The sequence below is a fragment of the Sphingobium sp. FW305-3-2-15-F-TSA7 genome, assembly GCF_058787155.1.
Genome location: NZ_JBYSZM010000015.1, coordinates 88560 through 144373, shown reverse-complemented (window position 1 = coordinate 144373; position 55814 = coordinate 88560). Strand labels below are relative to the sequence as shown.

Genomic DNA, 55814 nt, shown 5'->3' with positions numbered 1-55814 from the left:
ATGCATAATCAGCTTCGCGTCCGGCTGATGATTCCCGAAGACGCGCATATGACTGATGAAGCACGCGACACTGCCAAGCACATGCTACCGATCGTAAACAGATTGCGCATGATTTTCGGCGACCGCGTCGAAGTACGTCGATTCAACGACGCTGCCCGGCATAGCTTCGTGCTGGTCGATGGCGACTTGGTCGCGGGACCGGTATTTGATGGCGATCGCAGCCGCCATGCACCTGCCGTCCACGTCGCGGTCGAGACACCGTTCGGCCAGAAGTACAGCACCTATTTCGAAGAACTATGGCGTGTCTCGCCCGTTGCCTAGCGTGCATATCCAAGTTCGCCCGCGCATTCATGTCGGCCTCCTGTCGATGCATGCAGGTGCGCCACGCATGAACGGCGGGATCGGCTTTGCGATCGAGGCGCCAGTGGCGCGACTCGATCTACGCGCGGCGGCTCGCATCGAGATCTTTGACAGCCGTCCGATACCAATGGGGACGGACGAGCAAGCGCAGCTCGCCAAAGCGATCGCCCATGTCACGCACAAGCATGGTATTACGCAAGGTATAAGGATTGAGATTACCGGCGAGATGCGGACGCATGTCGGGATGGGGTCGGCAACCGCACTGCGTCTGGGCGCGATCGAAGGGCTCGCCGCACTGCATGGGTTGCCGCTAACTCGGGCTACATTGGTTGCAGCGTCGGGGCGTGGCGGCACCTCCGGCATAGGAGTCAACAGCTATTTTGAAGGTGGACTGATCTGCGACCTTGGTCGCATTGCCTATGGCGAGCGCCATGCACCTTCCTCAATTGCGTCCACCGCGCATCCGCCGCTAGCCCTGCCGGCGGTAGCGCTGCCACCATGGTCGATGCTGTTGTGCATCCCACGCGCGATTACGCCCAAGAGCCAAGCAGAGGAGATTGCCTTTTTCTCGCGTACCGCGCCGCTTTCGGCATCGGCAAGTTTTAAGGCCTGCTATATCGCGCTCTTTGGATTATATGCAGCGGCACGAGAGCACGATTATCCCGCATTCTGTGCTGCGATCGACGCGATGCAGGACACCGATTGGAAGTGCGCCGAGCGCGCAGAATATGGCGAAGCACTCGCCAGCATCGCCGCGGAACTGCGTGCGCACGGCGCTGATTGTGTAGGCATGTCGAGCTTGGGGCCGATGCTATTCTGCTTTGCCTCGGCTCAGCGGATTCCAACGCTGGCAGCAGCCGCAGACGCACTGGACTGCGACAGCTACCTGACTGCACCAACCCCCCGCGGCCGTGAGATCAGCCACGACAATGCGTGAGCTGACCTTCTTCACCAGCAGCCAGACCAAGCTCGCACACGCACGCTATCTGGCTGAAGGCCGAAAAATCCAGATCAAGAGCTTTCGGCAGCGTACTTATCATGCCGATTATAATGAGCCGCGCCTGACCTCGCGCGACGAAATCCTGGCCCAAAGCTATAAAAGCGCGATCGCGCAGATCGGCAAGGCGCGGCTGCCTGCCGCCAGCCATGCGTTCATCTTGGAAGACACCTCGGTGCGTATCGACGCGTTGAGCGACAGCGAACGCGAAGTGCCTGGCGTCGATATAAAGTACTGGATGGAGGACCGCACGTTCGAGAGCCTGGACAGCCTGCTCCGCGCTGCCGGCAGCGATCGCAGAGCGAGCGTGCGCTCAGACATTCTACTGCATATCCCAAGCAATCTCGCAATGAGCTGGGGGGTTGAGGCGGATTACGTAGTTTTCACCAGCGAACAGCGCGGTAACATTGTCGAGAGCGAATACCTGTTTGAACCCAACCCGGTCTACCCCTGGCTCGACAATCGCTCGTTCAACAAATGGTTCGTACCGGTGGGCTGTGACGCGCCGCTCGGTGCACTACCGATCGCGCGTGCTGATCAGGTCGATTTTCGGCGCGGAGCGTTCGAGCAGTTGTTCGATTTTCTTGAGACGCGCGGTTATTTTCCAACATCCGCAACCCAACTTGCCCTTCAGCTCGATCCCAAACCCAATATCCTGCTATGCGGCTACACCTGCTCGGGCAAGACCACCGCGAGTCAGTACCTCGCGCGACGCTTTGGTTATCTACATGTCGAGGCGAGCGACTTCATGCATCTGAGCTACTATTACCGGCACGGCTTTCGCGGTCCAACCCCGATTGGCGACTTCGCCGAACGCGCACTCGCGGAAAAGCCGACGATCGCGGCGGAAAAAGCGATCGAATATATGCTTGATCACCTAGCCGAACCGCTGGTGATTTCGGGGTTTCGCGCACCGGCAGAGGTTGCCCTTCTGGATGCTACGATGCGCGTCCATGGTAAGGCGTTTATCCAGTGTTTTGTCGAGGCGGACGAAGCGAGACGGTTCGCACGGCTACGTGCCAGAGCGCGACCTGGCGATGATATCAATGCGCAGGAGTTCCACGACCGCGATTTGCAGCAACAACGCATGGGGCTCGACGTGGTCCGCCAACTCGATACGATGCAGTCGCTCGATAACCAAGGCGACATCGCTGGTTATCTGGCACAGATTGACCTACTGGCAGGCGATGCCGGCGAGAAAGAGATGGACATCGCTGCGCGTCTTGCCAGCCTCACCGAAATCGGCGAGGTCGGGCTGCAGGATGCGATCCTGATCGCGCTACTACGCGTGTGGAAGGACGATGAAGCACGGCGATTCTACACCACAACCGAGATCGCCGCGCTGACTGCAGAAGCGTTTCCGGCGATCCATCCCAAGCACAAGGATAACGTGAGTCGATACTTCAACCAGGACTTTTATGCCTATTACGAGATTTCTGAGGGCGCCGGCGCAGCCGCGCGCAAATATCGCCTCTCGAACACCGGTTACGGTATGGCGATCCGGGTACTGCGGGACTTAAGTTGAACAGATGCACAATGGCTGAGAGCGAATGGCAGTAAGCGGATCGTTGAGAGACCGGGTGGAGTGGTACGTTGAGAACGGCGGCAACCGCGATCATCTCATGCAACTCCTGCGCGACTGCGTCGAGAACGCGGGTCTCGACGGGCTCGTTGGAGTACGCCGCCTGTTCGAGCACATGTACGGTGGTTTCACTTTCAACTATGACCTGAAGGCACCCGCCGCTTCGACGCTACTTGTCTGGAAGCAACTTGGCCTCAAGGAGCTAATGGAAGGAGTAGAATTTTGTCGAAAATCTAAGAATATCAGCATCGCTATACAGCTCTTAGCTTCGGTATCAGCCGGCGAAGATCTTCCTCCACTAGGTGCAGTGCATGATGCACAGATAGACAAGGCGATCAGAGACGCGGTAGCATCCGATCCCGCTATTTCGCAGTTTGCGCGATCTCATCTCGTTGACCTAATTCTATCATTTGACGATGATGAGGAAGTATCCAGCCACATTGGCTTCGCACTCCAGGCCATGTCATTCTCTAGAGCAGGCGCTGCCCGAGAGTTATTTGCAGCTTTGTCAAAACGCTGGCTCGCGGTTAGCACGCCAGTTCTCAACGATTTTGACGCACTCATTCGGAACGAGCCCCACAATGAGCCTGCATTCCAGGCCTTTCTCACAGCTCACCCGCAAATACTCGACCCCTTGGCGGTTCGGGTGTGGCCGCAGCCTGACCTCTTCGGATTAAAAGAGCCCGACTATGTCGTTCAGCGGGCCGACGGGACTTACATGGTAGTCGAGATCGAGTGTCCGGCTAAGAGGCTAGTGACAGGCGGTGGGCACCTTGCTGCCGAAGTCACCCACGCTGAGTCTCAAGCGGCGGACTACCGTCGTTACCTAATCAAACATTTCTCCGAGGCTGAAAAGTACTTTCCCGACTTCCAAGAACCCGATTGCCTGGTCATAGTAGGTCTCGAACGGGGGCTCGGCAACGTTCAGAAGCAGGCGCTTAGCGACGCCAACAATAATCGCACTCATATGCGAATCGCGGGCTTCGATTGGTTACTGGATCGGGCGCGTAGGATTGCGCAAAATATGACCCAGCCCGCCGTAGAGGTGCTTTCAGTGCGGGTAAACTGACCATACGGGAGGGTTTGCTTTTCGATTCGCACGATTGGAGCGGACAAATAGTAACTACCCAATCGCCGCCACCAGCTCATCACCTTGAGGAACGGCGGCTTTCGGGGCTGACCACGGTGGGGGTGAACGGCAGAGATTGAGCGCAGAGCAGCCAGTTCAGTGACCGGCTGCGATCACTTCGATACTCAGCGGACTCCCACCAGCGGCGATCGCAAGAAGGCGATCGATGTTCGGGTGCGCGCCCGCGCGATTTCGTGCATCCGCCGTGTGCTCGGCGAACATGAGCAAACCGTATTCGGCCGCTTTCGCATCCAGGGAGTCGAAGGACTGCTTCAAATATTGATAGACGGCTAGCGAACCTTGCTTGCCCGGCTGATTCTCGATGCTGGCAACCACAGCTCCATTCCCGTCGATGAGGTCGATGCGTTGCACGCCGTCGACGGGCGGCAATTGCTGAAGGTTATCCTTGAACGTCGTGCTTGGTTGAATCATCTCCAGCTTTTCCTCACTTCCTGATTTGATTGCGCGCTGGCGTGTAACGCCTTCCTCAGATGCTCGCTATGAAGCCCGCTGCGCTCGGCGCCCAACCACCGCCCTTTTTGCACTTGTCGACGTTTTCAAAGAAACAGCAGACCTTCACCAGATTTCTGCCTCCTCCGCGAGCATGAGTGCACCTTCGATCCCCATCGCCGCGATGGCTGGTTCGCATCACACAAAAGCGACAGCTCTACTTGTGAAGGATCATGCATAGCGCCACAATGGTTGTATGGATGATAGGAATTTATCGCTGTTCATCGACACGAACAGCTTTCTTCAAATGAAAGACTTCAACCAGATTGCATGGCGGGAGCTATTTCCGAAGGCCGAAAACATCGCGCTCTTTGTCTGTAAAGCGGTGATCGCAGAGCTGGACAAGCACAAAACATCGACCAACCAGCGACGACGCAATCGCGCCCGCAAATCGCTTAGCCTCATCGAAGAGGCCGCTGGCGCATCGGATATGACCTTGTCGATAAGAGCCGATAAACCCAAGGTCGACCTGGTCATTTGGCTCGGCAAGCCGGTCTGGTCAGACTTTCCAGACCTGGATTCAACCAACGCAGACGACCATCTTGTTGCTGCCGCTGCAACCGATGCAAACGGTATAGTTTTATCTCACGACACCGGCCCGCGCATTCAAGCCAGGATCGCCGGTGTTCGTGCCGCATGTCCGCCCGATGACTGGTTGTTACCCGCCGAGCAAACCGACGATCAGCGCAAAATCGGCCAGCTGACCCGCGAACTGGAAGCCGCTCACAACGCCCGGCCTCGCCTGCAAATTGCCATGCCACCAGACAATCCGATCACGATAGGGATTGCCTCTGTGCCATATCTAGGCACTTCAATAGCGGGTAAATTGGCAGCGCTGACGCTTGAGCATTTCCCCGCTGAAGAGGTTCGCGCCAGCACTTACTCCAATCGTTACGCAGTGCTTAGCGCCCCCTTCACGATCGGACAGTCGATGGTGGATGCCTATTATCATGAATATGATCAGTTCGCATCGGCATTGCGGACATACTTTACCACGCTTCATGAGCGCGTTGCGCGTCACGCCCTGGCGCAGGTGGCGCCCGGCGCTGTAGTAAATGTCGGAAATGTATCAGCAAAGAACCTTTCACTCATCATATGTACGGGCGGGGGCATTGAGCTTCTTGCGGATCGAAAGGACGCAGAATTGGTGTTGGGGCCCATCGCTTTGCCGGAGCCGCCAGAACCGCCACGCCGCAAGACGCTCTACGACGTTGCGCGTCTGGCGTTGCCAGATAAACCTCGCGATCCAACGCGCTTTTATTGGAGAAAGCGACCCACAATCTCCGGATCCGAGACCACGAGTTTTGAATGTGCCGACTTTCGCCCTGGGCGGGAAGAGGACGTAGGCGTTCTCGTGTACGCCGCAGACAATATGTCCTCGAGTGGCAGATTAATTGTTAGTGTCAGCGCGGAGCATCACGAGACGGTCACGTCGGAACGCGAACTCACCTTCGAGTCAGTGTTAACTCATTGGCTAGACCCGCTTGTGCAAGCGCTATTGCCCGAACCGGTGCAAGGCGCATTCGCCAGGGTAAATGCCGCTGAGCTACCCGGATGGTAGTTCAATAGGGAACGCCAGCTGTTCGCGATGCTTCACCTAATCGACGACCAGGCGCCAGCTTTCGGGACAGGCGCACACCTAGGGCGGTGATGGGGCGGGATATCCGAGCAGCAAGGAATCTCAAACAAGGAAGGTTGGGAATGGAGGGGTTTGTGGGGGAGGCGCTTGGGAACGCGTGAAGGCGTTCAATCGAGCCCTGAAAACGGAATGATGCCCCGTTGCTCGAGCTCCAACCGCATCTCATCCGCATAGCGATGCGCAAAGGCTTCGCGCTCTTGCTTGGGCCGTTCGAAATAACGATCGCAGAGCTGCCCGAAATCGCCGCCCTGTCCGCTGGGGCGTTCGACCTTTTCGAGCCAGTCCACCCAATGACCGATCTCGTGAAGCAAAGTCCGATAGAGCTGGGTTGCCCTGGCGGACTCGGCCGTCACCGAGATGTTATGGCGATTGCCGACCCTTTCGATCCGGTGCCCGTCGGATCGAAGACGATCCAGTTCCTCCGCATCGTCGGGTTGAAGCGATGTCGACCAGGCCAGTCCAGCCCCGCAGTCGATGGCTTCCAGAAATACCGCCGGCCCGGTGCGGACCGCGTTGCGCTCCGCGATGCCGAGATCGGCGAAATAGAATAACCGTCCCCAGGCCGGGGCCATGATTCGTTGTTTCCTCGTGGATTGGCGCAGGACGAAGGTGTCGAGCCCCGTCCAGTCGGACCATGGGATATGGGTGAGGATCCTGACGATATCGTCCACGGTGCATGGGTGGATGCATCCGCCGCTATTCTCCTCCACGATGAACGCCACTCCCCGCCCGCGCACGTCCCTGTGCACGATTTGATGTGGATTCAGGCGCTCCTTCCATGAGCGTGAGGCGGTGGCCAAGTCGGGAATGACGAACCGGTTGTTCTGCCCGTGCCCCTGCTTCGCGGTGCCGATATTCCGGTTGCGTCTCCTGGGGTTGAAGCCTGGTTTCATGAGCGACGAATGCCACCGAAGCCGGTGAAATGCCAATGTCGGCTAATTGCGATCGTCGACGGATGAGAGGCGCGGTGATCAGCGGTTCTCAGCGATCCCGCGTCAGGCGCATCACCCAAATAACGATCGCCGCGAATAGCCAGACCATCGCGATATAGAACGCCGGCGCTGCCAGCGAAAAGGGATGCCATGGGTCCTGCGACGCATACCCAACAGCTATGCCATAGGTCTTCCAGAGAAAATTGTGGCTCCACGCAAAGGATAAGCAGAGCGGAATGATCCGTCCTGCGGAGGCCAGTGCCATGGCTAAGCGCTGGAATGGAGAGCGTTTCACGAACGAAGCTTAGTTCGACCCTGAACCAGCGCAATAGCGGCAATCAATCACGCCCGGTTGTTCCGCTTCTCTTGCGCGCGAGACCTAATCCTCAAAGCGACCCATGGCGTCACGATCGCGGCCATATCGTCTTGTGAGCGGAAACGGTGGCAGCCAGGATTCCCGGCGGACGATCCAGCTTTCATAGGTCGGCATCAGCTGGTCAGGCGCATCCAGGGAACCCAAATTCACTTCGATTTCGTCGGCACTGCGCGCGAAAACCGATGAGCCGCAGCGGGGACAGAAAAAACGCCCGGCATAGTCGCGGGTCTCGCCAGCGATCGTCACCGCATCCTGGGGGAATATCGCGGACGCGTAAAACAGGGCGCCATGATGCTTGCGGCAATCGAGACAGTGGCAAAGGCCGACCCGATATGGGCGCCCCGACGCGACGATCCGGACGTTGCCGCACAGACAACCGCCAGTGAATTGCTCCATGCCGCGTCTCCTTCCAAAATCCGGTGGCCGGCTTTCGAAACGCCGACGGTGCAAGCAAACATGCTCAATCCCTGCCAACTCTGACCTTTCTGAGCATCAGCGGGTTAAGCGTTTTCAATTCCTCGGATGCGGCTGCCGTTTCTCACTATGGCGCGAATGGTTCGATCGAGACTGAAATGTCGACCGCCACTATCTCTCCGCCCACGCCGTAAATATCGGACAAGTGGAGAATATAACCATCGACGGTTCGATCCACCCAAAGCTCGGAAATGACATTCTGATGGTTCCACCCCTCAAGCTTCAAAGAGGTGATGCCCTTGATCGCAAAAGTGATGAGAGCATGGCGATCCTGCCGGAAGTGCCCTTCCTCGGTCGTGTCGCCATTCGTACGCCAGGCGTGAATACGGACGCTTGATGCTTCGGATTCGCGCCTAAGGTCGATCGACACGACTTCCGCATCGTGAAAATTTGGCGAATGGCCAAACCAATCGACCAAAGCCGGCCAGCCCGGAACATCGCTTACCTCTGCCATGCCACGGGCGTAAAGGCGGCGAACGCGGTTCGCAAGAATGGCTCGTTTGTGTGCGTCGGTAGACAGTTCACGCTCTGGATAAGCTCAGGTCAGCACGTCGCGCGATTGCCCGCCCGCCATCGCTATCGAGACATGGGCCGAAGACCTCCTCCCCTACCCCAATTCCCCCATCGCGGTCGTGATCGACAGCATCTGCAGCGCCACCGCGCGTTCGGTCGGGACCGGGCGCAGCGGGGCCTTGGCTGCCTGTGCGGCGATGCGGTGGGCGAGCAGCGCCTGGGCCGCCGATGCTGTGGCGGTGTCGCCCCGCAACCGGGCGAGGCGCGCGAGCATCGCGGGCGCGCGCATCAGCGTGGCGCCGGGTTCGAGCTGGACGAGATCGGCCAGGCTGACCGGCGCCGCGGCCCCCGCGCCCGTGCGAAGCTGCGCGGTCAGCGTGTCGCGTTGCCGCGCGGTCAGCGTCGCCGCCTCGGCCAGCGCCTCGGCCAGCGCGGCGCCTTCGGCGTCGGCCTGGGGCCGTGCGATCAGCGGCGCCGCTGCGTCGAGCAGCCGGCCATTTTCCTCCAGCGCCGCGACATGCATGCGCCGAACATCGGCCATCGTGTATCCCGACGGCCGGGCGCTGCGCTGGCGGGGATCCTCCCATAACGGCACTTCGCAGGTCATGCTGTAGGTGCCGTGGCGTTCCGCCGCGAATTCCGCGCTCGACCGGCCGGCATTCCATAGCGGCGCGACCGCCCCGCCCTTCGCCACGATCCGCGCGACATAGGGCGCGACATCGAAATAGGAAAAGACGCCGGGCGCGAAGCGGGTGAGTTCGGCATCGGGTTCCCCCAGATCGTTTAGCATGATGCCCTGCGTCGCGGGCTGGCGCGACAGCCGGGCCGCCAGCGCCGGGCGATCCTTGCTGAGCAGATAGAATGCGCCGCCGCTGTCATTGCCGTGCAGCGAGGATTGCAGATCGGGCCAGGCGATCTCCATCGCGCGTTGCCAGCACGCCGCCTCCGGCGTGACCGCGTCGAAACGATAGCCGGGCATGGCGAGCGGAAACGCATATTCGGGCTGGCGGGCAAAGGCCGGGCGATAGAAATGCCGCAGATAGGCGTCGAGCGTGCGTTCCCCCGCAAACCAGCCGCGGTTGAGCGCCAGCCCGTCGACGTCGATCGCCGGGATGAAATGCCAGCGCCAACTGGATCGCTCGCGGAAATGGCGGTCGCGCGCCAGCCGGTCGATCAGCGCGACGACGCTGAGGCAGCCGATCGGTTCGTTGGGATGCGGCGCGCCGACGACCAGCACCGATCGATCGCCCGATCCGATACTGACCAGATCGATCGGCCGCCCCGCCGCGCTTTGCCCCAGCCGCTCGACCCGCGCGGCATTGCCCAGCGCGGCGATGGCGGGCCGGATCATCGCGGCGAGCGCATCATTGTCGAAGAAATGCGGCCCCGCCGGTATCCTTGGCTGTTCCGCTGGCCGCCCCCCTGCCCGCGCCCATATCGGCGCGGGCGCCAGCCATGCCGCCCCCGTCGACGCGGCGGCGGCGAGCATCGAACGACGGGTGATCTCCATCGTCATGGTGGTCTTCAAGATCAGAAACTGGACCGCAGCCGGACGCCGAGCGTGCGCGGCGTGCCGATCGACCATGTGCGCCCGTCCGATCCGAAATAGCGCGTCTGGTTGGTGCCGTAGATCGGCAGGACATTGGCCAGATTGTCCGCGAAGACCGCAATTTCCCAGCCCTTGTTCGCGACGCCGATCTGCGCGTTGATCAGCGTATAGTCGCGCAGCGCGGTGACCGTATCGGGCCGCGATCCGGGCAGGCCGAACTGGGTCTGGCGCCGGTCGGTGAAGGAGAGGTCGCTGCGGACGACCAGATCCCAGTCGCCCGACAAAGGCGCGCGATAATCCTGCTGCACGGCAAAGGTCCAGGCGGGCACGAATTGAAGCTGTTCGCCGACATCGCCGCCGCTGAACGGATCGCCTTCGTCCAGCCGCGCATCGGTGTAGCCCACGCTCATCGAGATGCTGAGCGCGCGGCTGGGCGACATGCGCGCTTCCAGCTCGAAACCCTTGCTGGTCGCGCGGCCGGCATTGACGTCGAAGATACTGGCGCAGGTGGGCAGGACCAGACTCTGCTGGATATCGCGATATTTGATGATGAAGCCGGTGACGCTGGCGGAAAAGCGGCCGTCGCGGCTGGACTGGCGCAGGCCGGCTTCATAGCTGTCGAGCTTTTCGGGCCGGGTGAAGGGCGGGATCGTCGCCGGATCGATACCGAGCGCGGCGAAATCGGGGCCGCACACCGGCCCCGGCAGCACGCGGCCGACACCCGGGCGGAAGCCGCCGGCATAGCGGGCATAGGTGAAGGTGGTCGGCGTGATCTTGTACGATGCGCTGGCGGAGAAAAGCGCGCCGCTGTCCTTCGCGGTCGCGTCCACGCCGACGGGGAACAAGGATCCCGGCGTGTCGACGATGTGGCGGGGATTCTTGCGGTCGTAATAACGCACGCCCGCCTTCACCTCCGCGCGCTCGTTCGCGAATTGCCAGCGGAGATTGGCGAAACCGGCCAGTTCCTCCACTCTCTCATGGCCGGTGAAGCCGGCATCGACCAGCGCATCGGGATCGCCGCCCATCGCCTCACTATATTCCGGGATCGGCGCGTCGAAACCGAGCCGCTGGAAACTGTTGGTGGTGCTGCGCAGATAGAATGCGCCGGCGAGCAGCTGGACGGGAAAATCCCAGTCGGAATTGAAGCGGAGTTCCTGGGTGAACTGGCGGAAGGTGTTGCCGGTCAGATGCGGCGACAGCAGAGCGGTGTTGGGATTGTCGAGAAAGGACCCGTTCACTTCGGGGTCGAAACCGGGATAGGCGAAGCCGGTGACCGCGGGATCGAGATTGTAGATGTCGCGCACGTCGAGCCGGCGGCGGATCTTCTGATGGACATAGCCGGTGGCCGAGGTGAGCGTGCCGATGCCGATATCGAGATTGGCGGTGAGGTTGGCGATCCAGGCCTTGTCCGATCCGGATTCGGGGAAGAAGCGGCTGGTGAGCCGCGCGCGCGGCGTACCCTGGGTCAGCCGGTCGTTGAGATCGGATTCGGCGAGCGCGCCGTTGGTCCGTTGATTGTACATTGCGGAGGCGCGGATCTCGAGCACGTCGGACGGCGTCCAGCGCGCGGCGATGCGGCCGGTGAAACGTTCGGTATCGTTGATGTTGCGGCGGATCGTGCCGTCATAGGGATCGACATTGTCGATGAAACCGCCGCGCCGGTCGTAAGCGGCGCTGGCGCGGATCGCGGCGTCGGCGCCGAGCGGCAGGTTGACCAGCGCGGTGCCGCCATAATTGCGCGCGCCGCCCGCGATGGTGGATCCGCTCAGTTCGGCGCGCCCGCTGAAGCCCGAGGGATCGGGGCGTGCCTCAACATAGCGGATCAGCCCGCCCGCCGCCGACGCACCGTAAAGATCGCCCTGTGGCCCCTTCAGCACCTCCACCCGTTCCAGGTCGTAAAGCTGGGGATCGACCGAATTGGGGATCAGGATATCGTCGAGATAAGTGACGACGGTGGGCTGGGTGCCGCCCGAGGGCGCGACGCCGCGCAGCACGATGTTGCGATCGCCGATCCCGGTTTCGGGCGCGATCGACAGCGAGGGGACGAGGCGGACGATATCCTGGAGCGAACGCAGCGAGCGGGATTCGAGCGTGTCCCCGCCGATCGCCTGGACGCTGGCCGCAATCGTGCGCAGCGGTTCGGCGCGCTTCTGCGCGGTGACGACGATCTCACCGGGGATTTCGTCGGTCGTATTGTCCTGCGCCGTGTCCTGCCCCGCCCATGCGGGGGCCGCCGCCAGCGCCAACAACGCCACGCCCGCGCACCATATATCCATTTTCCGAATCGCCATCAGCTCCACCCTTTTCGACTGTTATCGATTAATAGAGACAGACTAGTCGGTTTTCTGAAATCGCGCAAGCGGGTGGCGGAGGGGGATGCACTCCACGTCAGGCTGACCGGTTTCACGCGAAGGAAACGGAGCTGAAGAGGCCGATAGCCAGGAGGTTCGCGATCCTCCGCGTCTCCGCGGCTCCGCGTGAACCAATTGGCTCAAGCCGTCTGCCGAACTGGAATGATTCACGCGGAGGCGCAGAGACGCGGAGAAGAGGGTTGCGGCAGGCCCGGATCCTGCCTCGGCAACAGCATGACGGTGTGGGGTGGAGAGTTGGCCGGGTTTGGCGACTGCCCCTTCAGCCGTTTGCTTCGAGCAGCGTCGAGCGAAGTCGAGGCGCGGCCGTCGAGAAGGCCGTGCCGACCCGGGAAATCGCGCGTCGCCCCCCTTCTCGACTTCGGGTCTCGGCAAGCTCGACCCTTCGCTCGAAGCAACCGGAGAAAGGGCTGGAAATCGGCCGCCGCTTGACATGCAATAATTTCATTGCATATTCTTGCCCATGACCGACGACGCGCTCGATCGTGTTTTCAAGGCGCTTGGTGATCCGACGCGGCGCAGGATCATCGATCGCCTGCGCGAGCATCCGAACCAGTCGCTGTTCGAGATCTGCGCGCTCTCGTTCGCGGAGGACGGCACCGCCCTCTCGCGTCAGGCGATCACGCAGCATCTCGACATGCTGGAACGGGCCGGGCTGGTCCGGATCGAATGGTCGGGGCGGACCAGGCTGCATGCGCTCGATCCCGGTCCGCTCAACGAAGCGGTCGAAACCTGGCTTCGCAAACATCTGTAGGGAAAGGACAAGCCGATGAGGATCTATGTCACCAGCATATTGGTGGACGACCAGGCGAAAGCGCTGGATTTCTATACGAACAAACTCGGCTTCAGGGTGAAGCACGATATCCCGATGGGCGCGCATCGCTGGCTGACGCTGGTCTCGCCGGAAAATCCGGAGGGCACCGAATTGCTGCTCGAACCCAGCGAGCACCCTGCCGCGAACCCCTTCAAGGCCGCGCTCGTCGCGGACGGCATCCCGGCCACGTCGTTCATGGTCGACGACCTGAACGCCGAATATAAGCGGCTCGCCTCGCTCGGCGTCTCGTTCACGCGCGAACCGATCGATGCCGGCACCGTGTGGATGGCGGTGTTCGACGACACGTGCGGCAACCTGATCCAGATCATCCAGATGAAGGACGGTTGAGGGGCGCGGTCAGATGCGCTCGGCCCCGAGCTCGTCGATCCAGCGCTTGAGCTGCGTCTTCAGCAGGCCGTCGCGGATATAGGCGCTCTCCTCCGCCTCCAGCCGCTCGACGATCTCGAACGCGAAGGCCTCGGCGCCATGGACGTTCCAGGCATGCTGAAGCGCGCGCTGCGAATTGCTCCCGTGGCGGAGCGTGAACCAGAGCCGGTTCTGGATCGTCGACAGGTCGGGGGCGCTGCCCACCCAGACCTGGCCGGACGGCGCGCAGCGGATGGCATAGATGCCGGGCTCCACCTTTCGTTCCTTGTAAGCGCTCACCGCCGCCTTGCGTTCTTCGCCCTTCATATGCGCATTCCTTCCGCTCTCGCGGCGCGCCTAGAGCATGCTGTGATCCGCTAGAAGCGGATCGCATGCCCTAGGCTTTTGTTTTGTCGCGATTTTCGAGTCGTTCGATGATTCCATCGAACTACAAATCGCTCTAGCCCAATGCGCAGGCAAGCGCAATATTATCCGGGTATAATTCGTGACGGCCGGTGAGCGGTTTCGGGTGACGCGTCGGAATTTACCCGATCATGTCCTTCACCAGCCGGCCCGCCAGATCCTTCGCCGTGTCGCGCGGCGCGGTGCCGATGGTGAGCACGACGAAGCGCTTCGTGTCGAGGAACACGTTCATCTGGTTGATGCCCGGCACGAAGAACGCCGCCTTGCCCAGGCCGGGCACATCCTCGATGGGCTTGTCGGTGAAGGCGCGGATTGCCGAGGCGGTCGCGTTGCGCGCCTGCGCCATGGCTTCGGGGGTGTTGTCGTCGATCGGCGAGCGCCGCGCCATCAGCCGCGCCTCTCCGCCGCTCTTCAGCACATAGGTGCATTCCGACGTCGCCGCGTCGACCGCGCTCGGTTGATGGACCAAGCCGAGGCGGGTTTCGACGACGCTGTCGCCGAGCGCGGCGCCGAGGACCGCCTTGTCGAGCAGCGCGCAGGCATTGGTCGCGTCCCAGCCGGCGGGCCTGGCGGCGGGCGCGGCGACCGCATCGCCGGCGGCCGCATTTCCGTCCGCAGGCGGGCGGCCGCCGCACGCGGCAAGCGTGACCGTCGCGGCGAGGCAGATGATCGTCTTGTTCATGGCACTCTCCCATTGCATGGCGAAGCCCGCCCTGCCCCGTGCCGGGCACGGGGATCGGGCTTCGCCATGCGAGACGGCAGACGCGCGGAAATGCGGACATGGCCCCAGGGATTATTTTTGTGGGCGGCGTGCTCGCCCTCGTGACGATCTCAGTTGGTCCGGAAAGCGCCGTTTTCCGCCGGCATCTCGCGTTCGGTCATGATCCGGTCGATCAGGCCCCAGTCCAGCGCCTCTTCCGCGGTCATGAACCGGTCGCGATCCATGGCGCGTTCGAAGTCCTCATAGGACCGCCCGCAATGCTCGGCGTAAAGCCGGGTCATGCGGTGCTTGGTCCGCTTGATCTCTTCGGCATGGATCAGCATGTCCGACGCCTGCCCCTGGAAACCGCCCGACGGCTGATGGACGAGGATGCTGGCATTGGGCAATGCGACGCGCTCGCCGGGGGCGCCGGCCATCAGCAGGAACGATCCCATCGATCGGGCGGTGCCCATGCAGAGCGTATGCACGGGCGCGCGGACATAGCGCATGGTGTCGTACATCGCGAAGCCGCTGGTCACCACGCCGCCGGGCGAGTTGATGTACAGCCGGATGGGCAGTTTGGGATTTTCCGCTTCCAGGAACAGCATCTGCGCGCAGACCAGCGCGGACATGGTGTCGTTCACCTCTCCGTTCAGGAAGATGATCCGTTCGCGCAGCAGCCGCGAATAGATGTCGAACGACCGTTCGCCGCGGCTGGATTGTTCGACCACCATGGGGACGAGTTGCATCGCTTCGCGCATGCGCGAATTCCTTTCTTCCGGTCTTGATGGAAATGGCCGCGGCCGGCCGCAGCGTCAGGCGGCGCGCATCAGCACGGATCCGTTGGCGTTCGCCGCATATGGCGGCCGGCGCTCTTGCCGCGTATCCGCCAATCCGTGGACGATCCTCAGCCTGGTGCCGCCCACCGCATTGGGATCGACCCGAAAGGTCACGATGCTTTCGAGGAAAGGCGGCTCGCCGTCGCGCATCCGGTAGCGGATTTCCTCGCCGGGCGCCGAAGCGATCGGCTCGGCTTCGGCCAGGTCGCCGCCGGGCAGCCATTTCTCGCGGAATGCCGGCATGCTGATCGCACGCCAGACCTTTTCGGGCGGTGCGTCGAGCTCATAGTCGAACACCAGCTCTTCCGCCGCCCTGCTCTCCATCTCGCTCATCAGTCCATGTCCTCCAGCACGATCTTCAGGGCGTCGATGCGCGCGGGCCAATAGGCGCGATATTTCGCAAGCCATCCGGCCACCAGCGCCAGGCCGTCGGGATCGACGCGATAATTCACGAAACGGCCCTGCCGTTCCTCCCGCACCAGCCGCGCGCGGCGCAGCACCGACAGATGCTGCGACATGGCCGGCTGGCTGATCGACATACCCTGCCGCAGCGCGCTGGCATTCATGCCGCCCGCCGCCAGCTTCTCGAAAATGGCATGGCGGGTCGGATCCGCCAGCGCCTTGAATATCTCGGTCTCGATCATGCCAACACATAAGTACATACTTATGCGATTCGCAAGCACGGAATTTGGCCGCTCAGCTACGAGCGTGAACGCCCGCCCTGGATGCCGCCGCGCTAACCGCCCCAGATTTCGGTCAGCAGGCGCTGGAAATTGCCGCCGAGGATCGCCCGGACATTGTCCCTGGAATAGTTGCGGCGCAGCAGCTCCTCGGTCAGGTCGTAGATGCGGCGGGGATGGTCGTAGCCGTCGGTGTCGATCTTGTCGCGGAACAGGTAGCTCGATTTCAGGCTGCCGATCATCGCCTTTTTCAGCGCGGGCGGCATGTCGTCATAGCCATGGATGTCGAGATCGCCGCCGATGCCGACATGATCGATGCCGACCAGCTTCACCGCATGGTCGATATGGTCGACCATGTCGGGCAAGGTCGTCGGCTCCTTCTTGCTCACGAAATTGCGCACGCCGGCGATGCCCATCACGCCGCCCTTGGCGGCGCAGGCCTTGATCGCCTCGTCGGTCTTCAGCCGGGGATGGTCGTTGAGCGCGCGGCAATTGCTGTGGGTGATCGCGATCGGCCTGTTCGACAGCGCGATCGCGTCGAGCGTGGTGCGGTCGCCGCAATGCGAGACGTCGATGAGCATGCCGGCCCTGTGCATCGCCTCGATGATCGACACGCCATAATCGGTGATGCCGCCGTCGACGCGTTCGGTCGATCCCGATCCGAGGCGGTTCTGCGTGTTGTAGGTGAGCTGGGAGACGCGCTGGCCGAGCTTGTGGAAAAAGGCGACGTCCTCCGGCTTGTTGAAATGATCCGAATTCTGCATGCCCATGATCACCGCGCATTTGCCGTCGCGCTTGGCGCGGACGATGTCCGCCACGGTATCGACGCCGGTGAAGACGTGCGAGTTGACCGCCACATAATGGCCCCACATCGTGTAGAAGGAGAGCACCTGGTCGCGCGCGTCCGGCCCGCCGAGCCCGACGCCGTGGAGCATGCCGGTGATGCCGCTGGTCCTGTATTCATTGGCCAGCTTTTCGGTCATCGGCGCCGGCGCCTCGTCGATCTTGATCGGGTGCAGCATGTCGATGACCAATGTCTCCTTGACCAGATCGACGACGCGTTTGGGATAGGCGCGCGGCGGATAGGCGGCGTTCTCCGCGCGCACCGGCCTGCTGATGAACGGCGCCGCAACCGCCGCCGTGGCGCCCAGCATCACCTGTCGCCGTGAGAATTCCACCATCGTCCACTCCCTTCGTCCTCCCGCCCTCAATGGGTGACGGACGAAGCCCGACGCAAAGCAATAAAGCTGGGTCAGAGGACCAGAAATCCTGCGGATCGCCGGGATCCGGGCCGGCGTCAGGCCTCGGCGATCGAGGCAGTGGAATAGGCCGAGATGGTCCGCCACCCCAGCGCCAGATAGAGCGCCCGGCCATCCTGCGTCGCGACCAGCAGTTCCGGCGTGTCCCGGTTCCGCTTCGTACCGCGGAGCGCCGCCATGACGGCGTTGCCCACGCCCTGCCGGCGGTGCTCGGGCGCCGTCTCGATGCGGTCGTAGATGAATGCCTCGGGCGTTTCGGCGGCATATCCGCTGGCCGCCAGATCCCCCGCGCCCGACCTGACCCGCACCGCGACGACCGCGCCGTTGCGATCGGTCTCGATCGTATAGCCCTTTGCGATCGGCCGTTCGGCATGGTCGCCATTGGTGGCGATCATGAAATAGCCGGGGTCGTGCAGCCGCCAGCGCCTCGGCAGCGCCGCGCGCAATTCATCCAAAGTCCCGCACAGTTTCAGGGCATGTCCGGGCGCGACGATCGTCCGGCCAAGTTCGACAAGCCCCGGACAGGGTTTTGGAAATACCCAGCGCTTCGCCTCGGTCGCCGAGTTGGTATCGACACGATAGCCGCCATGATCGGCAACCGGCGCCGGCAGGCCGCGCGCGAGCGAACGCGCCGCCAGCCAGGCATGGAGCATCATCGGATCGATTGCCGTATCGCTCATGGACGTGGCCAGCCCCCTCTCCCGCCGCACTGTGCGTCATAAAGGCGAAGATGGCGACAGCGTTCGATCCCGCTCTCGAATATGCCCGGCCCTATTGCCGGGCCGCCCAGTTCCGCATGGCCGCCGCCAGGAATTCGGCGAAGCCGGGCGCGATGCGTTCGTAACGCGCGACGAAGTCGGGATGGGCGAGATAGGTATCCGCCAGCCCGGCATAGGCGGACACCGTCGCGGTCCCGCCCCAGCTCGATTCCACCCAGGCGAAGTGCCGTTCGATCAGGGGATCGAGCGAGCACGCCTCGGGCAGAACGCCGCCGCGGAGCGCCGCAGCCAGCCCCTGCTCGACCGCTTTGAGCTCGGCCATCATCGCGTCCTTCTCCGCCGTGGACAGGCGTTCCATCCTACGACGGCCGGTTTCCAGCTGCGCCCTGATCCGGGAACCGTGCCTTTCTTCGAGCCAGGCCTCATATGCGGCCTGCGTCTCCGGATCGACGATACCGGAATAGAGTTCTGCGTCCTTCATTGCACGATCTCCTTCAAGTGCGGCGATCGTGCGGTCGATCGTCCGGAGGATTTCGGCGGAACGGGCCGCTTGCTCGGCGATGCGCGCACGCTGCCCCCTGAGCGCCGCGAGGCGATCGAAGTCGGGGGCATCGAGGATCGCACCGATCCTGCCCAGCGGGATGCCGAGCGCGCGGTGGATCAGGATCTGCTGCAGCCGCAGCAATTCCTCGCGGCAATAATAGCGATAGCCGTTCGCGCCGACATAAGCGGGTTCGAGCAGGCCGATCTCGTGATAGTGATGCAGCGTGCGCACGGAAACATGCGCCATCGCCGCCACTTCACTGACCGTGTATCTCTGCATCTGCATCTCCCGCGAATGTCCGCAGGACGCCCGATAATCCCTCACGCCGCGTCAGGGTCAACCCCCGGCAACCGGCATCCCTATCCCAGTGCGCGGACGACCCCGCTCATCGTGATCGCCAGCCCGCGACGCGCCTCCGCGTCGAGATTGGCGGTCTTGTAGATCTGGTGGGACAGGCGCCCGAGGACAAAAGTGTGGATCATGATCGTGGCTTCCGCCGCATCGACGCCGTTGACCAGCTCCACCTTGCCGTCGCGCCGCAATTCCTCGATCACGTCGCGGATCCGGGTTTCCCACAGCTCGGAATTGGCGATCAGCGCGGCGCGGATCGCGTCGTTGGAGGCGCCGATCGTCACCGCCTCCATCTCCAGCCGGCTGTCGGTATAGCTGAGGCCGCGCAGCATGAGTTCGAAGATCACATCCTCCAGCTCGGCCAGCGTCGATGCCGTGATCGCGCGATAGACGTCGCCGCGCTGGCCGATCAGCGCCAGCATGATCGCATCCTTGCTGGCGAAATGGGTATAGAGCGCGCCCTTGCTGATCCCCGCTTCCGCGCAGATATCGTCGACCGATGCCCCGCCGAAGCCGCGTTTCTCGAACTGGCGCATCGCGGCGTCCACGATATGCTGGCGTCGCTGGCGCATCGTGGCTTCGTCGAGTTTCGGCATGTCTGTCCTGTCCGCGCTTGCCGCCCGCTCATGGCCGGTCGATTGCGGCGGTATAAGGAACCGACTAGTCAGTCTCAATGACTTGTTTGCCCCCGCCCGCCCCGATCGCCCCGCGCCGGGCAGAGGCCGGATGGGATGCCGGCGCGGTCGCCCGGCTGGCCTTGCTCTGCGCGGTGCTGGGATCGGCCTGGGCCGCACGCTCGGTCTTCAGTCCCTTGCAGGATCTGGCGAAGGCGGATCTGGCGCTGAGCGATATCCAGCTCAGCCTGGTGCAGGGCGCGGCGATGTCGATCCCCTCCGCGCTGCTGTCGATCATGCTCGGGCGGATGATCGACACGCGCAACCGCACGCACATCCTGATCATGCTCGCGATGCTGACGATGCTGGGGTCGATGGCGACGGGCTTTTCCGCTTCGTTCGGCGATCTCGTCACCTGGCGCGCATTTGCCGGGCTCGGCATGCTGGAGGAAGCGGTGATATTCTCGCTCGTCGCCGACCTGTTTCCACCGGAACAGCGCGGCCGGGCCAATATCATGATCGTGGTCGGCGAATATGGCGGATCGGCGCTGGGCTTCGCGCTGGGGGGCTGGCTGCTGCCGCTGGCCGGATATCTGCCGCTGGCGTCCGGCCATGGCGACTGGCGCAACGTCCAGATCCTGTTCGGGATTGCCGGGCTGTTGCTCGCCCTGCCCCTTCTCCGGGTGAACGAGCCGGTTCGCCACGAATGCGGCAAAGCGGGCGCAGGGCTTCTCCAGGGGTGGCATGCGTTGCGGCGGCTCGGCGGCTTTCTTTGGCCGCTCCTGCTGGCACAGATCGCGATGATCACCGCGAACAATGCGGCGTCGGTCTGGGCGGTGCCGATCTTCATGCGCGATTTCGGCCTGTCCCCCATGCAGGTCGGCAGCCTGGCCGCCGTCATCATGACGGTACCGCCGCTGATCGGCGCCGCGCTCGGCGGCGTGATGGTCGACCGGCTGCGCACGCGGCGTGGCGGCACGATCCTTGTCGCGGTGTTCGCATCGGCCATCGCGGTGCCTGCCGCGCTGTTTCCCCTCAGCGCGAATACGGCCATCTCGGCAGCATTGCTGTCGGTGCTGATGATGGCGCATGCGGCGGCCGGGCTCAGCAGCTCCACGGTTGGGGTGCTGGCGATCCCCAACGAGCTGCGCGGACTGTGGTTCGGCATATGCGGCGTACCCACAGCGCTGATCAGCTTTGCGGCGGCGCCGACATTGGTGGCGTGGATCGGTGAGGGCGGCGCGCTTGCGACCTCGCTGGCGCTGGTCCTGTCGGTCTCCAGCCTGGTCGCCTTCGGCGGATATGTCGCATCCTGGCGGGCCCTGCGTGCATAGGCCCAGGCTGGTCTCCGCTATTCCGTCGGGCAGCGCCAGCAGATCAGCGGACCATCCTCTTCGTCCAGCCGCTCGCCGATACGGACGAAGCCGTTGCGGGCAAGCACGGTTTGCGAGGCGATGTTCTCGACGCCGGTTTCCGCGGTGACGGCGGAGACCCGCGCATCGGTGCGCGCCCAGGCGACGACATCGCGGATCGCATCGCTCGCCAGGCCGCGCCGCTGCCGGCTGGGTGCGATGCCGTAACCGATATCGACGATGCCGTCCCGGGGCGGACGCGTGACCGAGCAGAGCCCGACCACTTCATTGTCCGCGACGATCAGCCATGACGCAGGCGAGAAGCTTTCCCGGATCTGCGCGGCGAGCCCGGCCAGCATCTCGAGTATCTCGACCGGCGCGATCGGTGTGTCCGCCAGCGCGAAATCCCGCGGCGCGCGGCTCCGCAGGAAAGCGGCGTAATCCGCTGCGGTGGTTTCGACGATCATCATGTCCCTCGAACGGGACAATGCGCGCGCATTGTCCCGGGCATCACTCCGGCCCGACAATGCCCAGCAATTCGATGGTGAAGACCAAGGTCGCGCCACCCGGAATGGGGCCGCGGCCGATAGGGCCATAGGCCAGGTTCTGCGGGATCGCGAATTCGAAGGTGTCGCCGACGCTCATCAGCGGCACGCCTTCCTGCCAGCCACGGATCAGGCCGCGCAGCGGAAAGGTCGCAGGCTCGCCGCGCGCGATCGAGCTGTCGAATTCGGTGCCGTCAATCAGCCGCCCGGCATAATGGATGGTCACGACGTCCGCGACGGTCGGTCGCGGCCCCGATCCGTCACCCTTCACCCGGCGATAGCGAATGCCGCTCGCCGTCGCCCGCCAGCCTTCCGATGCGGGCAGGGTCAGCAGATAGAGCATCTGGCGATTGTGATAAGCGGCGTCCTGGCTGGGGCCTGCGGGCGGAGCCGGCTGCGCCAGTGCCGGGGCGGCACAAGCCATTGCGATTGCCATGGCCGACGCCATCCGTGTGAAACCCATTATAGCCTCCCCTTCCTACCGTCGCGCCGCATCGGCCGACATCGAACATGATGCGCGAGCGCGCGAAGTCCGCACATGATGCGTGCGGCGTTGGTGGCCGGTAAGCTGTCGGCGCGGGATAGGCAATGCGGCGCGCGTAGCCAGCGCTTTTCCAAGTTGGGATCGACCATTTCCCCCTGCGTCGATAGGCTTGCGCCGCATGAGCCAGCAGGCAAGGAAGGAAGCGCCCATCTACTCTCCGCAGGACCAGGACAGGGCAATCCACAGGACGGCAACAGCATTTGCTGCCATTGCGATGGTGGTGGGTGTCGTCCTGATCGTCGGTGCCGACGCCCACTCACTTGGCGGTATTGCCCGCGCAGTTTTGGGTATCGCGCTTTGTACAGGGTCGGCTATCGGTATGCGCGCTTATTGGACAAGGCTTTAGCCGGGACAAGCTTTTGCTGGGAACCGACAAGGCCCCAAGCGAGATGGGCCAGTCGCGCGCGCCATGCAACGGGCAACGCGCAGCCTCCAGGAATAGCGCCGGCGCTTGCTCGCCCCGATACTCCCCCCGAAGCCCTGAATTAAGGACATCCATGCCTCATCGCCTCGCCGTTGCCGTATCGGCAATATTTACTCTCGCAATCACCGCCACGGCTCATTGCGCCGAGCCGGTCGCCGATGTCCCCGAGGCGCTCAGGCAATGTGCCACCGGCCACGCGCTCGGCCTCGCCACAAAGCAGCCGGGCGACAGTCCCGATCGCATCGCCGAGACCACGCTGCAGCTTTGCTACCAGGAAAATCTGAAGGCGCAGAACGCCTTCCGTGCCGAACAGATGCGCCAGAGCCCGCCAGTCGATGCCGATGAACTTGTCGCGCTATGGGATGTGCGCCGCGTTGCATTCCACGCATCATTGGTGGCCGTCGTCTAGGTCTCCCGCGCCGCTCCGGCCTCGAAAACCGTCGATCAATCGCCCGCAAAATAGCGTGCAAAATCAAGCTAAGCCTGAAGATAGCCGAACGGCCAGGGCTTGTACGGCCCCAGCTCGGCATGGACGTCGCGCATGCGCCAGCGCAGGGCGGAAAGCTGGACCGATACGGCCCGCGCGGGCAATGGCACGTCCAGTGCCATGCTTTCGCCGGGCTCCAGCCGCTCCGCGCGACCACCGACGCTGCCCACGGCGCGGCCGCGCCGATCGAGGAAACGGATCTCGACATAGAGGTTGCGGTGCAGACTGTCGGTACGGTTGGTGAAGGCGCCGCGCCACACCGGATCGCCCGTCGGCCCGCGCACAACGTCGTTGCGGGTCAGCACGATGCTGTCGTCATCCTCACCGGCCGCCATACCCAGCAAGACGCCCAGAGACGCGCCGACGATCGCAACGACGCCAATTCCCACCCAATGCCGTTTCAGCATCACCGTCTCTCCATGCCGCAAGCAACGCGACGGCACAGGTATGGCGCACAGCGTTGCAGCGCTGATCCCGGCTGGAAGGAGAATTGGTGCAGGCGCTTTCGTCACCCCGAACGCGTTTCAGGGTCCATGCCCGGATTTTCGCTGCGGTTCGGATTGAAGCATGGATGCCGAAACGAGTTCAGCATGACGATGCAGGTCACCGCTCACGGACGGCCCACGCACATGCGGAGAGTTTAGACGCAGCCGCGAAATGCCCGCAATGGGTTCGCGGCGCACCGCTCTTCGTCAGATCCCGCCCTCACCCCGCGCACGCCGTCGCCTGCGCATATGGAGCGAAAACGCGATCAGGCAGAGCGCCGGGCCGAACCAGACGATCCAGTCCGGCGCCCCGATATGCCTCAAAAGCCTGACGCAGAGAAAGCCCACCGCGAAGGCCAGCAGGATGGGAATGCGGGGCGTCAACGCACTTCCGTATAGATATATTCGTGCTGACTATCCCGCACGGTCAGCGTGCGCTGCCCGTCCCTGGCGCCGATGACCGCATCGACGCCGATCGCGCCGCCGCCGGCAGAGACGATCGAGACCGTGCCGTCGGCATTCTTGCGGGTGGCAACGGGTCCTTCGATGAAGCCTGCCTTCATCCATTTCGTGCCGCCCCGATCGCTGAAAGCGATCTTGCCGTCGATCTGGCTGCGATAGTTTGCGGCGAGCCCAGCCAGCACCGCCGGATCGCCGGGCACGGTCAGCTTCGCGCGGCGGGCCTGCGCCTGCGCCTTGATGCGCGCAGCGACCGAGGCGACGTCGGCGGCCGCCTCCGGCTTGCCATCATAGACCACTTCCAGAATGCGGCGGAGGAACGGTGCGATCATCGATGCGCCGGGATCCGCATTGGTCAGGATGACCGCGCCGATGCCTTCGTCGGGCAGCGCGAAGAAGCTGCTGTGATAGCCCTGCAGCGTGCCGCCATGCGTGACGACAGTCACGCCCGAGACGATGCGCTCCATCAGGCCCATGCCGTACCAGCCATTCTCCCCAATCGGCACGCCATGCTTGCGGCGCTCGAGCAGATTGGCCTCGCTCACGATCCGCTTGCCCTCCGGCGTCAGCCCCTTGGACAGTTCGAGCTGCGCATAGCGCGCCATGTCCGCCGCGCTCGACCAGGCACCGCCAGCGGGGCGATGCGGGACGATCAGGTGGTTGAAGGTGTTGGGGATCTCGACCATGCGGCCGTCGACGTCGAGGCCATGGGGACGTGCCCAATCGCCGCGCTCGGCCGCTACATTGTCGAATGTCGTGTCGCGCATGCCGAGCGGTCCGAAGATGCGGGTCTGCATCGCCTTGTCGAAGGCCGCGCCCAGCTCCATCTTCGGATAGGCCAGATGGCCGCCCAAATAGCCCGCGGCCGAGGCCATCAGATTGTTATACTGGAACAGTTCGCCGAACTTGCTGGTCGGCTGCGTCTCCGCGAGCTGGCGGAACGTGTCGGACGCAGGCGCGCCGGCATCGGCCAGGATGAATGCATAATCCTTACGCGGCAGGCCGGTGCACGCGCAGACCAGATGCCGGACAAGCACGGACTTGGTCACTTCGTCGCTGCCCAGGCGGAACGATGGATAGAGATCGGTGACATGCTGGTCCCAGCGCAGCTTGCCTTCGTCGGCCAGCACGGAGAGCAGCAGCGTGGCCATGCCCTTGGTGTTCGACGCGACCATGAATTTGGTGTGCGCGGTCACCGGCTCGGTCGAACCGAGTTCACGCACGCCGACGCCGCCCTCCCAGACGACTTTGCCCTTGTCGATCAGCGCGATGCCGACGCCCGGCACTTCGAGTTCCTTGGCGGATTCGGCGATGAAATCGCGCAACAACTGAATCCGCTCGGGGGTCAGCCGATGCGCCGCCTTGCCGGCGAAGGTCTCGGGCGCATAGCCGGCGGGGCGCAGGCTGCCCTGGATGATCGACAGTGCGGCCGAGCGCTTGTTGGCGGTCGATTCCGCGCCATCCGCGATCATCACGGTCCAAATACTGTCCTTGCGCAGCGCCATGGCCGAGGCGACGGCGCGCTCGCTGGGCGAGGTTTCATACGAGATGCTGACGCGCTCGTCCCAGCCATCGCCGCGCGCGACGGGACTGACCAGCCGTACCGCGCGAGTCACGCCGGGCTTGTAGAGCGACCAGGCCTTGGCCGCTGCGGCCTGCGCATCGGCGGCGGCGCCGATTTCGATCACGGCGATATTGAGATCGGTCTCGGGCGAAGACAGGATCGTCGCCGGCCCTTTCACCGCCAGATTCCAATCCTTGGGCTGGGTATAGCTCATCCCCGATGCGGTCTTGCCCGGCGTGTCGGCGGCTGGCGCTTGTGCAAGCAGCGGCATGGGCAGGCACATCAGCGCCAGGGCGAGTGCGAATTTCACGGCGAACCTCTCAATCGATCGTTGGAAACCGGCCTGGACATGATGGCCTCGCCGAGTCGACCCGCGCGAAGCCCGCCAAAGCCAGCCTGATCGGAAACAAGCGTCTTAATCTGAGAAATGTCAATATTGATTGTTATAGCGATCTAATACAGTGCGACCGCGTCAATCGCGCTCTCTCCGCCTCGCGTGCCGCTTTTCGATACGCGGGTCTCGCCGGATCTTGCGACGCGGCTCCGCGGGCGGCGGTGGACGCTTTCGGCCGGGCACGAGATGGGTGCGAGCAGCTGCGCGGCAGCTCTGGCGGATGCGACGCCCGCCACAATTACAGACGAAAACGCGACACCCAATAACAACCGGATCAGGAATCCCGAAAATCATCGTTTCAAAATATAAGACATCAGAAACATTCCAGAAACATATGGACACACCTCCCGGAAACGTTGCGTTTTGAGGCATATTAAGCAGATTTTTTGGAAAAATTACTCAGCAGACAAATATATTACTGACTCAAATACCCGCCACTCACCTTGAATCCATCCATCCACTCCATACAATCGAGGAGCGGACCGGGCCCCTCTGGCGATCAGACGATCGTGATGTCGGACCGCATCGGGCAGGTCCGATGCTGGCATGGCGGGTTCTTTTCCTCATGCACGCGGCTGGGCGCCCGATCGATCAACGCATCGATTTGGAGGCAGTAATGAGTGCTGTATTTTACCGGTTGAGCCTGATGCATCGTCGTCTGGATCAGGAGATCAGGCGCGAAGCGAAGCGTCTTGCGCCCGATAGGTTCCGCCTGCTCAGGCTGAAGAAGCTGAAACTCGCGGTCAAGGATCGCCTGAACGGCCATTGGCGCCGCGAAATGGCGGTCGCTTGCTAAGCTGAAAACCCGAACGAGCGGTCCGGGTCCTCCGGGCCGCTCCGCATGGGCGCCCGCCGCGCGTGGCTGCCGAATGCAACATCCCGAAACTTCAAGGAAAAGAGTGAAGATGACCCCTGACGAGGCATTGCAGAGACTGCGCGAAGGCAATCGCGCATTTCTGGCGGGCGAGATCGAACCGGATATCGGCGCGGACCGGCGCCTGGAGCTTGCCAAGGGGCAAGCCCCCTTCTGCGCCTATGTCTCCTGTTCCGATAGCCGGGTTCCGCCCGAGTTGCTCTTCGGCCGCGGCCTGGGCGAGTTGTTCATCATCCGCAATGCCGGCAACACCGTCGACACCATCGCGATGGGATCGATCGAATTCGCGGTGGCCGAACTCGGCGTGTCGCTGGTGGTGGTCATGGGCCACGAAAGCTGCGGCGCGGTGAAGGCCGCAATGTCCGTGGTCAGCGAGAATGCCCGCTTTCCCGGCGCGATCGGCAATATGGTGGAACCGATCATCCCCGCCGTTCTGGAAGCGCGCGGCGAAGCCGGCGACCCGACCGAAGCGGCGGTGCGCCAGAATGTCCGCCGCGTGGTGCGCAAGCTGCGCGAGGGGAGCGATCCTCTGCTGATCGAGCCGCAAAAGACCGGAAAGCTGAAAGTGGTCGGCGCTTATTATCACCTTGAACGAGGCGAGGTCGATTTCTTCGATCTGCCGTGAAGCCTCGCATCCGGAGCAGGGAAACACCCCTGCTCCGGGAACATTCGTCAGATACGCGGCAATCCGTCCATGATCGCGGTGAGCGCCAGCGCATTCTCGCGCTCCATCGCGCTGTGCCCGGCATTGGTGAAGACCAGGCTGGCCGGCTCCGCGCCGGCACCCTGCAATGCCGCGACCAGGCGCGATGCCTGGGTGAGCGGGCAGACCTGGTCGAAGCGTCCATGGACGATATGGACCGGAATCGATGCCAGCGTCGCCGCATTGTCCTCGAAATGGCTGGCCGGCAGGAACAGCGCGTTCGCGAAATAATGCGCTTCGATCTGCGCGAAGCAGAGTGCGAAATCCGCTTCGCCGAATTTCCCGGTATCGGCAGCCTCCGGGATCATGTTCGAGGTAGCACCTTCCCAGACCGACCAAGCGAGCGCCGCGGCAAGCTGCCGCTCGCGCGCCTCGGCCGTCGTCGGAACCAGGTCGAAGATCGCCTTGTACGATGCCATCACGTCCTGGCGCTCCTCCGGCGTCAGGATCGCCAGGAAATCGCGCCACTCGTCGGGATAGTGGATATAGGCGCCCGGCGTGGTGAGCCCGTACGGATCCTCATGCCAGGTCGCCGCATTGCCCTGGTAGAAATAATGGAGATCCGCCGTCGAGCCGAGAAAGATGCCGCGCAGGACCAGGCTGGCGCAATTGGCCGGATGCGCGATCGCATAGGCCATGGCGAGCGTGCTGCCCCAGCTGCCGCCGAAGACATGCATGGGACCGGCGATGCCGAGATGGTCGCGCAGCTTCTCGATATCCGCGATGAGCAGATCGGTGGTGTTGCGCTGAAGCGCGACCGCCGCCCCCGCCGAGGCGACATTGGGCTCGCTCTTGCCGCATCCGCGCTGGTCGAAAAGAATGACGCGGTAGCGTGCGGGATCGAAGAAACGCGCCATGACCGGCGCGCATGCGCCGCCGGGACCGCCATGGAGGAACATCACCGGCTCGCCGTCGCGATTGCCATACTCCTCCCAGTAAAGCCGATGGGCCGGCTCCGCATCGACCTGGAGCCATCCGCTGTCGAGCAGGGGCGGCTGCGGATATTTCCAGCCTTCGCCAATCTTGCTCGACGATTCCAGCTGCGAAAAATCCATAATCCGTCCTTTCCTGTTCGGTATCCGGCCAACCACATCAATCCGCGAAACGGCGCCGGGCACCTGTTCGCTCTGCCCCCGCTCTATACACATGTCGCGGAGAGGATGGAGAGGCACATCACCCCAGACAGGCATCCACCAGCCGGGCAAGGCTTTCGCCGCCGCGGATCGGATCGGCGACGGGCAGGTTCAGCCTCGCACTCTCTTCATCGAGCACGCGTTGGGCCTCGTCGGGCGTCAGCGCGGCGGTGTTGAGCGAGATGCCGGCACAGCGGATCCCGGGATTGGTTCTGGCGCCGAGCCGCAGGTGCAGCGCGATCGCCTCTTCGATGCCGGGCGTCTCGAAAGCCGGATAGCCCGCAACATGGGTGCGCCCGACGGCATGGCACAGGACGATCACATCGGGCTGGCTGCCATGGAGAAGACCCAGCGAAACCGCCGCATAGGCAGGATGGAAGATCGAGCCCTGCCCTTCGATCACATCCCAATGCGCCGGCGGCGCATCGGGGCTGAGCATCTCCGCGGCGCCCGCCTCGAAATCGGAGATCACCGCATCGATCGGCATACCGCCACCGGCGATCATGATCCCGGTCTGCCCCGTCGCGCGGAAGTCCGCATCATGCCCACGCGCCTGGAATGCCTTCGCAAGCGCGAGCGCGGTATATTTCTTGCCGAGCGCGCAATCGGTGCCGACCGTCAGCAGGCGTTTGCCGCTGCGCTTGCGCCCGGTCGCGATGGGAATGTCCGACGGCGGAACCCGCACGTCGAACAAGGTGCGGCCATGCCGCTCGGCCGTATCCTTCAGCACCGGAATATCCGCGAGGCGGATATGCATTCCCGAAACCAGATCCAGTCCGGCTTCCAGCGCCGCGACCAGATCGGGCATCCATTCGTCGGGGATCCCGCCGCCGATCGTCGCGACGCCGATCACCATCGATCGGGCGCCGCGCGCGACGGCGTCGGCCAGGGGAAGACGCGGCAATCCGATCGTGAAGGCGCTTGCGCCGCACGCAAATTCGGCCAGGCATTTTTCGGGCGCCCAATCCTTCAACCCAAGCGCGGTCTTGGCAAAGGCTGAAGAAGAGGGATCACCCAAAAAGAGGATATAGGGCGCAGGCAGTTCAATCATGGTTCGACATTCTCTCTGCTGCCGAGGCCCTTTTCGTCATCATCAGAAGTTGGCGCGAACGCCGACATAGAATTTGCGGCCGATCACGTCGTAGATCGACGCATTGGTCGCCGAATTCGAGATGAAGTCGACAGGCGCGATCGGCGGCTTGCGATCGAACAGATTGTCGACGCCACCATAGATTTCCGTTTTTCCGCTCCCGAGCAGCCCGTCGATCTTGAATTTGACCGACATGTCCACATAGACCACCGCGCCGATGTGATTTTCCTCCTTCGACAAATCCTCCGGACCGAAGGTGACGTCATAGAGTCCGCCGTTGATGTAGCGCGTCTGGACAAAGGCACCCCAACGATCAGTTTCGTAATTCGCCGAAAGCGTTGCCTTGAAATCGGGCATGCCACCAGCATTGCGCCCGCCCACTTCTCCGGCCACGTCGAGCACTGTGCCGCCGTCAGGCGAGATCCTCTTGTGGATCAAATAGCTTGCCACACCACCGAGGCTGAGCGTGCCATTGCCCAGGTCCGTCGTATAGCGCGCTTCGAAATCCAGCCCCTGCAGCTTGTAGGTACCCAGGTTCAGATTCTGTTGCTTGACCTCCAGCAATTCCTTGTCGGGGCCGAAGGTGATCAGCGAACAGATATCCTGCTCGCCATCGAAGCAGCGGTTCACAATATCCTGCGCACCAAGCGATCCGATCGCGCCTTTCAGGTTGATATCCCACCAGTCGAGCGAAGCGCGGAACTTGCCGAGCGTCAGAACACCGCCGAAAGTCTTGGTGATCGCCCGTTCTTCCTTGAGGTCGGGATTGCCAGAAAGCGGAACCTGGACGAGCCCAGTCTCGTCACCATCGACAAACGGATTGTCGAGATTGGTGAACAGCAGCACCTTTTTGACGAAGGACTCGCCGATGCTGGGCGCGCGGATGTCGCGAGAGATGGTGCCGCGGAAGCGCAGGAAATCCACCGGCTCGAACGTGAGGCCGGCTTTCCAAGTCACGACATTCCCCATCGTCGAATAATGGGTGTAGCGCGCCGCACCGTTGAAATCGAGCTTCTGCGCGCCGTCGAGCAGCGGCACCGCGATTTCCGCAAAACCTTCAGTCACGTCGTACTTGCCGTCGAGCGGCTGCGCATTGACGATCAGGAATTCTGCATTCTCGTTGGGCGAATTGACGGTGCGGTGAAGCTTCTGGCTGCGATGCTCACCACCCACGGTCGCGCGGATCGGGCCCGCCCAGCCGTTGAACAACTCTCCGCCGATCTCGCCCGCGAAAACGGTCTGCTCGATGCGCGTGTTCGAAATGCCGGTTTCGGTAATGTAATCGATCGCCGCCTGGCTGGGCGAGCCCTTGCCGAACAGGTTGATCGGCACGCAGGCCGGATCATTGTCCGCCGGATTGGCATTGACGTTGACGCGACACGAGATGGTGTTGCCCACCTTCACAGCATCAGCAGCCCGGTCAAGGTTACTAACGATCAGGTTGTTATACTGTTTGTTGCTGAAATCGGTCCGGCCATATTGGCCAGACACTTCCCAGTTCCAGCTCGATCCGAAATCGCCCTTTAATCCGCCTACAAAGCGCATGCTTTCCGTCACCGAGGCGGAGGTGATCGGTGGGAATTCCTCGAATGTCCGGTACAGTTTGAAGGACTGGCCGAGTGCCGCGATATTAGCGGGCAGATAAGGATTGTCGGGCGTGATCGTCAAACGACCGAACGAAAAAGCGTTGACGAGCGCACCGCGCGACTTGGACCGCGCAAAGCTCGCTTCGACAAACGCATTCACACTATCTGAGATGTCGTAGTTGGCGGCACCGAGGACGTTGAAGCGCTGAGTGGGCACGACCAGCGCGGTTTGGTCGGCAAGGCGCGATCCGCTGCCGCCGATCATCAGCGTGCCCCCGATTTCACCGAGCACGCGCTGCCGCGCCGTGCCGTCCGGGAAGAATTCCAGATTGCCCGTTGCCCCACCAGGCAGCGTCACACCGTTGGGGCTGCCGACGAACAGCACGGCATTGTCGCGGAAAACGAACTGCGGAATGCCGTCGTGCTCATCGACGTTCGCGGGGTTGGAGACGATCGCCGGGCTCCGGCGCTGCCATTTGCGCGCCGATGCTTTTGGAATGCCCTTGTTATCGTCATAGTCCGCCGCAAGCAGGAAATGCCCTCGCCCACCGGCGAATGCGCTGCCCCATGCGGCCGACAGACGCAGGTTACCGGCATCCCCCTTGTCGGAAATACCGTATTGGGCATTGAGCTTCAGCCCGTCGAGCTTTTCGTCATAAATCAGGTTGATGACGCCCGAAATCGCATCCGAGCCATAAGCAGCCGATGCACCGCCGGTGACGACCTCGACGCGCTGGATGGCGAGCGAGGGTACGACGTTGAGATCGACATTCTCGAATTCATCGAACGGCGTCGAGCGCCGGCCATTGACGAGGACGAGGTTGCGGTTGGTGCCGAGACCACGAAGATCGACCACGTTCACACCGTTCTGGCGGCTGTTGAGGTTCGTCGACGCAGGCGTCAGCGTGCCGGTGAAGGCCGGGATTTCGTTGAGGACATTGGCGACGTTGGTCGTGCCGCGCTGGTCGATCAGTTCGGTGCCGATCGACAGGACCGGCGTTGGCGCCTCGAAATTGCCCTTGATGCGCGACCCGGTGACGGTGATCAGGCCGTCATCCTCTGCTGCATCGGCGGCTGCCTGCTCCGCCGGCTGATCGGCCGGAACGGTCTGCGCAAAGGCGGGCACCGCCATCACCCAAAGCGCGACGCCAGACAAAATCTTCAAATTGCTCGAGAAAGTCATGTCCATCCCCTTCTGGCCCCGAGCGATTCAGTCGCATTGTCGGGGCGTTGGTGCGTCCGATAGTACATTTATGATCAGGATTAAAGCAGCCTTATTTGAAATTTTGGCAGCATTAATTTCCAATCCGGATGTCGGACAGCCGATCCCGGATGCGCGCGCCGACACCCGAACGACGCGGAATCGGGTCATTGCAACGCCCGCGGACCGCCATAAATTCGCTGCAATTCCGCCCAAACCTGCCCGGCCAGGATGGGGAGGGGTCGATCGACATGTTGCCCGCAAGGATGACGTCGCCGCTGGCAACGCTGCTGCCGTTCGAGGATGAACATATCGAGCCGTTGAGAGCAGCGTGCGCAGCGGATCCGGATATCTGGGAAATCTATCCGATCTCCATGCTCGGCGAGCATTTCGACGCCTCGCTGGGCTTTATCCGCGCAAGGCCCAACTGGACGATGTTCGCCGCGTTCCACGCCGGCGAACTCGTCGGGATGACAAGCTTCATCGGCATGACCGAAGCCGACCGGATCGAGATCGGCGCCACCTATATCGCCCCAAAGGTTCGCGGTGGCCCTTTCAACGCCGAGATGAAGCGCCTGATGATCGACCGTGCATTCACCCAGGGCTTCGCCGCGATCCAGTTCCGCATCGACACGCGCAACGGACGGTCGATGAGGGCCGTCGAGAAACTCGGCGCGAAACGGGTGACGGTGATCGAGGCCGATATGCGGACATGGACAGGCTTTGTCCGCGACACCGCAGTCTATTGCCTGGAACGGAGCGAATGGTGCCCTACGGGCTAACGCCCTAGAAGTTCAGGCTGTGCTCGTTGAGTTTGCCATGGGTGAAGATGGCGTTGAGCACCCGATCCTCGCAGGACGATATCATCATGATCGTATATCTGCGGATCTCGTCGGTCTGGTTGTCCTTCACCAGGTCGAGCAGCCCGCTATGCTGTTCCCATTGATAGGGCAGCGACTTGGTCAGCTTGATGTAGATCCAGTAGATCCGCATCGTCGTTTCCTCGAGTTGCCGGATCCAGCTGATCAACAGCGGAAACTGCGTCTGCTGCGCGATATAGATGTTGAAGTCCCGGTTCGCCTTCAGCAGCCTCAGCGCATCCTCGTCGCTGTCGATCGGCCCGTCGTGGAAGACGGCATCGTTGCGGCGCCTGAATTCGGCTTCTTCGATCTGGGGCGAGATCATCGAGAGCACGCTGGGCTCGACCATCTTGCGGATCATGAAATTCTCTTTCACGTCCTTCAGCGTCAGCGACGATATGCGCGTGATCCTGGGTGAGGGCGACACCATGAATTGCTGCGCGGTCATCTGTTCCATGGCATTGCGCGCGGCGGTGCGGCTGATGTCGAACATGCGCGTCAGGATATTCTCCGACACTTTCTGGCCGGGGGCGAGACGCTGCGTCACGATCGCATCCATGATCCGGTCATAGACTTCCAGCGTATCCTTGTCCGCCTGTGCCTCGCCTGCGATCGTCATTCCGGGCCGCCCTCCTGCCACCGACCCTACAATCAAGACAAAACAAATCAAATGCATCGACGTGCGGCACCCCGCCTTCCTTCCCCGCGCATTCAAACCGGCCGGAACGCCTAAGATCAAGCGGCGTGTTGCAGCGAAGCGAAGATCGCGCGACACTCGCACCATCCGATCGCGAAGGAGAATGACATGTCGAGACTGGGCACGGCCCTAGCCGCAATCGCCCTTTCAGGCGCACTGGTCGCGTGCGGCACGGCTTCCGCGCCCGTCCCTGCCGACAATGTTGCGGCGAACGATGTCGTGGACAATGTCGCCAATATGGCAATGGGTGAGACGCCCACCGTGATCGCCGCCAGCTATGACTGCAAGCCCGCGATGAAGGTCGATGTCGTCTACGACAACAGCGATCCCGAAACGTCCAGGGCAAAGGTGACGATCGACGGCAAGGCTTACGACATGACCATTGCCCGTTCCGCATCCGGCGCGCGCTATGCCACCGATGCGGGCCGCAGCCCCGGCAAGACGCTGGTGTGGTGGAACAAGGGCAATGACGGCACCCTGCTGGAAGGCAAGGCGGGTGCGGCGGATGCCACGGAGGAAACGATCGTCGCCAGCTGCACCGGAAAAGGCTGAGCGGCGATCAGCGCTTCGGACAGCCCTCGACACGGACATCGCCGAGCGGAGCGCCCTTTCGATCGACATAATGATGGTTCACGGTCACGCCGTCGGCGATCAGCATGCGCAAGAGCTTGTCCGAACAGATGCTGGCGGCCACGACGTCACGAACGACTTCCTGCCGCGCGCTGTCCGCAGTGGTGGATTTATAGGCATAGGTGATCTCCGTGCCATCGGCGGAGGCGCGCTCGAAGACGAGACCACCCTCCAGGCGGCGGCCGCGCACTGCATCGGCCTTTGCCGCAATCTCCGCGAGCTGCGCCGCGACATCCTCGCGATTGAGAAAGCCGGCGTCGAGCATCTCGCGATGCGAGGGATACCACATGCTTGCAGCCGGCGTGGAGGCCGCCTTGCGGACGAATGCCTCCGCGACGCCGGCATCGTCCAGCGCGTCGCTCATCACCGGCGCCAACAGCCGGTTGTCGCTTTCGGAATAGCCATCCATGGTCGCCTGGTGGAAGCCGATCTCCGCCGCATAGGATGCGCTCCTCTCCCGCCCCGCGACAAGCACGACGGTACAGGCCGACAGGCAATATTCGCGGGCATGCGTCCTCAGCCCGGCGGCGCGGATCGCATCGGCGATCGTACGCGCCTCCATCAAACGGCCGCCGATCGAACGCAGGATCACGGTGCTGGCCTTGGGATATCGGCTCAGGATCGCGGCGAAGCGCGCACCGGCCCCTTCCGATAGCGGCCCGTCGACGGTGATACGATCGGCAGATCCCCGCATCGACGCCGGCGGCCCCAGCGGGTCATGACCGCTGGCGATCTGGAAAAGCTCGTTCGCGGTACTGAATCTGCCGGGCAACCCCAATGCCGCGATCAGCAACAAGACAATGAGCAGCGCGCGACCGGCGAACTTCACCTTGAGCGGATGGTGGGCAAAGGATCGCCAGATGCCGATGGCCGCCCACGCAATGATGATCGCAACCACACCATACCAGGCCAGCTCGATGGACGTGGTGACCCTGAGCGATGATGTGAGCTGCATCAATCCCACCATCAACAGCCGAAAGCCGGCAGCCAATATCGGCGCGATCAGCACGCCGCCGACCAGGAATGCGCTCAGCGGCGAGAGCTCACCGCGCCAGTGTTTGCGGATCAGCATCATCACTACGAGAATTCCCGCGCCATCCCTATGAAGTCACGGCGATCCGGATGAGGATCTGCAGCCCGACATACAGCGCTGCCGTCAATACCGTCCGTCCGGTCGAATTGCCGACCGCCACGACATATGTGTCGGTTTCGTCGTCCCACGACGTGGTGCCGTTGGCGGCAACGCTGTTGTACGCCGAAACGAAGCCGACCAGATTCAGCAATGGGATACCCATCACATATCCCCGGAAATAGACACGCAGGTTGCGGTTGAGCGCAACGTCGAGCGACGGCCTTTCGCCATTGCGATCGCGGACGACGAGGCCGGCGACAAGCTTGCCCAACGAACGTCCCCAGAGCGAGACGATGCAGGCATCGGCGATCAATGCCAGCGGAATGATGAACAGATTGGCGAGCAGATCGCCTGCGGGACCGGTGAAGACCGGCGCCGAAAAAAGACTGGGAAACAACAGGCCGATCAGGAACGCGATCGGAAGCGACACCACCGTCAGATCGAGCGCCCGGGCCCATAATCGCGTCCAGGCGCCGGCGAGCAGCGCCTCCTCCGCCTCGCTCGCGACCTCGGCTTCAGCCTCGGCGTCTCCCCACTGCTCTTGCGCGGCTTCCATCACGCCTCTCCTCTGCCCCGGACGGAAGCATGGCGGCTCAGCCGTCCAGCGGCAAGGAATGTGGTCCATTTCGGATGAATCTCGCCCGTCGGAGGCAACCGATACAGATCGCGCCTGCTGACGATCGCCCTCACGCCGTCCCGGCACAACCATCCGCACGGGATCATTTCATATATTCAATAAACCTGCCGCATGGGCCGATATTGCAACGGGAAATGCGTGGCCCTACCTACCGGATGAGGCCGATCGAACGGGCTTTGACGGGCTGGCGGGAGGGCCGGAGATATCATGAGCGATGAGACGTCGGTGCTGGCCGCATGCCTTAAGACGCTGCGCACGCGTCGGGGATGGTCGATCGCCGAGACCGCGCGCCGCGCACGGCTGTCCGCCTCGATGTTGTGGAAGGTCGAGAATGGGCAGACCACGCTGACCCATGGCAAGCTGGCCCAGCTCGCCGAGGGACTGCAGGTGCCGATCGGCGAACTCTTCGCACCGGCGGAACCGGCGATGCGCAAGAGCGGTCGACGCGTCGTCGATCGCCGGGGCACCGCGCCGACCGTCGATTTCGGCGGCAATCTCCATCATTTCCTGGCGACCGGGATCGCCAGCAAACATTATTTCCCCTGCCTGATCGAGGTGAATGCCGGCGGCGACGGCTCCGACGCGGAAAAGCATGGCGGTGAGGAATTCGTCTATGTGATGGACGGCCAGGTCGCGCTGCATTGCGAGGGATATGCGCCGGTCGTGCTCGAATCAGGTGACAGCGCCTATTTCGATGCGTCGCTCAGACATCGCTATCTCAGCGTCGACGGCACCGCGCGCCTGTTGTGCATCTATTCGCATCCCGAACATGCCCATCACGACCATGTCGCCGATGCCGAAGCGCATTCGCGCGCAATGCAGCTGCTTCAGGGCGATCCCGTGGCGACGGCGCTTTCCTGCGGCGAGCTGGCCCGTTCGACGCCATTGCGGCGGCGGCGCGCGAGCCGCTGACGCACGAATCCCGGGAGCCGATTCCGGCCATTTTCAATTCATCCAGAAAATTTTCGTGAATATATGAAAACATCGTGATTGAATGTCCCAACCAGGTGTGTCACACATATACAACACCAGGAGGGAGGATATTCATGAGAAGAGGTTTGATCCTGGGCGGCATGCTTGCCGCCGCGGTCGCCGCATGGCCGGCGATCTCGCAGCAGACAAAGCCCGCGGCGCCGGCAGTGGCTCCGCCGGCTGCGGCAACAGCACCCGCAACGACCGCGCCGGCCTCACCCGTCCAGCTGCCGGCGACAACACCCGAATTGACCGCCGCCGATGTCGGCGCCTGGCTCGACGGCAATATTCCCGCCGCGCTCAAGCAGGGCAAGATCGCGGGCGCGACGGTCGTCGTCGTCAAGGACGGACAGATCATCGCGAAAAAGGGCTATGGCTATGCCGACATGGCCACGAAGAAGCCGATGGATCCCGATCGCACGACGACGCGGATCGGATCGACGTCCAAGCTGTTCACCTGGACCGCGGTGATGCAGCTCGTCGAACAGGGCAAGATCGACCTCAACGCCGACATCAACCGCTATCTGGACTTCAAGGTCACGCCGCGTTCCGGCCGCGCGATCACGATGAACGACCTGATGACGCATCGCGGCGGTTTCGAGGAAGGACTGAAGGACGTTCTGGAGACCGATCCCAAGCGGCTCAAGACCAACGAAGCCTATCTCAAGGAGAACCGGCGCCCGATGCTCTTCCCCGCCGGGGACGTGCCCGCTTACTCCAATTACGGCACGTCGCTGGCCGGCTATATCGTTCAGCGCGTCTCGGGCGAGCCGTTCGACGATTATGTCGAGCGCCACATATTGGGGCCGCTCCAGATGGCCCACACCAGCTTCCGCCAGCCGCTGCCCGCCAATCTCGCGGGTGACGCATCCAAGGGCTATACGCAGAGCAACCGCGCGCCCGACAAGTTCGAGTTGATCACCACCGCGCCCGCCGGCAGCGTGAGCGCGACCGGTGCGGACATGGCCAATTTCATGATCGCGCACCTGCAGAATGGCCGCTTCGGCGACACGCAGATCCTGAAGCCCGAAACCGCGCAGCTGATGCACACATCCACGATCAAGCTGCCCGACGGCTTCGACACGATGGCGCACGGCTTTTTCCGCGGCCATCGCAACGGCCAGCTCTTCATCGGCCATGGCGGCGACACCATCGTCTTCCATACCGACATGAATCTGCTGCCCGAAAAGAATGTCGGCATCTTCGTCAGCTTCAACAGCCGTGGCGAGAATGGTGCGGTCTATGGCGCGCGCGATCGCCTGTTCGACATGTTCATGGATCGCTATTATCCGGCGCCCGAGCCGAAGGATCCGCCCGCCATCGCCTCCGCCGCCAAGGATGCGCAGGCATTGGCCGGGCGTTACGAAAGCTCGCGCCGCGTGGAATCGGGCTTTATCAGCCTGTTCTACCTGATCCAGCAGGACCAGGTGACCGCGAACGACGATGGCACGATCAGCCTGTCCTCGGTCGAGGACAAGAAATTCCGCGAAGTCGCGCCCAATCTGTGGCGCGAGATCGGCGGCACCCGGCAATTGCTGGTCAGCCAGACCGGCGGGCGGCTGACGATCGCCGACAGCGTCAACCCGACATCGGTGATGCAAAAGGCGCCGCTCTCACGCAACGCGATGCTCAACACCACGATCATCGTGCTGTCGCTGCTAACGCTGCTGGCGACGCTGATCCTGTGGCCGGTCGCCGCCTGGCTGCGCCGCAAGCACCAGTTGCCCGCCACCGTCACCGGCCGCCCCGCGCTGGCGCAACGGCTGACGCGCGTGGCGGCGGGCGCCGACCTCGCCTATCTCGCCTGCTGGTACACGGTGCTGTCGCCGCTGCTCGAAACCCGGCTCGACGTCTATAATAGCGGGCTCGACGGCTGGCTGCGCACGCTCCAGTTCGCGGGTATCGTGCCGATCGCCGGCGCCGCGATCGGCCTGTGGAACCTGTGGCTCACCGCGCGCTCCGATCGCGGCTGGGGCGACAAGACCCGCGCCGTCCTCGTCGCCGCCGCGCTGCTCGGCTTCCTGTGGTTCGCTACCATGGGCGGGCTGATCAGCTTCAACACCAACTACTAAAACCCTCCCCGCGGGGCGGGCGCCATGCCCCGTCGATCGGCCCGACTGAAATGTCGGGCGGTCGGCGGGGCATGGATTTATCAACCACGTCGGATCGCGCGATCCCATGCCTGCTCACCTGCACTGCTCAGCGGCTCTTGAGCTTGCCCTTCTCCATGAAATCCAGCTCGCTTCGCCGATGCCGATCATCGGCGGGATCATATGCCGCGATATGGATGGTGACGACCCGGCATCTATGAGGGTCTAGGCCAGGATAATTAGAATCGACAGCATCACCCCTTCTACCCATGATCCAGGTCACGGGAAGCAGGGCAATTCCTGATCATCCCGAATAAAATCCCGTAAAAATTCAGGCAGAGTTTCAACATATGGGAAAAAGGGGTGCTTAGAAAATGCCTGCAATTCTCGAAGCCATATCCCTTCGGAAGGAATATGGGAAAAAGGTCGCTCTCAAGGGGCTAGATCTCAAGATATCCGCCGGTGAGATATACTGCCTCCTCGGTGCGAACGGCGCCGGAAAGAGCACAACCATAAATCTTTTCCTGGATTTCATAAAGCCAACTTCAGGGCATGCCAATATCAACGGATTGAGCGCATCCGATCATTCCCTGGAAACCAAAAAGCACCTCGCATACATCCCTGAAATTGTTATGTTATACCGGAACCTTTCCGGATTTGAGAATCTCAAATATTTTACGGCACTTTCCGGCAATGAAGATTACTCGAAATCAGACTATATAGATTTTCTTCGACGTTCCGGACTGCCGGAATTTGCCATTCACAATCGTGTCGCCGGCTATTCCAAGGGAATGCGTCAGAAGGTGGGCATTGCGATCGCCCTCGCCAAGCGCGCCAAGCTATTGCTGCTCGACGAGCCGACCTCCGGCCTCGACCCCAAAGCCTCCAACGAATTCTCCGATCTGTTGCGCACGCTCAGCGGTGACGGCGTGGCCGTCCTGATGGCGACCCACGATCTTTTCCGCGTCAAGGAGGTGGGAACCAGGGCCGGCATCATGCGCCTGGGTGAACTCGTCGACGAAATCGCAACCTCTGAGATCGGCCATGCCGATCTCGAGGCGCTTTACCTGCATCACATGCATTGAGGTGAGATCGTGATCCGCCATGTAGCGTTCAAGGAATTCAAGGAAATCCGCCGCGATGGTCGCTTCATCTGGTCCGCGCTCATCATCGTCGTCCTTTTGATCACCGCCATCGCATTTGGCGCCCAGCGCTATGCGGATAATCGGGCAATGCGGCTCGCCGCGGAACGGGAGGATCGCTCGGCCTGGCTCGACCAGGGGCGAAAGAACCCGCATTCGGCCGGCCATTACGGCGTCTACGCGTTCAAGCCGGCGACGCCCCTGGCATTGTTCGATCCCGGTTATGACGACTATACCGGCGTGCTCCAATATCTTGAGGCGCATAAGGAGAACCAGTCCGGCTACAAGCCGGCGGCCGATGCGACGGCGCTCCAGCGCTTCGGCGACCTGTCCGGCGCACGGGTGCTCCAGCTGCTCGTACCGATGCTGATTTTCCTGATGGGGTTCGGCCTGATCGCGGCCGAGCGCGAAGAAGGCACATTCCGGCAACTGCTCAGCATCGGCGTGCCTCAGAAGACATTGGTCTGGGGCAAGGCATTCGGCATGGCGATCGCGATCGGCGTCGTCTTCATCCCCGCGCTGATCGCCGGCGGCGCGGCCGCGTGGCTGCTGACGGCACAAGGGGATGCGCATGAAATTGCGGGCCTCGGCATCAAGGTGGCGTTGCTGGCGGGGTGCTATCTGATGTTCTTCGCAACACTGATCTGCATTGCCCTTTCGGTCTCATTGGCGTCGCGCAGCTCCGCTGCTGCACTCGTCGGGCTGGTCGCATTCTGGATCGTCGCGGCGATCCTGACCCCCAGAATCGGCGCCGAAGTCGCCAAGCGCGCTTACCCGACCCCTTCGGTCTTCGAGCTTGCCGCCACCATTGCACGCGAGCAACAGGCCGGGCCGCGGGCGCATGAGCCCACCCATCCCAATCACATCAAGTTCCGGGACGCGCTGCTGCGCAAGCACAAGGTCGATCGCGTCGAAAACCTGCCGTTCAATTTCATCGGCTATGCGATGCAAGCGGAGGAGAATTTCGGAAACGCGGTGTTCGACAGGAATTACGGCGCCGTGCGCCATCAGTTCGAGCACCAGGAAACGCTGCAAAACGGCTTCGCCGCGATATCGCCCTTCGTCGCCATCCAGTCGCTGTCGGCGGCGCTTTCCGGAACCGATATTGCGTTCGCGAACGACTTTTCCCAGGCCGGTGAAGCATATCGCCGCGGCATGATCCGTGTCCTGAACGACGACATCATCCGCAATGCCGTTGGTCTGACGACATTCTCGACCGAGTGGGGCTATCAGGCCAGCGCGGACCTCTGGACGCGCATTCCGCTGTTCGACTTCGACCCGCCGACCGCCAACGTCATTCTCCGGCGCAACATCGTCCCCCTCGCCCTGCTTGTAATCTGGTTCGTCGCAAGCGTGCTGATGCTGGGCACGCTTTCACGGCGATCGCCCAGAGTGAACTGACGCAGCCCTTCGAAACGCTTAGGAATAGGAGGTCGCGAATGATCAGGAAAATCATCTCGCATGAATGGATGGTCCTTGTCCGGGACCGTGCCTTGCTTGTCGCCCTGCCCGTCTATCTGGTCATGCTCGTCTATGCCGTCGCCAGCGGCACTGCATGGAAACACACGCTGCAGGACCGCACATCGGCCGCGGTGGCGCTCGCCAGCGACAATTTCAGTGCGCGGACGCGGGCGGTGGACGAGATGTTGAGCGGGAAGCGTCCCTATCAGATCGGCGAAGACGCGAGAATCGCGGGCGCCTTTGCCCGGCACATCGGATTCGAGATGGCCGCAAAGCCGCCCTCCGCGGCGGCGGCCATTGCCGTGGGACAGAGCGACGTCTCGCCATCCTATCTCAAGGTCCAATGGAAGCCGATGTTCAAACAGACGAACATGGACGAGATCGCCAGCGCGCGAATTCTCGAAATCGGCACCTTCGATCTCAGCTTCGTGATCATCTATCTCTATCCGCTGCTGATCATCGCGTTCAGCTACAACATCCTCTCGTCTGAGCGCGAGGGCGGCACCCAGGCGCTTCTGCTGTCCCAACCCGTCTCGCTCTCGACCTTCGTCATCGCAAAGATTCTGCTGAGAGGCGGGCTGATCATCGGGATCGGCACACTGACCACGGCAGCGGCCTTGCTCATCGCCAATCCCGAAATCCTCGCCGGCGGCGATCTCTGGCGCATCGCGCTCTTCATGGCGATCACCGCGGGCTATGGCGCATTCTGGTTTGGCGTCGCCGTGCTGGTCAACGCGCTGGGCGCCCGGTCCGCTACCAATGCGCTGGCGCTGATGGCGACGTGGATCGCCTTCGTGATCGTGATACCCGCCGGATTGAACCTGGCGGCGAAAGTCATCTATCCGCTGCCGTCACGAATCCAGATGGTGCAATGGCTGAGATCCGGCGACGAGATCGCCCGCAAGCAGAGCGCGAAAGGCCGGATATTCAATGCCGACCTGCTTCGCAAAGGCGAAGAGGAAGCGCTTGAGGCAGGCACTGTCGAGTTCCTGCGGCGGGTGCTGCCCATGGAACAGCATGGCGAGGAACTCGCGGCGCCGATCTTCAGGACATTCGACGCGCGCAAGGCCGCCCAGCAACGCTTCACGATCGGGCTCAAATATCTCAGTCCGGCGATGATCACGCACGCCGCGCTGAATGACCTGGCCGAAAACAGCGCGGAGACCTTCGCGGACTTCAACCGCCAGGTCACCGCCTATCAGATGGTCTGGAGAGCCTATTTCCGCCCGATCGTGCACGACAGCGGCTTCATGTCGCGCGCGCAACTGCTCCAGGTTCCAAGGTTCAGCTACCAGCGCGAAACCGGCAGCGGCATTCTCGCGCGGACAGTCGAAAATACCGGCGGGGTACTCCTCTGGTTTGCCGCAGTGTTCGCCGTGGGTCTCCTGGCACTTCGTCGCTACCCTGCCGATAATCGCTAGAAAGAACCTGCCTCTGCGAAAGCGATGCGATCGCGATCATCGACGACAAGCTGCGCGATCAACATATGGCGCAGCTTGTCACAGGTCCGCGCGAAGCCTTGCCATGCAGTTCCCGTCCGCGCATATCGCCCGCGATGAAGGCCGCTCCCTGTACCATCTGAATCGGGTTCCCGCGCGACTGGCGTGAGGAACATCGGGCCGAACCGACGCCATGCGCGTTCGGCCGCAATCTCCCTTTGTACTGACGGCAACCGCGCGAGATCCGCGCCTGAGCCATGTAGACAGCGAGCCTTTCAGATGACCAATTTCTTCGAAAGCCCCTTCAAGGGCATCCCGCTTTGCGAACAGATCACCCACCCCAATATCGTCGCCGGGCGCTACAGCTATTATTCGGGCTATTATCACGGCCATAGCTTCGACGATTGCGCCCGTTACCTCCTGCCCGACGCCGATGCCGACCGGCTGATCATCGGCAGCTTCTGCTCGATCGGATCGGGCGCCGCCTTCATCATGGCCGGCAATCAGGGGCACCGGAACGAATGGATCAGCACCTTCCCATTCTTCTTCTATCCCGACGCGCCGGATTTCGCCGCGGCGCATAACGGCTATCTTCCCGCCGGAGACACCGTCATCGGCCACGATGTCTGGATCGGTTCGGAAGCGATCGTCATGCCCGGGATCCATATCGGCCATGGCGCCGTCATCGGCACCCGCGCGCTGGTGACCCGCAATGTCGAGCCCTATGCCATTATCGGCGGCAATCCCGCGAAACCGATCCGGAAGCGCTTCGACGACACACGCATCGCCATGCTGCTGGAAATGGCCTGGTGGGACTGGCCCGACGACCGGTTGCGCGATGCGATGCCCCTGCTCGCCAGCGGCGATGTCGACGCCCTGCATCACCATTGGCTCGAGTGGGCCGGAGCATAGCCGGGGTCACGGCGATCGCGGCACCGGCCTGACCGGAACCGCGATGCCCGCTCAACCACCGTTCGGACTGAGCCTGTCGAAGTCTTGCCCTTATTCCCGCGCCATGCACGGGAGGATCAAGCATCGGCAGACGCAGTTCGAACGGCAGGAGATGTCGCCGGGCCCGCAAGAACATATTGAGAACAAAAATCCCGAAGCCTATGCTGGGCCGCTGTCCGATTCGTCCTGGCTGGAGCCGAAATGTCGATTGAAATCCGTCGTGACCGGGAATTGCTGCACGTGTCGGGCAGCATCGAGACCATTCTCACCATCCCGCCACGCGCCCGCCTCGGCGATCGGACGCATTTCACGCTGGCGCTGTCGGACGGAACATTGGTCGAAGGCGTCGTCGACGATGCCGATATCTGCCGCTTCGCCGTGGCGATCGAAGGCGCGGGCATCACGCGCATCGCCGGATCGGGCGAACCTGCGCTGCGCCATGAATGGGCGATCGAGTGGATCGCGATCAGCGCCGCCGATCAGGCCGCGCGCGCGGAAAGCAAGGCAACCGAACTGCCCCTGTTCCCCGACCTGCAGACCGTCGAGCACGCAGCGGCGGATCTCGCCCAAGGATCACGGCTCGAACGGATCGCCGACAAGCTCGGAGCCTGGATGGACGCGGGGCCAAGCCCGCGGCATTGAGCAGCCGCCCGATTTCATGTGCCGGGAATGAGGAACACAGACGGACCGGCGCGGCCCGCCCGCCATATATCGCCGATTACCGCCATCCTGGATCAATCTCCGGTTTGAGCCGATCGCCGGAGCCCCTATCCGGACGCCGCCCTTTCCGGAGGGCCAGTCTGGTTGCGTACGCGTTCCCCGGCGGGGAGGCGGTGGCTCCTCTCCCCGATCATGCGAAGCGCTTCGCCCCCGCGACGCACAGCACGACGATGACGGTCGACGCGATCATCGTCCAGCCGACCGGCTCGTGGAGCAGCAGCGCCGCGAGCAGCAATCCGAAAAAAGGCTGGAGAAGCTGCAACTGACCGACGCCCGCAATGCCGCCCAGCGCAAGGCCGCGATACCAGAAGATGAATCCGACCAGCATCGAGAAGATCGAGACATAGGCCAGCCCCAGCCATGCCGGCACGCCCACCTCGGCGAAACTGACGGGCGTGGTGAAGAGCGTGATCGCCGCCATCGGCGGCAGCGCCAGGATCAGCGCCCAGCTGATCACCTGCCATCCGCCCAGCCGGCGCGACAGCGCGGCGCCTTCGGCATAGCCCAGGCCGCACAACAGGATCGCCGCGATCATCAGCAGATCGCCGGTCAGCGAACCGCCATCGCTGCGATACAGTGCGAAGCCGACAATGGTCATCGCCCCGATCGTCGAGAACAGCCAGAAAACGGGCTTTGGCCGCTCCCCGCCGCGCAGCACGCCGAAGATCGCGGTGGACAGCGGCAACAGGCCGACGAACACGATCGAGTGCGCCGCGGTGATATGCTGGAGCGCAAGGCCGCTGAGCAGCGGAAAGCCGAGCACCACGCCGATCGAGACGATGACGAGCGGGATCAGGTCGCCGCGCGCCGGCCTTATCTGTCGCAATCCGAACAGGAACGCCGCCCCTAGCAGCGCCGCGATCGCCGCGCGTGCCGAGGTCAGGAACAGCGGCGAGAAATCGGCGATCGCGACGCGCGTCGCCGGCAATGATCCGCTGAAGATGATCACGCCGATCAATCCGCTGCCCCAGCCGGCCCCGGGGCGTTCGATACTCCGTTCCATGTCGTACTCGCTTTCGTGGATGGCGCGGCTAGAGCGGCCGATCCGATTGAATCGGATCGGCCGCTCTAGGCTCTTGTTTTGCCGCGATTTCCGAGTCGTCAGATGAGCGCATCTGACTGGAAATCGCTCTAACCCATCGCGGCTGGTGCTGACAGGAACAGTGCAGTACATATTGGACAAACTGTATGGTCACTCCTGACCATACAGATTCAGGGTCGACTAGATGGACAGCCCCGCGCCGACGCGCACCGAAGCGTTGATGGAGGCGGTGCGCGCCAGGGTGGCGAGCCGTGCGCTCGGCGCCGGAGACAAGCTGCCCTCGGTGCGTCGCTTCGCCGAAACCATGCATGTATCCCCCTCGACCGTCGTCGAGGCCTATGACCGGCTCGCCGCCGAGGGCCTGATCTGCGCGCGGCGGGGCTCGGGCTTCTATGTGACGGGATCGCACATGCCGCCAATGGCGCTGGGCGAAATGGGGCCAAAACGCGATCACGCCATCGATCCGCTCTGGGTGTCGCGCGAATCGCTCGATGCCGATCCCAGGGCGCTCAAGCCCGGCTGTGGCTGGCTGCCCGCGGACTGGATGCCCAATGCCGCGATGCGCCGCGGCCTGCGCGCGCTGGCGCGCGCCGACGATGCGCTGCTGTCCGATTATGGCAGCACGCGCGGATCGCTCGCGTTGCGCCGGCTGCTGCTCGGCCGCTTTGCGGAGGAAGGCATCGATGCCGATCCCGATCAGTTGATGCTGACCGGGTCGGGGACGCAGGCGATCGACCTGATCTGCCGCTTCCTGCTGCGCCCCGGCGATGCCGTGCTGGTCGACGACCCCTGTTATTTCAATTTCCAGGCGCTGCTGCGCGCGCATCAGGTCCGCATCATCGGCATTCCCTATACGCCGGCCGGGCCCGATACCGCCGCGTTCGAGGCGGCGGCGATCGCCGAGCGCCCACGCCTCTACATCACCAATTCCGCGCTCCACAATCCGACCGGGGCCAGCCTGTCGCCGCAGACCGCGCACCGGCTGCTGACGATCGCATCCGCGCACGATGTGATGATGGTCGAGGACGACATCTTCGCCGATTTCGAGCCGTCGCCTTCACCGCGCCTCGCCGCGCTGGACGGCCTCAACCGCGTCATCCGCATCGGCAGCTTTTCCAAGACGCTCTCGGCCTCGGTGCGCTGCGGCTATATCGCGGCGCGCGCCGACTGGATCGAGGGGCTGGTCGACCTTCAGGTCGCGACCAGCTTCGTCGGGCCAAGCCCGGTTGCGACCGAGCTGATCGCTCATATCCTGGCGGGCGGCGGTTATCGCAAACATATCGACGAACTGCGCCGGCGCCTGACCCAGGCCCGCACGCGGATCGCGGATCAACTGGCGCAATTGGGCATCACCCCCTGGATCATGCCGCGCGGCGGCTTCTATCTCTGGTGCCGCCTGCCCGACGGCCATGATTCCGTGACCATCGCGCGCCGCTGCATGGCGGACGGCGTGGTCCTCGCCCCCGGCAACGTCTTCAGCACATCCGAAAGCGCCGCCGGCTTCATGCGGTTCAACGTGACGCAGATGGACGATCCGCGCATCCTCGACACGCTGCGCCGCGCGATGAGCGGCACCTGAAGCCAACGGAGTGGACGCTCAGGCCGCGACGGGCATGGCCTCGCGGTATCCCGCCAATTGCTCGTCCAGCGCCTCGACAAAGGCGGGCCGGGCCTCGCAGCGGCGGAGATAGGCGTCGAGCGCGGGGAAACGCGCAATCAGATCGGTATGGCGGACGAAGCGCAGCGCAGTCGTCATCAATATGTCCGCCACGGTGAACCGCCCGATCAGATAGTCGCGCCCGTCGAGCCAGGCGGCGAGCGCTTCCAGCCGCGCGATCACTGTCGCCTCCGTCGACGGCCTGGCCTGCCCGGCCCAGGCTTCGTCCGCATGCAGCCAGTCGAGCGCGAACAGCGCGGCGGCGGGCGGTTCGACGGAGCTGAGCGCCGCGAACATCCAGGCGAGCGTGTCGGCGCGCGCCTCAGCATCGCGCGGCATCAGCACCTCGGAGGTTTCGGCGATGCGATGCAGGATCGCGCCCGATTCGAACTGCCAGCGCCCATCCAGGTCGCAGGCCGGCACAAGCTGCAGCGGATGCTTGCGGCGATAGTCTTCGGTAAACCGCTCTGCGAAATCGATCAGCTCCAGGCCATAGGGACGCCCGGCCTCGCGCAGGCCCCAGCGCACACGCAGGTCGCGCACCAGACCTTGCGCGAAGGGCGGAACGGCGCGGAATCCGGTGACGGTGACATTCTCCATCTCAATTCTCCTCATTGGCGAGTTCGCCGATCCGGCCGACCACCTTGGGCCAGCCATTGCTCATGTTGCGGAACGCGAAATCGTTCAGCGGCGAACGGAAGCCCGAATGGACGAGGCGCAGCCGCGTGCCGCCATCCTCGCGCGTCAAGGTCCAGGTGACGATGGTGTCGAGCGGCGATCCGTACTCGTCATTGTCGGCGCTGCCGCCCTGCCAGCGATAGGCCAGCCGCTCGTTGGGAATGACTTCCAGCACCTCGCAATGGATCACCCCGTCCCAGCCGCCCGCGGGCGTCGTCCGATAAGTGAAGCGATTGCCGACCACCGGCTCGAAACCGGTCGGCACCATCAGCCAACGCCCCATCAGTTCGGGCGTGATCAGCGTCTTCCACAGCACGACCGCGGCATGGGGGAAGAGTTCATCGACCAGAATTTCCCGGGTGGCGGACTCCAGCGCAATTCCGCTCATGAGTCGATCTCCTTCAACAAGCCTCTGAGAGCGTCGAACCGGTCGCGCCAGAAACCGGCATAATGGTCCATCCAGTCGACCAGCGGCGCCAGGCCCTGCGGCCGCGCGCGATAATAGACCCGCCGCCCCTCCGGCCGCTCGGCGACGAGCCCGGCCTGTTTCAACAATTTGAGATGCTGCGAGATGGCCCCCTGCGTCACGCCGCTTCCGCGCGTGAGCTCGACCACGGTCAACTCGTCGGATCGCACGATCCGTTCGAGCACCGCGCGCCGCGTCGGATCCGAAAGCGCGCGCATGGCGGTGGTGATGGCGGTGTTCTGGTCCATGCGAATCAATTAGCATTTGCTAATTTATTAGTCAATTCTAATGAATTTGACCGCAAGACACCCTCTCCTCCCCATCAACGATGGGGAGGGGAATTCGCATTACAGATTCAGATCATGTGTCGGCAGGCAGCGCAGCGGCACCTCCCCCGCGATCAAAGCCCCGCGTCGTGGAACCGGCCGTAGCGCGATCCGGACAGGCTCAGTATCTGCGGTCGCCCACCGATCGGGTTGAGGAACCAGACGCGCTCGCACGACGCGTCCGGATCCTTATAGCGCCAGCTGCCGTCCGCTGCCTCGACAAGCTCCTCATTGCCCAGGAACAGCCGATCGCCCACCGCGAACACCTTCGGGCGATTGCCCCAGGAACTCGGGCTGTAATAAGCGCTCACCAGCCCCGCCAGGCGTGTGCTGGGCGGCTGGGCGGCAGGTGCGGCGCCACGCCCGAACAGCTTGCCGCCAAGCCGCAGCGTCGCGCCGTCGAGCACCAGGCTATAGGGCGCCAGCGCGGGATGATCGGTGACGAAGCCGTCCTCACCGCCGCTACGCAGCCGCGCCTCGCGCCCGCCGCTGGCGACGAACAAGGCGCCGCCGCGTTCGACGATCGTCAGCGCGGTGCCGTCGGCGCTTTGCCATTTGCCAGCCAGCCGCGCGCCGTCCTTCACCGGCGGGGTCGCCTTGGGCGTGCGGACGGGCGGAAGCGGCTGGCCCGCACTCGCCGCGCGCAGCAGCGCCATAGCATATTCGGTGATCTCGGTCGGCCGATAGCCGCCCGCGCCGCCGACATTGACGCTGGCATAGCAGCCGACTCCGGCCTCCTGATCGAGCGTGAAGGCCGAACTGAAGCCGTGCACGCCGCCGGTGTGGCGGAAACAGGGACGGCCATCGACGGCCAGCGTGATCAGCCCATTGCCATAGCGCGCACCGGCGGGCGATGAATCGATCGTCGGCTTGCGATAGCGCGCCGCCAAGGCATCGGAGAAGAGCGGTGCGCCCTTGCCCTTGGCGACGCCCTGCAGGAACTGCAGATAACGCACCATATCGGGGCCGCTGGCGGCAACCGATCCCGCCGCGTGCGAGAAATCGAACCAGCGCGCCTGCGCCAGCCGCACCTTGGGCAGCCAGGGCATATCGTCGCGAAAGCGGACATGGCCGCTGGCATAGGCCGCGCGGTCGGAGATGCGGAAGACGGGCACCGCCGTCTTCATGCCGAGCGGCTTCAACACCAGTGTGTCGAGCGCGGCCGGATAGCTCATGCCCGACGCCCGCTCGATCACCGCGCCGAGCAGCGCATAGCCGAGATTGCAGTAGGAATAGCGCGATCCCGGCGCGAAGCCCGTCCACAGCCGCCCGCCCGGGATGTCGATCTGCATCGGATCCTCGAGCAGATTGGGAATGCCCGAGCTGTGATCGAGCAACTGGGTGAGCGTGAGGGTTTCGGGGGGAAGTGGATAATCGGGCAGCAGATCCTGCACGCGCGCATCCAGGTCGAGCTTGCCCCGGTCGGCGAGCACGAACAGCGCCATTGCGGTGAGCGACTTGGTGATCGAGCCGATCTGGAAAAGCTGTTCGGACGTGGCGGGAACGCGCCGGTCAAGATCGGCAAGCCCCGCGGCAAAAGTCGCCTGGGCGCCGCCGGGGCCGATCAGGGCGATGGTCATGCCGGGAAAGCCCTTGTCCGCCAGATCGGCATCGGCGAACGCCTTCAGCCGCTGAACCACCCCGGCAAGTGGCCCGCCGACCGCCGCCTTGGTGGCTGCCGCCAGCGGCTCCGCCACTGCGATCATCGTTGCCGCCGAAGCGACCCCCAGCATGTCCCGCCGCGTCACATCCATTCGAACTCTCCCATGTCGACCTCTGCCATTCACGACGCCATCCCCGCCAAGGCGGGGATAGCGGGTTGGGCAGCTTGGTTGCCGCCCGACCACGCAGCCCTATTTCGCCGGCGCGTCCACCTTCTTGAAATCCAGATCGTGGAAATCGAAGCTGAAGTCGGTCGCGGGCGACACCGCCTGCATCTTCATGCCCGTCACCTTGCCGTCATAACCCTGTTCGAAACGGACATAGGAATCGGCCTCAAGGCTGCGATCGTTCCAGCGGGCAATGAAGATGTTGCCGCTATAGGGCAGAAGCGGCCCTTCGAGATCCTTAGTCCGGCTGAACTTGAGGAACAGCCTGTCGCCCTCACGGCGAACGGCGGCGTTGCCGCGCCACGGATCATTATAGGTGCCGACATAGGTATCGAGCGGCAGCGACGGCGGGCCCGCGCTGGCCACCACCTTGGCCGCGGCTTCCTCCACCAATTTGGCGCTGTCGTCGCGCGACTTGCTGTTGGCCGAAGCGAGATCGACCCAGTCGCGCGCGGGCGCGCGCAGATAGGCGTCGAGGATCTGGTTGCCGACCGAAACCATCGCCGCGCCCGATTGCTGGTTGGTGAAGACCAGCACGCCCAACTTGAGTTCGGGGATCATCGCGACCCAGGTGACCGTGCCCGCCACGCCCCCGGTATGCGCGACCTTCTTGTAGCCGAACACATCCTCCAGCCCCCAGCCCAGGCCGTAGCCTGAGAAATGGGTGCGCATCATCGATGCAGACATAGGACTGACCGACGTCGGCGTGTTGACCGACCACATCTCCGCGCTGCGCTCGGCGCTGAACAGCGGCTTGCCCGATGGCGCCTTGCCCGCTTCGAGTTGCGTCATCAGCCACTTCGCCATGCCGTCGATGCTGCAGTTGATCGTACCCGCCGGGCCGATCGCATCGATGTTCATCACCGGGATCGCGGTCAGCTTGCCTTCCACCACGATATGCGGAGACGCGACGTTGCGGCGGTCGCGGATCCGGCCATAGGTGGAGGAACAAGGCTGCATGCCGAGCGGCGACAGGATCCGCGTCTCGACGAACTCCTCCCAGGATTTGCCGGTCACCGCGGGAATGATCTGGCCCGCCACCATGTAGAGCGTGTTGTCGTAATCGAAGCGCGAGCGGAAGCTGGAGACGGGCTTCAGGAAGCGCAAGCCGTGGATGATCTCGTCGCGCGTGATGTCGCTTTCGGGAAAGACCATCAGGTCGCCCGCACCAAGCCCCAGCCCGCTGCGATGCGTCAGCAGGTCGCGGATCGTGAACTCGCGCGTCACATAGGGATCGTACATGCGGAACTGGGGCAGATGGTCGATCACCTTGTCGTCCCAGCTGATCTTGCCTTCATCGACCAGGATCGAGAGCGCGGCGGTGGTGAACGCCTTGGTGTTCGATCCGATCTGGAACAGCGTGTCGGCATCGACCGCAGCGGACTTGCCCTGCTCGCGCACGCCATAGCCCTTGGAATAGATCAGCTTGCCGTCCTTGACGATGCCCACAGCCATGCCCGGCACCTGGAACGCCTTCATCGCGCGTGCCACAGTATCGTCGATCTTGGCCGCGGAGATCGGCATCGCCGCGGCGGACACGGCCTTGCGTGGCTGTGCGGCGGCGGGCATGGTTGCCGACGCGGCAGCGAGTGCGAGCGCAAGAGCGATGGATGTGCGGCGAGCGAATGATGTCACGAATAGCCTCCCGTCAGCCCGGGGTGCGACGATCGCCCCCAATGGCCTGTTCTTCATTGTGAATGCTGCGCCCAGAACAGCATCACCACTCAATATTGAAAATGCGATCCTGATTCATCAAAAAAGCATCCCCAAGAGGACGCTGGTGAAGATTTATCCATAAGCATCGTTTGGACGAGACTGGCGTACGATTTTTCCTGACGATGCGCTCGCTCTTCGCGACCATTTGCTCAGCCTACACGGCCCGACTGCTGTTCCTCGCACTCCCGGCAACGCCAATAATGCTGATCACGCCCGCCGGCCTCGTGTCCGGCTGATCACCGGCATTTGTCGAGGTCGGCCAGACGCAAACCATCCGATCGCGATGAAACCCATAGTTTTCATCGCGATGCGGATGCACGATACCAAAGAGAATCATATTTGAATGCACGATGGCGGGCACCCGCCGGAAACCATCTGCAGCGAACGGGGGTATATTGAATGCGAATATTGGTGACCGGAGGCGCCGGCTTTATCGGTCACCATCTTGTTCGGCGGTTGCTTGCGAACGGATATACGGTGCGCGTTCTCGACGATTTTTCCTCGGGCTCGCCGGCAAATCTGCCCACGGATCCGGCCTTGGAGATCGCGCACGGGTGCGTCACCGACCGCGCCGCGCTCGGCGACGCAGTGCGCGGCGTCGAAAGGATCTTTCACCTGGCCTCGGTTGTCGGGCAGATCAAGGTCGTCGAGCAACCTGGCTGGGCGGCGGAGGTCAATCGTGCGTCGGTCACATATCTGAACGAGTTCGCTCCGGACACGCCGTTGATCCTGTTCTCCTCCTCCGCCGTCTATGGGCTGACCGGCGACGCACTGTGCCAAGAGGACGGCCGCGTCAGCAACGATACGGCGCGCGCTTATGATGGAGGCGTGGAGGGCTATGGCTACGGAAAATGGCTCGCGGAGCGGATCGCCGGCCGCCGCCGCGCGGGAAGTTGGCTAGCGGTGCGGCCGTTCAACGTGATCGGGCCAGGCCAGGCAAGCACCTATGGCATGGTGGTTCCGCGCTTCGTGCACGCCGCGCTCCTAGGCCAGCCCTACACCATTTACGGATCCGGAGATCAGTCGCGGTCATTCTGCGACGTGTCCGCCTTCATCGACCATCTGCTCGCGCTGGACGCAGCCTGGGCCGAGGGCCGGGCCACGCACCAAGTCTACAATATCGGCACGGCAACCGAGACAAGTATCGGCGAACTCGCCGACATCGTCGATGCGGTGCTCGGTATCGTCAATGCCCGTCGCCATATCGCCTTCGCCGATGCCTATCCCGGCAAGCAGGACGTCGCGCGCCGCCGTCCAGGGCTCGGCCGTATTCACGACCTGCTCGGTCCACTTGCCTGGCCACCGCTCGAACAGTCGATCCGCGCCGTCGCCGACACGATCCGGGGGAAGATGGCGGGCGACCATGCAACGATGGCACGCTGAATGGAGCGAGACCTCTCGGCGGACGTCCATATACTCGGCGCCGGCCTGGCCGGCCTCGCCGCAGCGGTCGAACTCGGTCGGGCTGGCTGCGTGATCGAGGCGGGCGAGAGGCCTGGGGGACTGGTGCGCACCCATGCGATCGAGGTTCCCGGCCACGGCCGCTTCTGGTTCGACCATGTCCTCCATCTGCTCTATTTTCCCGATCCCGACACCGAGCGGCGCGTCCTCGCGCTCGCCGGAGAGCATCTCGAGCATTGCCCGCCGGTCTCCTTCGTCGAAACGCCGTCCGGGATCACGCGCTATCCCATCCAGATGCATCTGGCGGCGCTGCCGCTCGACACCCGACTGCGCTGTCTGACGGACTTGATCGAGCGCCGTGCCACGGAAGACAGCCCGCCGGCCAATCTCGAACAGGCCCTGCTCCAGACCTTCGGCCGCGGCCTCTGCGAGACATTTCTTTTTCCCTATAACCGCAAAGCCTGGGGACGCCCGCTCGATAGCTTGCGCGGCGAACTCGCCTGGACGATTACCCGGCCGGATCTGGCGGATGTGCTGCGCGGCGCAATGCATGATGGCGCGGACTTCACCAGCTACAACGCACAAGGCTGGTATCCCCGCCCTCCCGCCGACGCGCCGGTGCGCGGCATGGAAGTGCTCGCCGCCTCGCTGGCAGCGCGGGTCCCGCGCCTCATTATAGGCACGCGCGTCACAGCGATTGATCCGATTCGGCGAATGCTGCGCCTGACCGGCCCGCAGGGCGAGACGGAGACGCCCTATCGCCACTGCATCGCGACGCTGCCGCTGCCCGAACTGCTCGCGCTCGTCAGCGGTGCGCCCGATGCGCTGCTGCACGCCGCGCAAGGGCTACGACGCAACCGGGTATGGAGTGTCGCGCTCTGCCTGACCGGAGAGTCGCGCGCAGACACTGGTCATTGGCGCTATTACAGCGACGAGACGCTCTGCTTCACCCGGTTGGTCTTCATGCACCGTTTCGACCCCGACACCGTGCCGAAAGGATGCGCAGGAGTCATGGCAGAGATCCCCGAACCCGCCGAGGCGCCCGCGATGTCCGTCGACGCGCGGCTCGCCCGCGTGATCGACGATGCGCGGCGCGTCGGCGCGATCGGCCCGCACCAACACGTCGTTGCGGCCAGGGCATGGTGCGTCGATCCGGCCTATGTCGTGTTCGACGATGATGTCGCCGGCATCGCCCACGCCGCACGCGACTGGCTGGAGGCGCGCCACATTCATCCGCTTGGCCGCTATGGGCGGTGGGAATATTCCTCGATGGCACAGGTGATGCGCGACGGTTTCACGCTCGGCGCGCGCCTCAAACAGCCATGCTGATCGCAACAATCGTCATTTTCGCCACTGCGCTGGTCGCAGCATCCGCCGCCACCGCAGCG

At 63.2% G+C, this 55814-nt stretch carries 58 protein-coding genes (2 of these 58 cut by a window edge); 25 read left to right on the top strand and 33 right to left on the bottom strand.

The features are described 5' to 3' along the window. The 4 genes in view from AC3WN8_RS14100 to AC3WN8_RS14085 are tightly spaced (at most 25 nt apart) and all read left to right on the top strand, a layout consistent with a single transcriptional unit that may run on beyond the window. On the top strand, positions 1-321 hold the 3' portion of the coding sequence (locus tag AC3WN8_RS14100; RefSeq protein ID WP_492670076.1) for a hypothetical protein. The gene continues 390 nt to the left of window position 1, outside the view; 321 of the gene's 711 nt are visible here — the last part of the coding sequence; the start codon falls outside the window, past its left edge; the stop codon is at positions 319-321. After that, entirely contained in the window at positions 209-1297 is a 1089-nt protein-coding gene (locus AC3WN8_RS14095) for a beta-ribofuranosylaminobenzene 5'-phosphate synthase family protein (protein ID WP_492670075.1), read from the top strand. The genes AC3WN8_RS14100 and AC3WN8_RS14095 overlap by 113 nt, the downstream gene beginning before the upstream one ends. Next, the gene (locus AC3WN8_RS14090) at positions 1290-2882 is read left to right on the top strand and encodes a non-canonical purine NTP pyrophosphatase (protein ID WP_492670074.1); all 1593 of its coding nucleotides are present in this window, start codon (positions 1290-1292) and stop codon (positions 2880-2882) included. The genes AC3WN8_RS14095 and AC3WN8_RS14090 overlap by 8 nt, the downstream gene beginning before the upstream one ends. Positions 2883-2907: 25 nt before the next feature. After that, complete coding sequence (locus AC3WN8_RS14085) at positions 2908-4008, top strand: Shedu anti-phage system protein SduA domain-containing protein (protein WP_492670073.1); 1101 nt, start codon at positions 2908-2910, stop codon at positions 4006-4008. Between the two features lie 156 nt (positions 4009-4164). On the opposite strand, the gene AC3WN8_RS14080 is transcribed toward AC3WN8_RS14085, so the two are convergent. Continuing rightward, positions 4165-4500 (bottom strand): DUF2322 family protein, encoded by a 336-nt coding sequence (locus AC3WN8_RS14080; RefSeq protein WP_492670072.1) that lies wholly within the window; start codon positions 4498-4500, stop codon positions 4165-4167. A gap of 274 nt (positions 4501-4774) precedes the next feature. On the opposite strand from AC3WN8_RS14080, the gene AC3WN8_RS14075 reads away from it, so the two are divergent. Then, positions 4775-6139: a PIN domain-containing protein gene (locus AC3WN8_RS14075; RefSeq protein WP_492670071.1), complete on the top strand. Its 1365-nt coding sequence runs from the start codon at positions 4775-4777 to the stop codon at positions 6137-6139. Between the two features lie 185 nt (positions 6140-6324). On the opposite strand, the gene AC3WN8_RS14070 is transcribed toward AC3WN8_RS14075, so the two are convergent. The 6 genes from AC3WN8_RS14070 to AC3WN8_RS14045 form a co-directional block, all read right to left on the bottom strand. Beyond that, a complete protein-coding gene (locus tag AC3WN8_RS14070; protein ID WP_492670070.1) occupies positions 6325-6939 on the bottom strand; it encodes a hypothetical protein in 615 nt (204 codons plus the stop codon). 259 nt (positions 6940-7198) lie between these two features. Further along, positions 7199-7414 carry a hypothetical protein gene (locus AC3WN8_RS14065; protein WP_492670069.1) on the bottom strand — a complete coding sequence of 72 codons (216 nt, stop codon included), beginning with the start codon at positions 7412-7414 and terminating at the stop codon, positions 7199-7201. A gap of 114 nt (positions 7415-7528) precedes the next feature. After that, a complete protein-coding gene (locus AC3WN8_RS14060) occupies positions 7529-7975 on the bottom strand; it encodes a GFA family protein (RefSeq protein WP_492670068.1) in 447 nt (148 codons plus the stop codon). Positions 7976-8066: 91 nt separating this feature from the next. After that, on the bottom strand, positions 8067-8453 hold the full coding sequence (locus AC3WN8_RS14055) for an Imm50 family immunity protein (RefSeq protein WP_492670067.1): 387 nt from the start codon (positions 8451-8453) through the stop codon (positions 8067-8069). Positions 8454-8606: 153 nt separating this feature from the next. Next, positions 8607-10028 (bottom strand): M14 family zinc carboxypeptidase, encoded by a 1422-nt coding sequence (locus AC3WN8_RS14050; RefSeq protein WP_492670066.1) that lies wholly within the window; start codon positions 10026-10028, stop codon positions 8607-8609. 14 nt (positions 10029-10042) lie between these two features. After that, on the bottom strand, positions 10043-12352 hold the full coding sequence (locus tag AC3WN8_RS14045; RefSeq protein ID WP_492670065.1) for a TonB-dependent receptor: 2310 nt from the start codon (positions 12350-12352) through the stop codon (positions 10043-10045). A gap of 541 nt (positions 12353-12893) precedes the next feature. On the opposite strand from AC3WN8_RS14045, the gene AC3WN8_RS14040 reads away from it, so the two are divergent. Then, positions 12894-13184 (top strand): ArsR/SmtB family transcription factor, encoded by a 291-nt coding sequence (locus tag AC3WN8_RS14040; RefSeq protein ID WP_492670064.1) that lies wholly within the window; start codon positions 12894-12896, stop codon positions 13182-13184. A gap of 15 nt (positions 13185-13199) precedes the next feature. Next, complete coding sequence (locus tag AC3WN8_RS14035) at positions 13200-13592, top strand: VOC family protein (RefSeq protein WP_492670063.1); 393 nt, start codon at positions 13200-13202, stop codon at positions 13590-13592. Between the two features lie 9 nt (positions 13593-13601). Here AC3WN8_RS14035 and AC3WN8_RS14030 read toward each other — a convergent pair whose 3' ends face one another. From AC3WN8_RS14030 to AC3WN8_RS13990, 9 genes are all read right to left on the bottom strand, one after another. Beyond that, positions 13602-13937, bottom strand: coding sequence for a GIY-YIG nuclease family protein (locus AC3WN8_RS14030; RefSeq protein WP_492670062.1), 336 nt, complete (start codon positions 13935-13937; stop codon positions 13602-13604). A gap of 217 nt (positions 13938-14154) precedes the next feature. Continuing rightward, a complete protein-coding gene (locus AC3WN8_RS14025; RefSeq protein WP_492670061.1) occupies positions 14155-14715 on the bottom strand; it encodes a hypothetical protein in 561 nt (186 codons plus the stop codon). Positions 14716-14864: 149 nt separating this feature from the next. Beyond that, entirely contained in the window at positions 14865-15494 is a 630-nt protein-coding gene (locus AC3WN8_RS14020) for an ATP-dependent Clp protease proteolytic subunit (protein WP_492670060.1), read from the bottom strand. A gap of 54 nt (positions 15495-15548) precedes the next feature. Then, on the bottom strand, positions 15549-15905 hold the full coding sequence (locus AC3WN8_RS14015; RefSeq protein WP_492670059.1) for an SRPBCC family protein: 357 nt from the start codon (positions 15903-15905) through the stop codon (positions 15549-15551). Continuing rightward, the gene (locus AC3WN8_RS14010; protein ID WP_492670058.1) at positions 15905-16216 is read right to left on the bottom strand and encodes an ArsR/SmtB family transcription factor; all 312 of its coding nucleotides are present in this window, start codon (positions 16214-16216) and stop codon (positions 15905-15907) included. The genes AC3WN8_RS14015 and AC3WN8_RS14010 overlap by 1 nt, the downstream gene beginning before the upstream one ends. Before the next feature lie 92 nt (positions 16217-16308). Next, entirely contained in the window at positions 16309-17433 is a 1125-nt protein-coding gene (locus tag AC3WN8_RS14005) for a dipeptidase (RefSeq protein ID WP_492670057.1), read from the bottom strand. Between the two features lie 116 nt (positions 17434-17549). Further along, on the bottom strand, positions 17550-18191 hold the full coding sequence (locus AC3WN8_RS14000; RefSeq protein WP_492670056.1) for a GNAT family N-acetyltransferase: 642 nt from the start codon (positions 18189-18191) through the stop codon (positions 17550-17552). Between the two features lie 91 nt (positions 18192-18282). Next, complete coding sequence (locus AC3WN8_RS13995; protein WP_492670055.1) at positions 18283-19053, bottom strand: MerR family transcriptional regulator; 771 nt, start codon at positions 19051-19053, stop codon at positions 18283-18285. Between the two features lie 80 nt (positions 19054-19133). Continuing rightward, complete coding sequence (locus tag AC3WN8_RS13990) at positions 19134-19721, bottom strand: TetR/AcrR family transcriptional regulator (protein ID WP_492670054.1); 588 nt, start codon at positions 19719-19721, stop codon at positions 19134-19136. A gap of 77 nt (positions 19722-19798) precedes the next feature. Between AC3WN8_RS13990 and AC3WN8_RS13985 the strand changes: the two genes are divergently transcribed. Then, positions 19799-21073, top strand: a complete 1275-nt coding sequence (locus tag AC3WN8_RS13985; RefSeq protein WP_492670053.1) for an MFS transporter — start codon at positions 19799-19801, stop codon at positions 21071-21073. 17 nt (positions 21074-21090) lie between these two features. Here the strand turns inward: AC3WN8_RS13985 and AC3WN8_RS13980 are convergent, their stop codons facing one another. Further along, positions 21091-21558 (bottom strand): GNAT family N-acetyltransferase, encoded by a 468-nt coding sequence (locus AC3WN8_RS13980; RefSeq protein ID WP_492670052.1) that lies wholly within the window; start codon positions 21556-21558, stop codon positions 21091-21093. Positions 21559-21601: 43 nt separating this feature from the next. Further along, positions 21602-22099 carry an FKBP-type peptidyl-prolyl cis-trans isomerase gene (locus tag AC3WN8_RS13975; protein ID WP_492670051.1) on the bottom strand — a complete coding sequence of 166 codons (498 nt, stop codon included), beginning with the start codon at positions 22097-22099 and terminating at the stop codon, positions 21602-21604. A gap of 199 nt (positions 22100-22298) precedes the next feature. On the opposite strand from AC3WN8_RS13975, the gene AC3WN8_RS13970 reads away from it, so the two are divergent. Both AC3WN8_RS13970 and AC3WN8_RS13965 read left to right on the top strand, forming a co-directional pair. Beyond that, positions 22299-22526: a hypothetical protein gene (locus tag AC3WN8_RS13970; protein WP_492670050.1), complete on the top strand. Its 228-nt coding sequence runs from the start codon at positions 22299-22301 to the stop codon at positions 22524-22526. A gap of 151 nt (positions 22527-22677) precedes the next feature. After that, positions 22678-23013: a hypothetical protein gene (locus AC3WN8_RS13965; protein WP_492670049.1), complete on the top strand. Its 336-nt coding sequence runs from the start codon at positions 22678-22680 to the stop codon at positions 23011-23013. 68 nt (positions 23014-23081) lie between these two features. Here the strand turns inward: AC3WN8_RS13965 and AC3WN8_RS13960 are convergent, their stop codons facing one another. The 3 genes from AC3WN8_RS13960 to AC3WN8_RS13950 form a co-directional block, all read right to left on the bottom strand. Beyond that, positions 23082-23498: an FxLYD domain-containing protein gene (locus tag AC3WN8_RS13960; RefSeq protein WP_492670048.1), complete on the bottom strand. Its 417-nt coding sequence runs from the start codon at positions 23496-23498 to the stop codon at positions 23082-23084. A gap of 285 nt (positions 23499-23783) precedes the next feature. Then, complete coding sequence (locus AC3WN8_RS13955; protein WP_492670047.1) at positions 23784-23960, bottom strand: hypothetical protein; 177 nt, start codon at positions 23958-23960, stop codon at positions 23784-23786. Continuing rightward, positions 23957-25909 carry a serine hydrolase domain-containing protein gene (locus AC3WN8_RS13950; RefSeq protein ID WP_492670046.1) on the bottom strand — a complete coding sequence of 651 codons (1953 nt, stop codon included), beginning with the start codon at positions 25907-25909 and terminating at the stop codon, positions 23957-23959. Before AC3WN8_RS13950 ends, AC3WN8_RS13955 begins: the two co-directional genes overlap by 4 nt. A 700-nt stretch (positions 25910-26609) precedes the next feature. Here AC3WN8_RS13950 and AC3WN8_RS13945 point away from each other — a divergent pair. Together AC3WN8_RS13945 and AC3WN8_RS13940 are read left to right on the top strand one after the other, a co-directional pair. Further along, complete coding sequence (locus tag AC3WN8_RS13945) at positions 26610-26789, top strand: DUF465 domain-containing protein (protein ID WP_492670045.1); 180 nt, start codon at positions 26610-26612, stop codon at positions 26787-26789. A 109-nt stretch (positions 26790-26898) separates the two neighbouring features. After that, positions 26899-27492 (top strand): carbonic anhydrase, encoded by a 594-nt coding sequence (locus AC3WN8_RS13940; protein ID WP_492670044.1) that lies wholly within the window; start codon positions 26899-26901, stop codon positions 27490-27492. Between the two features lie 47 nt (positions 27493-27539). On the opposite strand, the gene pip is transcribed toward AC3WN8_RS13940, so the two are convergent. The 3 genes from pip to AC3WN8_RS13925 form a co-directional block, all read right to left on the bottom strand. Continuing rightward, a complete protein-coding gene (gene pip, locus AC3WN8_RS13935; RefSeq protein WP_492670043.1) occupies positions 27540-28625 on the bottom strand; it encodes a prolyl aminopeptidase in 1086 nt (361 codons plus the stop codon). 118 nt (positions 28626-28743) lie between these two features. Next, on the bottom strand, positions 28744-29754 hold the full coding sequence (locus tag AC3WN8_RS13930) for an N-acetyltransferase DgcN family protein (RefSeq protein WP_492670042.1): 1011 nt from the start codon (positions 29752-29754) through the stop codon (positions 28744-28746). 42 nt (positions 29755-29796) lie between these two features. Next, positions 29797-32562, bottom strand: a complete 2766-nt coding sequence (locus AC3WN8_RS13925; RefSeq protein WP_492670041.1) for a TonB-dependent receptor domain-containing protein — start codon at positions 32560-32562, stop codon at positions 29797-29799. A 269-nt stretch (positions 32563-32831) separates the two neighbouring features. On the opposite strand from AC3WN8_RS13925, the gene AC3WN8_RS13920 reads away from it, so the two are divergent. Then, the gene (locus AC3WN8_RS13920; RefSeq protein ID WP_492670040.1) at positions 32832-33362 is read left to right on the top strand and encodes a GNAT family N-acetyltransferase; all 531 of its coding nucleotides are present in this window, start codon (positions 32832-32834) and stop codon (positions 33360-33362) included. Between the two features lie 4 nt (positions 33363-33366). On the opposite strand, the gene AC3WN8_RS13915 is transcribed toward AC3WN8_RS13920, so the two are convergent. After that, positions 33367-34059, bottom strand: a complete 693-nt coding sequence (locus AC3WN8_RS13915; protein ID WP_492670039.1) for a GntR family transcriptional regulator — start codon at positions 34057-34059, stop codon at positions 33367-33369. A gap of 186 nt (positions 34060-34245) precedes the next feature. Between AC3WN8_RS13915 and AC3WN8_RS13910 the strand changes: the two genes are divergently transcribed. Continuing rightward, positions 34246-34689, top strand: coding sequence for an MliC family protein (locus AC3WN8_RS13910; RefSeq protein ID WP_492670038.1), 444 nt, complete (start codon positions 34246-34248; stop codon positions 34687-34689). A gap of 7 nt (positions 34690-34696) precedes the next feature. Here AC3WN8_RS13910 and AC3WN8_RS13905 read toward each other — a convergent pair whose 3' ends face one another. Both AC3WN8_RS13905 and AC3WN8_RS13900 read right to left on the bottom strand, forming a co-directional pair. Beyond that, the gene (locus AC3WN8_RS13905; RefSeq protein WP_492670037.1) at positions 34697-35845 is read right to left on the bottom strand and encodes a COG3904 family protein; all 1149 of its coding nucleotides are present in this window, start codon (positions 35843-35845) and stop codon (positions 34697-34699) included. A 22-nt stretch (positions 35846-35867) separates the two neighbouring features. After that, on the bottom strand, positions 35868-36455 hold the full coding sequence (locus AC3WN8_RS13900; RefSeq protein WP_492670036.1) for an RDD family protein: 588 nt from the start codon (positions 36453-36455) through the stop codon (positions 35868-35870). Between the two features lie 288 nt (positions 36456-36743). Here AC3WN8_RS13900 and AC3WN8_RS13895 point away from each other — a divergent pair, with 288 nt between their 5' ends. The 7 genes from AC3WN8_RS13895 (at position 36744) to AC3WN8_RS13865 (ending at position 45233) form a co-directional block, all read left to right on the top strand. Next, entirely contained in the window at positions 36744-37448 is a 705-nt protein-coding gene (locus AC3WN8_RS13895) for a helix-turn-helix domain-containing protein (RefSeq protein WP_492670035.1), read from the top strand. Between the two features lie 134 nt (positions 37449-37582). After that, positions 37583-39580 carry a serine hydrolase domain-containing protein gene (locus AC3WN8_RS13890; RefSeq protein ID WP_492670034.1) on the top strand — a complete coding sequence of 666 codons (1998 nt, stop codon included), beginning with the start codon at positions 37583-37585 and terminating at the stop codon, positions 39578-39580. A 392-nt stretch (positions 39581-39972) separates the two neighbouring features. Beyond that, entirely contained in the window at positions 39973-40683 is a 711-nt protein-coding gene (locus tag AC3WN8_RS13885) for an ABC transporter ATP-binding protein (RefSeq protein WP_492670033.1), read from the top strand. A 9-nt stretch (positions 40684-40692) separates the two neighbouring features. Beyond that, positions 40693-42141, top strand: coding sequence for a DUF3526 domain-containing protein (locus AC3WN8_RS13880; protein WP_492670032.1), 1449 nt, complete (start codon positions 40693-40695; stop codon positions 42139-42141). Between the two features lie 38 nt (positions 42142-42179). Next, positions 42180-43622: an ABC transporter permease subunit gene (locus tag AC3WN8_RS13875; protein ID WP_492670031.1), complete on the top strand. Its 1443-nt coding sequence runs from the start codon at positions 42180-42182 to the stop codon at positions 43620-43622. Between the two features lie 297 nt (positions 43623-43919). Next, positions 43920-44552: a type B chloramphenicol O-acetyltransferase gene (catB, locus tag AC3WN8_RS13870; protein WP_492670030.1), complete on the top strand. Its 633-nt coding sequence runs from the start codon at positions 43920-43922 to the stop codon at positions 44550-44552. Positions 44553-44792: 240 nt separating this feature from the next. After that, positions 44793-45233 carry a hypothetical protein gene (locus AC3WN8_RS13865; RefSeq protein ID WP_492670029.1) on the top strand — a complete coding sequence of 147 codons (441 nt, stop codon included), beginning with the start codon at positions 44793-44795 and terminating at the stop codon, positions 45231-45233. Positions 45234-45441: 208 nt separating this feature from the next. Here AC3WN8_RS13865 and AC3WN8_RS13860 read toward each other — a convergent pair whose 3' ends face one another. Next, on the bottom strand, positions 45442-46314 hold the full coding sequence (locus tag AC3WN8_RS13860) for a DMT family transporter (protein ID WP_492670028.1): 873 nt from the start codon (positions 46312-46314) through the stop codon (positions 45442-45444). Positions 46315-46537: 223 nt separating this feature from the next. On the opposite strand from AC3WN8_RS13860, the gene AC3WN8_RS13855 reads away from it, so the two are divergent. Further along, positions 46538-47932 (top strand): aminotransferase-like domain-containing protein, encoded by a 1395-nt coding sequence (locus AC3WN8_RS13855; RefSeq protein WP_492670027.1) that lies wholly within the window; start codon positions 46538-46540, stop codon positions 47930-47932. An 18-nt stretch (positions 47933-47950) separates the two neighbouring features. On the opposite strand, the gene AC3WN8_RS13850 is transcribed toward AC3WN8_RS13855, so the two are convergent. From AC3WN8_RS13850 to AC3WN8_RS13830, 5 genes are all read right to left on the bottom strand, one after another. Next, on the bottom strand, positions 47951-48610 hold the full coding sequence (locus tag AC3WN8_RS13850) for a glutathione S-transferase family protein (protein WP_492670026.1): 660 nt from the start codon (positions 48608-48610) through the stop codon (positions 47951-47953). 1 nt (position 48611) lies between these two features. Further along, entirely contained in the window at positions 48612-49076 is a 465-nt protein-coding gene (locus tag AC3WN8_RS13845) for an SRPBCC family protein (RefSeq protein ID WP_492670025.1), read from the bottom strand. Beyond that, positions 49073-49402 (bottom strand): ArsR/SmtB family transcription factor, encoded by a 330-nt coding sequence (locus tag AC3WN8_RS13840; protein ID WP_492670024.1) that lies wholly within the window; start codon positions 49400-49402, stop codon positions 49073-49075. Before AC3WN8_RS13840 ends, AC3WN8_RS13845 begins: the two co-directional genes overlap by 4 nt. Before the next feature lie 152 nt (positions 49403-49554). Then, positions 49555-51234, bottom strand: coding sequence for a serine hydrolase domain-containing protein (locus AC3WN8_RS13835; protein WP_492670023.1), 1680 nt, complete (start codon positions 51232-51234; stop codon positions 49555-49557). Positions 51235-51333: 99 nt separating this feature from the next. Then, on the bottom strand, positions 51334-52944 hold the full coding sequence (locus AC3WN8_RS13830; protein ID WP_492670022.1) for a serine hydrolase: 1611 nt from the start codon (positions 52942-52944) through the stop codon (positions 51334-51336). A gap of 480 nt (positions 52945-53424) precedes the next feature. On the opposite strand from AC3WN8_RS13830, the gene AC3WN8_RS13825 reads away from it, so the two are divergent. The 3 genes in view from AC3WN8_RS13825 to AC3WN8_RS13815 are tightly spaced (each overlapping or abutting the next) and all read left to right on the top strand, a layout consistent with a single transcriptional unit that may run on beyond the window. After that, a complete protein-coding gene (locus tag AC3WN8_RS13825) occupies positions 53425-54408 on the top strand; it encodes an NAD-dependent epimerase/dehydratase family protein (RefSeq protein WP_492670021.1) in 984 nt (327 codons plus the stop codon). Continuing rightward, entirely contained in the window at positions 54409-55755 is a 1347-nt protein-coding gene (locus AC3WN8_RS13820; RefSeq protein ID WP_492670020.1) for a protoporphyrinogen/coproporphyrinogen oxidase, read from the top strand. Continuing rightward, positions 55749-55814, top strand: partial view of an MraY family glycosyltransferase gene (locus AC3WN8_RS13815; protein WP_492670019.1) — the 5' portion only. It continues 837 nt past the right edge of the window; 66 of the gene's 903 nt are visible here — the first part of the coding sequence; it begins with the start codon at positions 55749-55751; its stop codon lies off the right edge, out of view. Before AC3WN8_RS13820 ends, AC3WN8_RS13815 begins: the two co-directional genes overlap by 7 nt.

What these genes read in the sequence shown, in the direction of transcription:
- AC3WN8_RS13825 (WP_492670021.1), top strand. Translation starts at nt 53,425, where the DNA reads ATGCGAATATTGGTGACCGGAGGCGCCGGCTTTATCGGTCACCATCTT.
- AC3WN8_RS14050 (WP_492670066.1), bottom strand. Translation starts at nt 10,028, where the DNA reads ATGACGATGGAGATCACCCGTCGTTCGATGCTCGCCGCCGCCGCGTCG.
- AC3WN8_RS13975 (WP_492670051.1), bottom strand. Translation starts at nt 22,099, where the DNA reads ATGGGTTTCACACGGATGGCGTCGGCCATGGCAATCGCAATGGCTTGT.
- catB (WP_492670030.1), top strand. Translation starts at nt 43,920, where the DNA reads ATGACCAATTTCTTCGAAAGCCCCTTCAAGGGCATCCCGCTTTGCGAA.
- AC3WN8_RS14005 (WP_492670057.1), bottom strand. Translation starts at nt 17,433, where the DNA reads ATGGTGGAATTCTCACGGCGACAGGTGATGCTGGGCGCCACGGCGGCG.
- AC3WN8_RS13960 (WP_492670048.1), bottom strand. Translation starts at nt 23,498, where the DNA reads ATGCTGAAACGGCATTGGGTGGGAATTGGCGTCGTTGCGATCGTCGGC.
- AC3WN8_RS14090 (WP_492670074.1), top strand. Translation starts at nt 1,290, where the DNA reads ATGCGTGAGCTGACCTTCTTCACCAGCAGCCAGACCAAGCTCGCACAC.
- AC3WN8_RS13875 (WP_492670031.1), top strand. Translation starts at nt 42,180, where the DNA reads ATGATCAGGAAAATCATCTCGCATGAATGGATGGTCCTTGTCCGGGAC.
- AC3WN8_RS14030 (WP_492670062.1), bottom strand. Translation starts at nt 13,937, where the DNA reads ATGAAGGGCGAAGAACGCAAGGCGGCGGTGAGCGCTTACAAGGAACGA.
- AC3WN8_RS14095 (WP_492670075.1), top strand. Translation starts at nt 209, where the DNA reads ATGGCGATCGCAGCCGCCATGCACCTGCCGTCCACGTCGCGGTCGAGA.
- AC3WN8_RS14045 (WP_492670065.1), bottom strand. Translation starts at nt 12,352, where the DNA reads ATGGCGATTCGGAAAATGGATATATGGTGCGCGGGCGTGGCGTTGTTG.
- AC3WN8_RS14015 (WP_492670059.1), bottom strand. Translation starts at nt 15,905, where the DNA reads ATGAGCGAGATGGAGAGCAGGGCGGCGGAAGAGCTGGTGTTCGACTAT.
- AC3WN8_RS13990 (WP_492670054.1), bottom strand. Translation starts at nt 19,721, where the DNA reads ATGCCGAAACTCGACGAAGCCACGATGCGCCAGCGACGCCAGCATATC.
- AC3WN8_RS13925 (WP_492670041.1), bottom strand. Translation starts at nt 32,562, where the DNA reads ATGACTTTCTCGAGCAATTTGAAGATTTTGTCTGGCGTCGCGCTTTGG.
- AC3WN8_RS14065 (WP_492670069.1), bottom strand. Translation starts at nt 7,414, where the DNA reads ATGGCACTGGCCTCCGCAGGACGGATCATTCCGCTCTGCTTATCCTTT.
- AC3WN8_RS14025 (WP_492670061.1), bottom strand. Translation starts at nt 14,715, where the DNA reads ATGAACAAGACGATCATCTGCCTCGCCGCGACGGTCACGCTTGCCGCG.
- AC3WN8_RS13900 (WP_492670036.1), bottom strand. Translation starts at nt 36,455, where the DNA reads ATGGAAGCCGCGCAAGAGCAGTGGGGAGACGCCGAGGCTGAAGCCGAG.
- AC3WN8_RS13920 (WP_492670040.1), top strand. Translation starts at nt 32,832, where the DNA reads ATGTTGCCCGCAAGGATGACGTCGCCGCTGGCAACGCTGCTGCCGTTC.
- AC3WN8_RS13850 (WP_492670026.1), bottom strand. Translation starts at nt 48,610, where the DNA reads ATGGAGAATGTCACCGTCACCGGATTCCGCGCCGTTCCGCCCTTCGCG.
- AC3WN8_RS13845 (WP_492670025.1), bottom strand. Translation starts at nt 49,076, where the DNA reads ATGAGCGGAATTGCGCTGGAGTCCGCCACCCGGGAAATTCTGGTCGAT.
- AC3WN8_RS14040 (WP_492670064.1), top strand. Translation starts at nt 12,894, where the DNA reads ATGACCGACGACGCGCTCGATCGTGTTTTCAAGGCGCTTGGTGATCCG.
- AC3WN8_RS14035 (WP_492670063.1), top strand. Translation starts at nt 13,200, where the DNA reads ATGAGGATCTATGTCACCAGCATATTGGTGGACGACCAGGCGAAAGCG.
- AC3WN8_RS13855 (WP_492670027.1), top strand. Translation starts at nt 46,538, where the DNA reads ATGGACAGCCCCGCGCCGACGCGCACCGAAGCGTTGATGGAGGCGGTG.
- AC3WN8_RS13985 (WP_492670053.1), top strand. Translation starts at nt 19,799, where the DNA reads ATGACTTGTTTGCCCCCGCCCGCCCCGATCGCCCCGCGCCGGGCAGAG.
- AC3WN8_RS13915 (WP_492670039.1), bottom strand. Translation starts at nt 34,059, where the DNA reads ATGACGATCGCAGGCGAGGCACAGGCGGACAAGGATACGCTGGAAGTC.
- AC3WN8_RS13890 (WP_492670034.1), top strand. Translation starts at nt 37,583, where the DNA reads ATGAGAAGAGGTTTGATCCTGGGCGGCATGCTTGCCGCCGCGGTCGCC.
- AC3WN8_RS13840 (WP_492670024.1), bottom strand. Translation starts at nt 49,402, where the DNA reads ATGGACCAGAACACCGCCATCACCACCGCCATGCGCGCGCTTTCGGAT.
- AC3WN8_RS13885 (WP_492670033.1), top strand. Translation starts at nt 39,973, where the DNA reads ATGCCTGCAATTCTCGAAGCCATATCCCTTCGGAAGGAATATGGGAAA.
- AC3WN8_RS13930 (WP_492670042.1), bottom strand. Translation starts at nt 29,754, where the DNA reads ATGATTGAACTGCCTGCGCCCTATATCCTCTTTTTGGGTGATCCCTCT.
- AC3WN8_RS14055 (WP_492670067.1), bottom strand. Translation starts at nt 8,453, where the DNA reads ATGGCAGAGGTAAGCGATGTTCCGGGCTGGCCGGCTTTGGTCGATTGG.
- AC3WN8_RS13860 (WP_492670028.1), bottom strand. Translation starts at nt 46,314, where the DNA reads ATGGAACGGAGTATCGAACGCCCCGGGGCCGGCTGGGGCAGCGGATTG.
- AC3WN8_RS13945 (WP_492670045.1), top strand. Translation starts at nt 26,610, where the DNA reads ATGAGTGCTGTATTTTACCGGTTGAGCCTGATGCATCGTCGTCTGGAT.
- AC3WN8_RS14080 (WP_492670072.1), bottom strand. Translation starts at nt 4,500, where the DNA reads ATGATTCAACCAAGCACGACGTTCAAGGATAACCTTCAGCAATTGCCG.
- AC3WN8_RS13995 (WP_492670055.1), bottom strand. Translation starts at nt 19,053, where the DNA reads ATGCAGAGATACACGGTCAGTGAAGTGGCGGCGATGGCGCATGTTTCC.
- AC3WN8_RS14000 (WP_492670056.1), bottom strand. Translation starts at nt 18,191, where the DNA reads ATGAGCGATACGGCAATCGATCCGATGATGCTCCATGCCTGGCTGGCG.
- AC3WN8_RS14085 (WP_492670073.1), top strand. Translation starts at nt 2,908, where the DNA reads ATGGCAGTAAGCGGATCGTTGAGAGACCGGGTGGAGTGGTACGTTGAG.
- AC3WN8_RS13820 (WP_492670020.1), top strand. Translation starts at nt 54,409, where the DNA reads ATGGAGCGAGACCTCTCGGCGGACGTCCATATACTCGGCGCCGGCCTG.
- AC3WN8_RS13970 (WP_492670050.1), top strand. Translation starts at nt 22,299, where the DNA reads ATGAGCCAGCAGGCAAGGAAGGAAGCGCCCATCTACTCTCCGCAGGAC.
- AC3WN8_RS14020 (WP_492670060.1), bottom strand. Translation starts at nt 15,494, where the DNA reads ATGCGCGAAGCGATGCAACTCGTCCCCATGGTGGTCGAACAATCCAGC.
- AC3WN8_RS13910 (WP_492670038.1), top strand. Translation starts at nt 34,246, where the DNA reads ATGTCGAGACTGGGCACGGCCCTAGCCGCAATCGCCCTTTCAGGCGCA.
- AC3WN8_RS13895 (WP_492670035.1), top strand. Translation starts at nt 36,744, where the DNA reads ATGAGCGATGAGACGTCGGTGCTGGCCGCATGCCTTAAGACGCTGCGC.
- AC3WN8_RS13980 (WP_492670052.1), bottom strand. Translation starts at nt 21,558, where the DNA reads ATGATCGTCGAAACCACCGCAGCGGATTACGCCGCTTTCCTGCGGAGC.
- AC3WN8_RS13835 (WP_492670023.1), bottom strand. Translation starts at nt 51,234, where the DNA reads ATGGATGTGACGCGGCGGGACATGCTGGGGGTCGCTTCGGCGGCAACG.
- AC3WN8_RS14075 (WP_492670071.1), top strand. Translation starts at nt 4,775, where the DNA reads ATGGATGATAGGAATTTATCGCTGTTCATCGACACGAACAGCTTTCTT.
- AC3WN8_RS13965 (WP_492670049.1), top strand. Translation starts at nt 22,678, where the DNA reads ATGCCTCATCGCCTCGCCGTTGCCGTATCGGCAATATTTACTCTCGCA.
- AC3WN8_RS13940 (WP_492670044.1), top strand. Translation starts at nt 26,899, where the DNA reads ATGACCCCTGACGAGGCATTGCAGAGACTGCGCGAAGGCAATCGCGCA.
- AC3WN8_RS14010 (WP_492670058.1), bottom strand. Translation starts at nt 16,216, where the DNA reads ATGATCGAGACCGAGATATTCAAGGCGCTGGCGGATCCGACCCGCCAT.
- pip (WP_492670043.1), bottom strand. Translation starts at nt 28,625, where the DNA reads ATGGATTTTTCGCAGCTGGAATCGTCGAGCAAGATTGGCGAAGGCTGG.
- AC3WN8_RS13865 (WP_492670029.1), top strand. Translation starts at nt 44,793, where the DNA reads ATGTCGATTGAAATCCGTCGTGACCGGGAATTGCTGCACGTGTCGGGC.